This window comes from Natrinema salifodinae, assembly GCF_900110455.1.
In the GTDB taxonomy this organism is placed as follows: domain Archaea; phylum Halobacteriota; class Halobacteria; order Halobacteriales; family Natrialbaceae; genus Natrinema; species Natrinema salifodinae.
On the sequence record NZ_FOIS01000005.1, the window covers coordinates 230685 to 287692 of the forward strand.

At 64.4% G+C, this 57008-nt stretch carries 54 protein-coding genes and 1 pseudogene (1 of these 55 only partly in view); 31 read left to right on the plus strand and 24 right to left on the minus strand.

Annotation, left to right across the window (positions count from 1 at the left end):
* The 5 genes from BMY29_RS19200 to BMY29_RS19220 form a co-directional block, all read left to right on the plus strand.
* Positions 1–1055, plus strand: partial view of a pectate lyase gene (locus BMY29_RS19200; RefSeq protein WP_049989947.1) — the 3' portion only. The gene continues 523 nt to the left of window position 1, outside the view; 1055 of the gene's 1578 nt are visible here — the last part of the coding sequence; its start codon lies off the left edge, out of view; the stop codon is at positions 1053–1055.
* A 66-nt stretch (positions 1056–1121) separates the two neighbouring features.
* Positions 1122–2543: a family 4 glycosyl hydrolase gene (locus tag BMY29_RS19205; protein ID WP_049989948.1), complete on the plus strand. Its 1422-nt coding sequence runs from the start codon at positions 1122–1124 to the stop codon at positions 2541–2543.
* Positions 2544–2636: 93 nt separating this feature from the next.
* Positions 2637–4193, plus strand: coding sequence for a glycoside hydrolase family 28 protein (locus BMY29_RS19210; protein ID WP_049989949.1), 1557 nt, complete (start codon positions 2637–2639; stop codon positions 4191–4193).
* Between the two features lie 114 nt (positions 4194–4307).
* The gene (locus BMY29_RS19215) at positions 4308–5381 is read left to right on the plus strand and encodes a Gfo/Idh/MocA family protein (RefSeq protein WP_081985448.1); all 1074 of its coding nucleotides are present in this window, start codon (positions 4308–4310) and stop codon (positions 5379–5381) included.
* 111 nt (positions 5382–5492) lie between these two features.
* A complete protein-coding gene (locus tag BMY29_RS19220; protein ID WP_049989951.1) occupies positions 5493–5927 on the plus strand; it encodes a PPC domain-containing DNA-binding protein in 435 nt (144 codons plus the stop codon).
* Between the two features lie 96 nt (positions 5928–6023).
* Here BMY29_RS19220 and BMY29_RS19225 read toward each other — a convergent pair whose 3' ends face one another.
* A complete protein-coding gene (locus BMY29_RS19225) occupies positions 6024–6260 on the minus strand; it encodes a hypothetical protein (RefSeq protein ID WP_049989952.1) in 237 nt (78 codons plus the stop codon).
* A 138-nt stretch (positions 6261–6398) separates the two neighbouring features.
* Between BMY29_RS19225 and xacF the strand changes: the two genes are divergently transcribed.
* Positions 6399–7850 carry a 2,5-dioxovalerate dehydrogenase gene (gene xacF, locus BMY29_RS19230; RefSeq protein WP_049989953.1) on the plus strand — a complete coding sequence of 484 codons (1452 nt, stop codon included), beginning with the start codon at positions 6399–6401 and terminating at the stop codon, positions 7848–7850.
* A gap of 162 nt (positions 7851–8012) precedes the next feature.
* On the opposite strand, the gene BMY29_RS19235 is transcribed toward xacF, so the two are convergent.
* The 3 genes from BMY29_RS19235 to BMY29_RS19245 are packed head-to-tail and all read right to left on the minus strand — an operon-like array spanning position 8013 to position 10546.
* On the minus strand, positions 8013–8852 hold the full coding sequence (locus tag BMY29_RS19235) for an NAD-dependent epimerase/dehydratase family protein (protein ID WP_049989954.1): 840 nt from the start codon (positions 8850–8852) through the stop codon (positions 8013–8015).
* Between the two features lie 51 nt (positions 8853–8903).
* Positions 8904–9362, minus strand: a complete 459-nt coding sequence (locus BMY29_RS19240) for a universal stress protein (RefSeq protein ID WP_049989955.1) — start codon at positions 9360–9362, stop codon at positions 8904–8906.
* A 50-nt stretch (positions 9363–9412) separates the two neighbouring features.
* The gene (locus BMY29_RS19245) at positions 9413–10546 is read right to left on the minus strand and encodes a mandelate racemase/muconate lactonizing enzyme family protein (RefSeq protein ID WP_049989989.1); all 1134 of its coding nucleotides are present in this window, start codon (positions 10544–10546) and stop codon (positions 9413–9415) included.
* A gap of 977 nt (positions 10547–11523) precedes the next feature.
* Here BMY29_RS19245 and BMY29_RS19250 point away from each other — a divergent pair.
* The 4 genes from BMY29_RS19250 (at position 11524) to BMY29_RS19265 (ending at position 15962) form a co-directional block, all read left to right on the plus strand.
* A complete protein-coding gene (locus BMY29_RS19250) occupies positions 11524–12459 on the plus strand; it encodes a dihydrodipicolinate synthase family protein (protein ID WP_049989990.1) in 936 nt (311 codons plus the stop codon).
* A 143-nt stretch (positions 12460–12602) separates the two neighbouring features.
* Positions 12603–13730, plus strand: coding sequence for a pectinesterase family protein (locus tag BMY29_RS19255; protein ID WP_049989956.1), 1128 nt, complete (start codon positions 12603–12605; stop codon positions 13728–13730).
* A gap of 52 nt (positions 13731–13782) precedes the next feature.
* Complete coding sequence (locus BMY29_RS19260) at positions 13783–14508, plus strand: ThuA domain-containing protein (RefSeq protein WP_049989957.1); 726 nt, start codon at positions 13783–13785, stop codon at positions 14506–14508.
* Positions 14509–14666: 158 nt separating this feature from the next.
* Entirely contained in the window at positions 14667–15962 is a 1296-nt protein-coding gene (locus BMY29_RS19265; RefSeq protein WP_049989958.1) for a hypothetical protein, read from the plus strand.
* A 138-nt stretch (positions 15963–16100) separates the two neighbouring features.
* On the opposite strand, the gene dgoD is transcribed toward BMY29_RS19265, so the two are convergent.
* A complete protein-coding gene (gene dgoD, locus BMY29_RS19270; protein WP_074854870.1) occupies positions 16101–17276 on the minus strand; it encodes a galactonate dehydratase in 1176 nt (391 codons plus the stop codon).
* Between the two features lie 125 nt (positions 17277–17401).
* Between dgoD and BMY29_RS19275 the strand changes: the two genes are divergently transcribed.
* From BMY29_RS19275 to BMY29_RS19310, 8 genes are all read left to right on the plus strand, one after another.
* Positions 17402–18388, plus strand: coding sequence for an LLM class flavin-dependent oxidoreductase (locus tag BMY29_RS19275; RefSeq protein ID WP_049989960.1), 987 nt, complete (start codon positions 17402–17404; stop codon positions 18386–18388).
* A 446-nt stretch (positions 18389–18834) separates the two neighbouring features.
* A complete protein-coding gene (locus BMY29_RS19280; protein WP_241471273.1) occupies positions 18835–20604 on the plus strand; it encodes an ABC transporter substrate-binding protein in 1770 nt (589 codons plus the stop codon).
* A 113-nt stretch (positions 20605–20717) separates the two neighbouring features.
* Positions 20718–22541 carry an ABC transporter substrate-binding protein gene (locus tag BMY29_RS19285; RefSeq protein ID WP_049989961.1) on the plus strand — a complete coding sequence of 608 codons (1824 nt, stop codon included), beginning with the start codon at positions 20718–20720 and terminating at the stop codon, positions 22539–22541.
* 131 nt (positions 22542–22672) lie between these two features.
* On the plus strand, positions 22673–22867 hold the full coding sequence (locus tag BMY29_RS19290; protein WP_049989962.1) for a hypothetical protein: 195 nt from the start codon (positions 22673–22675) through the stop codon (positions 22865–22867).
* A 145-nt stretch (positions 22868–23012) separates the two neighbouring features.
* The gene (locus BMY29_RS19295; RefSeq protein WP_173424897.1) at positions 23013–24005 is read left to right on the plus strand and encodes an ABC transporter permease; all 993 of its coding nucleotides are present in this window, start codon (positions 23013–23015) and stop codon (positions 24003–24005) included.
* Positions 24002–25144, plus strand: a complete 1143-nt coding sequence (locus BMY29_RS19300) for an ABC transporter permease (RefSeq protein ID WP_049989963.1) — start codon at positions 24002–24004, stop codon at positions 25142–25144. Before BMY29_RS19295 ends, BMY29_RS19300 begins: the two co-directional genes overlap by 4 nt.
* 2 nt (positions 25145–25146) lie before the next feature.
* Complete coding sequence (locus BMY29_RS19305) at positions 25147–27354, plus strand: dipeptide ABC transporter ATP-binding protein (protein WP_049989964.1); 2208 nt, start codon at positions 25147–25149, stop codon at positions 27352–27354.
* 66 nt (positions 27355–27420) lie between these two features.
* Complete coding sequence (locus BMY29_RS19310; protein WP_049989965.1) at positions 27421–28359, plus strand: dihydrodipicolinate synthase family protein; 939 nt, start codon at positions 27421–27423, stop codon at positions 28357–28359.
* A 1180-nt stretch (positions 28360–29539) separates the two neighbouring features.
* Here the strand turns inward: BMY29_RS19310 and BMY29_RS19315 are convergent.
* The gene (locus BMY29_RS19315; protein WP_049989966.1) at positions 29540–30997 is read right to left on the minus strand and encodes an orc1/cdc6 family replication initiation protein; all 1458 of its coding nucleotides are present in this window, start codon (positions 30995–30997) and stop codon (positions 29540–29542) included.
* Positions 30998–32140: 1143 nt separating this feature from the next.
* Here BMY29_RS19315 and BMY29_RS19320 point away from each other — a divergent pair.
* Together BMY29_RS19320 and BMY29_RS19325 are read left to right on the plus strand one after the other, a co-directional pair.
* The gene (locus tag BMY29_RS19320) at positions 32141–32764 is read left to right on the plus strand and encodes a metal-dependent hydrolase (protein WP_049989967.1); all 624 of its coding nucleotides are present in this window, start codon (positions 32141–32143) and stop codon (positions 32762–32764) included.
* A 72-nt stretch (positions 32765–32836) separates the two neighbouring features.
* Complete coding sequence (locus tag BMY29_RS19325) at positions 32837–33397, plus strand: DUF2238 domain-containing protein (RefSeq protein WP_049989968.1); 561 nt, start codon at positions 32837–32839, stop codon at positions 33395–33397.
* 65 nt (positions 33398–33462) lie between these two features.
* Here BMY29_RS19325 and BMY29_RS19330 read toward each other — a convergent pair.
* The 11 genes and pseudogenes from BMY29_RS19330 to BMY29_RS19370 all read right to left on the minus strand — a co-directional run bounded on the left by BMY29_RS19330 (position 33463) and on the right by BMY29_RS19370 (position 41626).
* Positions 33463–33863 (minus strand): annotated as a pseudogene (locus tag BMY29_RS19330) (universal stress protein).
* 113 nt (positions 33864–33976) lie between these two features.
* Positions 33977–34339: a hypothetical protein gene (locus tag BMY29_RS21525; RefSeq protein WP_241471274.1), complete on the minus strand. Its 363-nt coding sequence runs from the start codon at positions 34337–34339 to the stop codon at positions 33977–33979.
* Positions 34323–35066 (minus strand): ATP-binding cassette domain-containing protein, encoded by a 744-nt coding sequence (locus BMY29_RS21530; protein ID WP_241471275.1) that lies wholly within the window; start codon positions 35064–35066, stop codon positions 34323–34325. Before BMY29_RS21530 ends, BMY29_RS21525 begins: the two co-directional genes overlap by 17 nt.
* A 76-nt stretch (positions 35067–35142) precedes the next feature.
* Complete coding sequence (locus BMY29_RS19340; RefSeq protein WP_049989970.1) at positions 35143–36150, minus strand: potassium channel family protein; 1008 nt, start codon at positions 36148–36150, stop codon at positions 35143–35145.
* Between the two features lie 129 nt (positions 36151–36279).
* The gene (locus tag BMY29_RS19345) at positions 36280–37410 is read right to left on the minus strand and encodes an MBL fold metallo-hydrolase (RefSeq protein ID WP_049989971.1); all 1131 of its coding nucleotides are present in this window, start codon (positions 37408–37410) and stop codon (positions 36280–36282) included.
* Positions 37411–37751: 341 nt separating this feature from the next.
* Positions 37752–38156, minus strand: coding sequence for a helix-turn-helix domain-containing protein (locus BMY29_RS19350; RefSeq protein WP_049989972.1), 405 nt, complete (start codon positions 38154–38156; stop codon positions 37752–37754).
* A 66-nt stretch (positions 38157–38222) separates the two neighbouring features.
* The gene (locus BMY29_RS19355; RefSeq protein WP_173424900.1) at positions 38223–39191 is read right to left on the minus strand and encodes a sulfite exporter TauE/SafE family protein; all 969 of its coding nucleotides are present in this window, start codon (positions 39189–39191) and stop codon (positions 38223–38225) included.
* 29 nt (positions 39192–39220) lie between these two features.
* Positions 39221–39370, minus strand: a complete 150-nt coding sequence (locus tag BMY29_RS21280) for a DUF7512 family protein (protein WP_173424899.1) — start codon at positions 39368–39370, stop codon at positions 39221–39223.
* A gap of 93 nt (positions 39371–39463) precedes the next feature.
* Positions 39464–39952, minus strand: coding sequence for a YeeE/YedE family protein (locus BMY29_RS19360; protein ID WP_049989973.1), 489 nt, complete (start codon positions 39950–39952; stop codon positions 39464–39466).
* Positions 39949–40443 (minus strand): YeeE/YedE family protein, encoded by a 495-nt coding sequence (locus tag BMY29_RS19365; RefSeq protein WP_049989974.1) that lies wholly within the window; start codon positions 40441–40443, stop codon positions 39949–39951. The genes BMY29_RS19360 and BMY29_RS19365 overlap by 4 nt, the downstream gene beginning before the upstream one ends.
* Before the next feature lies 1 nt (position 40444).
* A complete protein-coding gene (locus BMY29_RS19370; protein ID WP_049989975.1) occupies positions 40445–41626 on the minus strand; it encodes an MBL fold metallo-hydrolase in 1182 nt (393 codons plus the stop codon).
* 204 nt (positions 41627–41830) lie between these two features.
* On the opposite strand from BMY29_RS19370, the gene BMY29_RS19375 reads away from it, so the two are divergent.
* The 4 genes from BMY29_RS19375 to BMY29_RS19385 all read left to right on the plus strand — a co-directional run bounded on the left by BMY29_RS19375 (position 41831) and on the right by BMY29_RS19385 (position 44328).
* Positions 41831–42079 (plus strand): sulfurtransferase TusA family protein, encoded by a 249-nt coding sequence (locus BMY29_RS19375; protein WP_049989976.1) that lies wholly within the window; start codon positions 41831–41833, stop codon positions 42077–42079.
* Entirely contained in the window at positions 42076–42660 is a 585-nt protein-coding gene (locus BMY29_RS19380; RefSeq protein WP_049989977.1) for a DsrE/DsrF/DrsH-like family protein, read from the plus strand. Before BMY29_RS19375 ends, BMY29_RS19380 begins: the two co-directional genes overlap by 4 nt.
* 105 nt (positions 42661–42765) lie before the next feature.
* Complete coding sequence (locus BMY29_RS21755) at positions 42766–42975, plus strand: DUF2270 domain-containing protein (RefSeq protein ID WP_160290096.1); 210 nt, start codon at positions 42766–42768, stop codon at positions 42973–42975.
* An 81-nt stretch (positions 42976–43056) separates the two neighbouring features.
* Positions 43057–44328, plus strand: a complete 1272-nt coding sequence (locus BMY29_RS19385) for an MFS transporter (RefSeq protein ID WP_049989978.1) — start codon at positions 43057–43059, stop codon at positions 44326–44328.
* 206 nt (positions 44329–44534) lie between these two features.
* Here BMY29_RS19385 and BMY29_RS19390 read toward each other — a convergent pair whose 3' ends face one another.
* The 3 genes from BMY29_RS19390 to BMY29_RS19405 form a co-directional block, all read right to left on the minus strand.
* On the minus strand, positions 44535–44987 hold the full coding sequence (locus BMY29_RS19390) for a universal stress protein (RefSeq protein WP_049989979.1): 453 nt from the start codon (positions 44985–44987) through the stop codon (positions 44535–44537).
* Positions 44988–45258: 271 nt separating this feature from the next.
* Entirely contained in the window at positions 45259–45621 is a 363-nt protein-coding gene (locus BMY29_RS19395; RefSeq protein ID WP_049989980.1) for an SHOCT domain-containing protein, read from the minus strand.
* Positions 45622–45865: 244 nt separating this feature from the next.
* The gene (locus BMY29_RS19405) at positions 45866–46300 is read right to left on the minus strand and encodes a universal stress protein (RefSeq protein ID WP_049989982.1); all 435 of its coding nucleotides are present in this window, start codon (positions 46298–46300) and stop codon (positions 45866–45868) included.
* 192 nt (positions 46301–46492) lie between these two features.
* Here BMY29_RS19405 and BMY29_RS19410 point away from each other — a divergent pair, with 192 nt between their 5' ends.
* The 6 genes from BMY29_RS19410 (at position 46493) to BMY29_RS19435 (ending at position 49705) form a co-directional block, all read left to right on the plus strand.
* Positions 46493–46747 (plus strand): universal stress protein, encoded by a 255-nt coding sequence (locus tag BMY29_RS19410; protein WP_081985449.1) that lies wholly within the window; start codon positions 46493–46495, stop codon positions 46745–46747.
* A 114-nt stretch (positions 46748–46861) separates the two neighbouring features.
* Positions 46862–47347, plus strand: a complete 486-nt coding sequence (locus BMY29_RS19415; protein WP_049989984.1) for an Lrp/AsnC family transcriptional regulator — start codon at positions 46862–46864, stop codon at positions 47345–47347.
* A 122-nt stretch (positions 47348–47469) separates the two neighbouring features.
* Entirely contained in the window at positions 47470–47937 is a 468-nt protein-coding gene (locus BMY29_RS19420) for a response regulator (RefSeq protein WP_081985450.1), read from the plus strand.
* A 185-nt stretch (positions 47938–48122) separates the two neighbouring features.
* Positions 48123–48758, plus strand: a complete 636-nt coding sequence (locus BMY29_RS19425) for a class I SAM-dependent methyltransferase (RefSeq protein ID WP_049989985.1) — start codon at positions 48123–48125, stop codon at positions 48756–48758.
* A gap of 132 nt (positions 48759–48890) precedes the next feature.
* Positions 48891–49241, plus strand: a complete 351-nt coding sequence (trxA, locus tag BMY29_RS19430; RefSeq protein WP_049989986.1) for a thioredoxin — start codon at positions 48891–48893, stop codon at positions 49239–49241.
* A 278-nt stretch (positions 49242–49519) separates the two neighbouring features.
* Positions 49520–49705, plus strand: coding sequence for a DUF7563 family protein (locus tag BMY29_RS19435; protein WP_049989987.1), 186 nt, complete (start codon positions 49520–49522; stop codon positions 49703–49705).
* Positions 49706–49904: 199 nt separating this feature from the next.
* On the opposite strand, the gene BMY29_RS19440 is transcribed toward BMY29_RS19435, so the two are convergent.
* From BMY29_RS19440 to BMY29_RS21285, 3 genes are all read right to left on the minus strand, one after another.
* A complete protein-coding gene (locus tag BMY29_RS19440; RefSeq protein WP_049992237.1) occupies positions 49905–50414 on the minus strand; it encodes a metal-dependent hydrolase in 510 nt (169 codons plus the stop codon).
* Positions 50414–51067, minus strand: coding sequence for an OB-like fold-containing membrane protein (locus BMY29_RS19445; protein ID WP_049992238.1), 654 nt, complete (start codon positions 51065–51067; stop codon positions 50414–50416). The genes BMY29_RS19440 and BMY29_RS19445 overlap by 1 nt, the downstream gene beginning before the upstream one ends.
* Positions 51068–51206: 139 nt before the next feature.
* On the minus strand, positions 51207–51368 hold the full coding sequence (locus BMY29_RS21285) for a hypothetical protein (RefSeq protein ID WP_173424958.1): 162 nt from the start codon (positions 51366–51368) through the stop codon (positions 51207–51209).
* Between the two features lie 274 nt (positions 51369–51642).
* Between BMY29_RS21285 and BMY29_RS19450 the strand changes: the two genes are divergently transcribed.
* Complete coding sequence (locus tag BMY29_RS19450; RefSeq protein ID WP_049992239.1) at positions 51643–51846, plus strand: HVO_0649 family zinc finger protein; 204 nt, start codon at positions 51643–51645, stop codon at positions 51844–51846.
* 68 nt (positions 51847–51914) lie between these two features.
* Here BMY29_RS19450 and BMY29_RS19455 read toward each other — a convergent pair whose 3' ends face one another.
* Positions 51915–56681 carry a beta-galactosidase small subunit-related protein gene (locus BMY29_RS19455; protein ID WP_081985521.1) on the minus strand — a complete coding sequence of 1589 codons (4767 nt, stop codon included), beginning with the start codon at positions 56679–56681 and terminating at the stop codon, positions 51915–51917.
* Positions 56682–57008 lie beyond the last annotated feature (327 nt).

The following is a 57008-nucleotide window of genomic DNA, read 5'->3' on the forward strand; positions in this document are numbered from 1 at the left end:
GCCACGGCGACTTCGACGGCCGGTCGTTCGGCGGACGTGATCCCGTCGATCGAGCCGACGAAGCAAGCGACGGCCCCTGGAACCGCGCGTACGAGGGCGGCGACGTCTTCTTCTGGGGCGACGGGCTGACCTTCGTCAACACCGGCAGCGACCTCTACTACGCCGCGGCTCTCCTGGCCGACCTCGCCGGCGACGCCGAGCCGCTGCGCTGGGCCCGGCGCCTGGCCCGCCGCTACGTCGAGACCCGCGGGGAGACGGGCATCAGCGGCTACCAGTTCAGCCAGCACCCGAGCTACTGTAATGGCCCGGAGATCCGCGGCGATCGGGCGCAGTACCAGTTCGCGCCGTACATTCCCGGCGACCATCGGATCTACGAGGGGACGCTGTTCCGGCCGCGGCCGATCGTCCAGCGCCGGCAGCTGGAACTCGGCGCGCGGCTCGGCGACCGGGGCGCGGCGTTCGCGACGTGGGCGGTCGAGGAGTTGCGCGCCTGGCGCGAGGCGGCCTACCGGCCGGAGCGCAACGACTTCGAGCCGATGCTGACCGACGGGTTCAGCCTGGAGGGGTTCGTCGTCCGCCGCGAGGGGTACTTCGGCCCCAAGGGGCGCGTGATCGGGCCCATCGAGGCCGACGCCGACTTCCTGTGGGCGTACGCGATGGCGTTCCGGGTCGCCGGCGACGACGTCTGTTGGCGGACCGCTCGCGACATCGCGCGGGGGCTCGGCCTGGGCGACATCGGTTCGCCTGGCGGCGACGGAGCCGCCCTTGCGACCGATCCGGACCTCGCGGACGTCCGGGCGGTGTACGGGCTGTTGGAACTCCACCGCGCGACGGATCGCGACGCCTATCTCGACGCCGCAGCCAGCGTCGGCGCGAACCTCAGCGAAGCGCGAACGGCCGACGAGGGCCCGTTCGTCGACGACGCGGGCCGGATCGTCCTCGAGGATCCGACCCCGTTGGCGCTGTTGCACCTGGCGGCGGCGCTTCGCGACGACGATCGAACGCGCCTTCCGACGCCCGTCGGCGACCGTCGATCGCCCGAGGGCGGCGTGTAGGTGCCCGAATCCGGCAGGATCGGTCCGAACGCCAACGCTTTTGACGCGGTCCGTCCGGGTGTACGTATGCATCAACTCGGCAGTCGTTCGAGCGACGGGACCCCCCGCATGAAGATCGGATACGTTGGAGGCGGGAGCCAGGGCTGGGCCCACACCCTCATCAACGACCTCGCCCAGTGTGAGGACGTCGCCGGGACGGTGGCGCTGTACGACGTCGATTACGAGGCTGCGGCCGCAAACGCGAAATTGGGAAACCGGGTCGTCGATCGCGCGGACGCCGACGGCGACTGGACGTTCGAGGCGGTCCGCGAACTGGACGACGCGCTTTCGGACGCCGACTTCGTCGTCTGCTCGATCCAGGATCCCCCGGAAGAGACCTTCGTCCACGACATCGACCTCCCGAAGCGGTACGGCATCCACCAGCCGGTCGCCGACACCGTCGGCCCGGGCGGCACGCTGCGCGCGATGCGGGCGATCCCCCAGTACCGCGAGATCGCGGCGACGGTCCGCGAGCGGTGTCCCGACGCGTGGGTGATCAACTACACGAACCCGATGACCGTCTGTACGCGGACCCTCTACGAGGAGTTCCCCGAGATCAAGGCGATCGGGCTCTGTCACGAGGTGTTCCAGCTTCAGGAGCTGTTCGCCGAAATCGCAGAGCGGCACCTCGAGGAGGCCGACGACGTCAATCGCGAGGAGATCCACGTGAATGTCAAGGGGATTAACCACTTCACCTGGATCGACGAAGCGCGCTGGCGCGGTCGCGACCTCTACCGGTTCCTCGACGACGAACTCGAGGCCCGGAAACCCCTGAACGACTTCGAACCGGGCGCGATGGCCGACGCGTCCTACTGGGTCACCAACTACCGCGTCGCGTTCGATCTCTACGACCGGTTCGGCGCGCTGCCCGCGGCCGGCGACCGCCACCTCGTCGAGTTCGTCCCGTGGTACCTCGACCTCGACGACCCCGAGGAGCTCCACCGGTGGGGAATTCGGTTCACGCCGAGTTCGGCCAGGCGCCCCGACGAGGGTCCGAGTCAGACCGAGCGGTACCTCTCGGGGGAGGACGCCTTCGAACTCTCCGAGTCGGGCGAGGAACTCGTCGACATCGTGCGGGCGCTGCTGGGACTCGAACCCGTCGAGACGCACCTGAACTACCCCAACGAGGGACAGATGGCCGACCTCCCCGAAGGTGCCGTAGTCGAGACGAACGCGTTGCTCACCGGCGATGACGTCTCGCCGCTGACCGCCGGCTCGCTCCCGGACGAGGTCCGATCGATGGTGGAGACCCACGTGACGAACCAGAAGACGCTCGTCGAGGCCGGCTTCGACGGCGACCTCGACCGGGCGTTCCGGGCGTTCCTGAACGATCCGCTCGTGACGATCGATCGGGCGGCGGCTGCGGCCCTGTTCACCGACCTGGTCGAGCGCGAGCGCGAGTACCTCGGTGCGTGGAATCTCGAGAAATCGGAAGTGCTCTCGTCGTAAATCGTGAGCGAGAGTCGCGATCCGTCGCAGCCGACTCGGCGACGGGTCGCCGGCGACACAACGTTTATTTCCGTACTCCGAAATATCCAGACGATGGCAGTACCTGGCACGGACCGGTTCGACATCCGCGAGTACGGCGCAATCAGCGACTCCGAGGACCCCGACACCGACGCGATCCAGGCGGCACTCGACGAGTGCGCCGCGGCCGGCGGCACGGTGTACGTCCCCAACGGAACCTACGTGACCGCGCCGCTCCGGGTCGGCGACGACACGACACTCCACTTGGACGCGGGCGCGACGCTCCGGTTCGTCGGCGACTACGACGCGTTCCCGACGGTCGAGAGCCGCTGGGAGGGCTGGGATCAGATCGGATTTCACCCCTGCCTGCTCGTCGACGGAGTCGAGAACGTCTCGATCACCGGCCGCGGAACGATCGACGGCAACGGCGCGTACTGGTGGCAGTTCTACGACGCGCCCGAGTCGGACCTCCCCGACGGACTGCGGGAGCGCCTGGCGGAGTTCGAGGAGCGAAACGATAAACAAGACGACGTCAGCAGTTTCACCCACCGGCCGCCGCTGTTCCAGATTGCCGAGTCCGAGAACGTCAGCGTTTCGGGCGTGACCCTGCGGAACTCGCCGTTCTGGAACACGCACGTCGTCTACTCGGAGAACGTCACGCTCCACGACGTCAACGTCGAGAACCCGGCGGACGCGCCCAACGGCGACGGGATCGACATCGACTCCTCGCGGTACGTTCGGATCAGCGACACCTACATCAACGCGGGCGACGACGCGATCTGCATCAAGTCCGGGAAGAACGCAGAGGGCCGCGAGGTCGGCGAACCCGCCTCGCAGATCACCGTCACCAACTGCACGGTCGAGGCGGGCCACGGCGGCGTCGTCATCGGCAGCGAGATGTCCGGCGACGTCCGGGACGTGACGGTCACCAACTGCACGTTCACCGACACCGACCGCGGCGTCCGGATCAAGACCCAGCGCGACCGCGGCGGCGTCGTCGAGGACCTCCGGTTCGACAACATCGTCATGCGGCGGATCGCCTGCCCGTTCGTCATCAACGGCTACTACTTCACCCCGCTGGACAGCGATCCCGAACCGGTCGACGAGGGGACGCCGATGGTCCGGAACGTCTCCTTCACGAACATCACCGCCCGCGAGGTCGAGACCGCCGGCTTCTTCGCCGGCCTCCCCGAGCGGTACTTCGAGGGGATCTCGTTTCGCGACGTACAGATCGACGCGACCAGGCCGCTCGACGCGACGGACCTCGATCCGGCAATGGCGTACGACTACGAACAGGGACACGGACTGTTCTGCAAGTCGATCGCCGACATCTCGTTTACCGACGTTCGGATCCGGACCCCGGAGAGCGACGGGCCGGCGATGCGGTTCGAAGAGACCGACGACGTGACGATCGACGGACTGCGGGTTCCGGACTCGCGGGCCGCGCCCGTCGTCTCGCTGACGGACGTCGGGACGACCCGCGTCCGCGGTTGTTCGCCGCAAGCGGAGGGGCCGTTCCTTCGCGCGAGCGGCGCGGATACGGACACGATCTCACTCGCCGGTAACCACGGCTCGCTGGCCGAGGCCGTCGAGGTCGACGACGACAGCGAGGCGACGATCGAACGGTCCTGAACGGCGGTCCCGACGACGAGCCGGAACGGCGGTTCGACGCCGCTCCGGCAGCGATCTGGCGTCGTTCGCAGTCGCGAGATGATTGAACAAAACAATTATAGGGAGATTGCCTGTATGCGTGACTACGACATGGTCGATTCATCCGAAGCCGATCTCCGCGTCGGACTCGTCGGGCTCGGGAGCCTCGGCGTCCGACTCGGACGACAGTTCGACGCCGTGCCGAACGCCGAGCTGGTCGCGCTGGCCGACGTCAACGAGGCGAACCTGGCCGACGCGGGCCGCGAACTCGGGGTCGCGGCTGCGGGCCGGTACACCGACTACGAGACGATGCTCGACGAGGCCGCCCTCGATGCGGCGGCGATCGCCACGCCGAACGGCCTCCACTACGACCAGGCGGTCGCCGCCCTCGAGCGCGACCTCCACGTCCTCTGCGAGAAGCCGCTCGCGACCTCCGTCGAGGACGCGCGCGATCTCTATCAGCGCGATCGGGCGACCGACCGGGTGATGATGCTCGGCTACCAGCGCCACCTGAACCCCGCGTTCGTCATGGCCCGTGAGCGATTGGCGGAAGGAGACAGCGACCCGACGTTCATCACCGGCGAGATCACCCACGACTGGCGCTCGTACTACGAGACCATGGACGACTGGCGGATGGACCCCGAACTGAGCGGCGGCGGCCACCTCCTGAACGTCGGCTCGCACGTCATCGACGCGATCCTCTGGGTGACCGGCCTCACTCCGACCAGCGTCGACGCGACCGTAGAGTTCCACGACGACGAACAGATATTCGACAAACAGTCGTCGATCACCATCGAGTTCGAGAACGGCGCGGTCGCTAACGTCTCGGACACGGGGATCGTCGCGTGCACCCGCGAACACATCCACATCTGGGACGACGAGGGCGCCGTCTACCTCGAGGGCCGCGAGTGGGACGAGCGCACCGGCTACACGATCGACGCCGAGGGGACCGAACGCGACCCGTACCTCGACTATCAGGGCCGGCAGACCAAGGCCGAGGCGTTCGCCGAGGCGGTGCGCGAGGGAACCGAGCCCCCGATCACGGTCCGGGACGCGTTCCGAACGATCGTCGTCACGATGGCCGCCTACGAGTCCGGTCGCACCAACGAGCGTATCGACCTCGCCGAGCGGTACGGGTTTACGGACGCGGACGGTAGCCTGATCGGCTGATCGACTGATCGGCCGATCGGGAGATCGAGCACAGACGGATTCCCGCACGAACGGAACCGGGAACTGCCGCGGCGTCAAGCTTTATTCCGCCGGCCGGTCCACGAGAGGACGATGGAATCGTTCGAATCCGACGACGGACACGTGATCGCCCGTCTCGATCGCGGCGACATGGCCCTCGAGTCGATCGAGCGGGCCTGCGAGACCCACGATATCGACACCGGCGCCGTCGTTACCGGCATCGGCACGTTCAGCAATCTGCACGTCCACTACGTCGATCGGACCGATCTCCCCGACGACCAGGCCGACCGAAACGTCGCCCTCGAACTGGAAGGGGCTTGGGAGGTCACCGACATCACCGGCGTCATCGCGGACGGCGAGCCGCACCTCCACGTGACCGCGTTCGACGGCGAACGTACGGTCGGCGGCCACCTCGAAGAAGGGTGCGAAGTCAACGTGCTGGGCGAGGTGACGATCAGAAAACTGTCGGGGCTCCCGCTGGAGCGGCGGCCAGGCGAGGGGAACGTGTCGCAACTCACCCGGCGCTGAGGAGAGACCGCATCGCGTCGACGGCGCCCGCCGTCTCCGAGGCTATCCGATCGAGTCGGTCCGCTCCAGTTCGACCGGTTCGAACCGGGTCCGCGGTCAATTCCGTCGCCACCAGATGAACCCGTAGAGGCCCAGGCCAACGAGCACCAGGCCGGCGCCCCAGACGGCGACGATCGCCGCCCAGATACCCTCGTTGATGATCGCACCGAGCGTGATCTGGAGCAGCCCGACTGCAGCGAGTTTCAATAAGACGGACTCGCGCAAGGCGGCGAACGGCGTTCCTCGAGTACGAGACACGGTCTCCGGGTCGCTCGTGCGCTGCGTGGAATCCATTGCCACGACAGTTTCCCACACATCTATAAAGTAATTCGGGTTACGAACGGACCGATCGCCGTCGCTGTCGCCGGCGCCGCTGTTAATATTGCCGGAAGGCTGACATTCGTATAGGGGAGTGCGGAATCACTAGTTCGAATGTCGACAGTACACCGTAACTACGTCGATGGAGAGTGGGTCGAATCGCGGTCCGGAGACACGTTCGAGGTGTTGAATCCCGCGAATACGGGCGACGTCGTCGGGGAGTTCCAGTCGTCGACGAGCGAGGATGCCGAAGCGGCGATCGATGCTGCGGTTGCGACGCAAGACGAGTGGGCGACGACGCCCGGGCCGGAGCGGGGAGCGATCCTCACCGAGACGGCGCAGTTGCTCGACGAACGGAAGGACGAACTGACAGAGACGCTCACCCGCGAGGAGGGGAAGACGCTCGATGAGGCCGGCGGCGAGGTCCAACGTGCGATCGATATCTTCCGCTACTACGGGGAGAAGGCCCGCGACCTCGGCGGCACCGTCAAGTCGCCCGGCGGGACGGACACGGAGCTGTACACCAAGCGCGAGCCGCTGGGAACCGTCTCGCTGATCACGCCGTGGAACTACCCGATCGCGATCCCGGCCTGGAAGCTCGCACCCGCGCTGGCGGCCGGCAACACGGCGGTGCTCAAACCCGCGTCCGCGGCGCCGACCGTCTCCTGGAAGCTGTTCGAGGCCCTCGACGAGGCGGGACTGCCCGACGGCGTCGCCAACTACGTCACCGGCTCCGGCAGCGAGGTCGGCCGGCCGCTCACCGATCACGAGGACGTCGACGCCGTCTCCTTTACCGGTAGCACGGCGGTCGGAACCGCCGTCGCGCAGGCCGCCGCCGACGACCTCAAACGCGTCCAGTGCGAGATGGGCGGCAAGAACCCGACGGTCGTCATGCCCAGCGCCGACGTCGACCAGGCGGTCGACATCGTCGGCGCCGGTGCGTTCGGCGTCACCGGCCAGGCGTGTACCGCCTGCTCCCGGGCGATCGTCCACGAGGACGTCTACGACGAGTTCGTCGCGGGGATCGCCGACTACGCCGAGTCGATCGAGATCGGCCCCGGGCTGGAGAACCCAGACATGGGCCCCCACGTCACAAGTAGCGAACTCGAGTCGACGCTGGAGTACGTCGACGTCGCGGACGACGAGGGGGCGACCCTCGAGACCGGCGGGCAGCGGCTCACCGGCGACGAGTACGACGATGGCTACTACGTCGAGCCGGCCGTCTTCTCGGACGTGACAGGCGACATGCGCATCGCCACGGAGGAGGTCTTCGGCCCCGTCCTAGCGGTGCTGAAAGTCGAGAGCTTCGAGGAGGCGGTCGCCGTCGCGAACGACGTCGAGTACGGCCTCTCGGCGAGCATCGTCACGCAGGATCTCACCGAGGCCAACCGGTTCGCCGATCGCGTCGAGTCGGGCGTCGCGAAGGTCAACGAGAAGACGACCGGCCTCGAACTCCACGTTCCCTTCGGCGGCTACAAGCAGTCCTCGACGGACACCTACCGCGAACAGGGCGACGCCGGCCTCGACTTCTTCACGTCGACGAAGACGGTCTACATGAACTACTGAACGCGAGCGAGCGCCGTCGAATCATCCCGACCTAGAGGACCGGACACCGGCAACACGCCGATCCGCGGTCGCTATCCGGTTCTGATTCTCGAGGAGGAACCGATCGATACCGCTCTCGTCTCGAATCGAAATCGTTCGAACGAAACCGTCACGGAACCGTCGTCACTCCGGCGGCGCATCCCACTCCTCGCCGTCGTCCTGCGGATCGTAGCCGATCCGGGCTCGAGCGTGCTCCAGGTCGAACCAACGGCGTCGGTTGTCGCTCACGCCGCTGAAGATATCGAACTCGACGCTGTCGTCCTGCAGACAGCAGTCGACCTGGTGAGCGAAATCCCGACGGGACTGCCAGGTCGCCTTCATCCGCGCGACCTCTTCCTCGTACTCGGGGCTGCCCCGTTCCCAGTCGCCCTCCGCGACGCCGATTTCGGCGTCGCCGTAGGGGTGGTCGTACTCCTCGCTGCGGACGCTGCAGATCCGGAGCGCGTAGAACCGCTTCGGATACTCACAGCCCTCGACGTAGTACCGCCCCAGGTCCTCGCCGAAACTCTTCGACGCGCCGTAGTAGGAGTCGGGGCGAACGGGATCGGCGTGGTCGATGACGAGGTCGTGGTCCCGCTCGTAGATCTCAGGCGCGTTCTCGAGTTCGTACATTCCCATCACGTGGTTGGTCGATCCGAAGAGTATCGACTCGACCTCCGCCTCGCGGGCGGCCTCCAAGACGTTGTACATGCCGAGGACGTTCGGCTCGAAGATATCGCCCCAGTCGCCGTCCGTGTACGGATACGCGGCGAGGTGGACGACGGCGTCTTTCCCCTCACAGGCCGCTCGGAGCGGTTCGTACTCCGCGATGTCGGCGACGACGGTCTCGTAGCCGCCGTAGGGATCGTCCTCGTCCCGGTCCGATCGATTGTAGTAGGTAAACTCGTACCGATCGTCGTCGTGCAAGTGATCGATGATCGCAGTCCCACACCGGCCGTACGCACCGGTCACTAGTACCTCCATACGCCTAGGCCTCGCGGAATTACCATCAAAATACCGGTTACCGGTCCGGACTCACTGCACGGTGACCGTCACCGGCCCGTCGAAGTTCAGCAGGACGCGCTGGGCGACGTCGCCGAAGATCGCCTTGCCGGTCGGCGACCGCTTTCGCCCGACGAGGAACACGTGATCGCACGCCAGGCGATCCGCCGTCGAGAGGATCGCCTCGTCGAGGTCGCCGTCGTCGGTGATGACCGGTTCGACAGAGACGTCGACGTCTCCGTCTTCGAGCACGTCCGCGGCGAACTCCTCGGCGAACCGCCGCGTCACGGTCGTCGCGTCGGTTTCCTCGAACCTGGTCCCCTCCATCTCCTCGACCCACTGGATCGCGTCGTTACTCTCCTCGGCCGTCTCCGGGGTCGTCCAGGCCATGACGACGAGGTCGGCGTCGCCGTTTCGCGCGAATTCGCCGGCCTCGGCGAGGAGGTCTCTGTGCGTGTCGGTATCGTCGATGACGACGAGCGCCCGATCCATACCCATCAGATCGACCGACAGTCGGATAAAACTACCTCCCGATCGGACGCTCAGTCGGCGCGATACCGTTCCAGCGCGTCGCGGTCGATCTCGATGCCGAGACCCGGGTCCTGCGGAACGTCGATGGTTCCGCCGGACGGATCGAACGGCGTCCCCAGCAGATCGCTGCGCAGCGGGTTCTCGCTGCGGTCGAACTCGATCAGCATCGGCTCGGGGACGTTCCGCGTGTGCGGGTAATCCGACACGCTAGCCGCGAACTGCACCGCGGCTGCCATCCCCACGGCGCTGTTCCAGATGTGGGGTCTGACGGCGACGTTCTCGGTCGACGCCATGCCGGCGATCAGCCGCGCCTCCGAGAGCCCGCCGCAGCGGCCGAGGTTCGGCTGGACGATGTCGACCGACCGGTCATCGATCAACCGCTTGAATTCGAAGCGCCCGTAGTGAGCCTCACCCGCCGCGATCGGAACGTCGACCGTCTCGCGCAGTTCGCGGTACCCCGACGCGTTCTCCGGCGGGACCGGCTCCTCGATCCAGGTCACGTCGTACTCCGCGATGGCCCGCGCCGACTCGATCGCCTGGTGGGGACGATAGTTGCCGTTCATGTCGACCATCAGGTCGGCGTCGTCGCCCAAAATCTCGCGGGCGGTACGCACGCGTTCGACGTCGGACTCGACGCCGGCGCCGATCTTGATCTTCGCGGCGGTAAAGCCCTCGTCGACGGCCTCGCGGATCGGGTCCCCGATCGGGCGATCCGCCTCGGTGAAGTACATCGTCGAGGCGTAGGGCGTCAGTCGCTCGCAGCGGGTCCCCCCGAGCAGTCGATGGACCGGGCGATCGACGGTCTTCCCGATGATGTCCCAGCAGGCGACGTCGATCGCGCTGACGGCGCTCTGGACGAACACGTCGCCGCCGAAGTGGTACGGGTCGGTGTAGGACCGCTCGGCCAGCGACTCGACCTCGAAGGGGTCCATCCCGACGACGTCGTCGGCGAACAGTTCCTCGATCGTCGCCGTCGCGATCGGTCCCGGCGCGAACGCCTCGCCCCAACCGACGGTGCCGTCGTCGGTCTCGAGGCGAACCAGCGTCGTCCCGCGATCGGTCCCGAAGCCCCGCGCGTCGCCGAGTCCTCGGCCCGCCGGTAACGAGTATGCGAGCGGAATCGCCTGAACGTCCGTAATCGCCATAGGGAACACGACAGAGCCGCGACCAATATAGCTTGCGTTGGGACGGCCCTCGAAGGATTCGCGTATCGCGGAACTGCTCGCGCCGGCCGTCACGAACCCGTGGAGATCGTCGCTGATCTCGGCGACGAGCACGACGTCTCGCTTCCGGCGTCGTCGGACGCTGCCGGAGAGCCGTCGCTCCTGTACCGAATCGATCGGAGAGGGCAATGCGTGCCCCCTCACAGCGGTGAGATCCATATGCGAACCATTCGCGCTATTCGCGCCATTCGCGTCCGGCAGTATCAAACATCGAGAGGGTATCCTCGTCGGAAAACGGGATCGCTCGACGTTGCGGGACCAGCCGCGGCTCGAGACGGTGATCGGGCAGTCCTACGCCTCGCACTCACTCCGCTCGATCGACGCAGCACCCGTCGTCTCGTGCTACGTTCGAGCGAGAGCGTATTTCGTTCCCCGTGGAGGAACAACCGCTGGGATTCGACCGGGTATCGGAGACGGCCGGTGGCTTCTCCGACCGTACCGGACGATCGGACGAAACGACTCGAGCAGCCAATCTATCCTATCGCTACCGCATAGCCTGTTCTCTGGTCGGGAACAAACGACCGGCAGTTCAGCGTCGACCCACGGCTGATCGGCCGTCGGGCGAGATGCTCTCGTTTCGATTCGGGCCGTTACGGCCCGCTCGACCGGCTCGCAGACCGCCGAACGTCGCGAGTGACGGTATTTCCGTATCGCGAATTCACGAGTGGTGGCCGCGTCGAGCCGGATCCGCCGGTTCGACGGCGGAATCACCGACTAGACGCCGAGAGCCGAACCGGGGTACTCGGTATCGGCCATTTGGTTTACAACCATATGTTCGTAATCCAGAAACGGATCCGGGCTGCCATTCGTTCGGCAGGAGGGAACGAGAATGCGCTTCCCCGCTGCGATCGTTGTGGACCGAACACTTTTACTGGATGATTGTGTTTTTCCAGTGGAACATGTTGAAAGACGAGTTCCGCGACCTCAAGGAACAGATATCGGGTGGCATCATTCCTGCGACCGCGAACCCGTGGACGCCCGACTACGAACTAGTCACCGACGACCTCCGTCGTCACGTCGACGATCTCGTCTCGGTCGACGGCATCAAAGCCGTCGTCGCCAACGCTCACACGGGCGAGACGAAGATGCAAGACGAGGAGACCTACCGCCGGGTCGTCGAGACCCACGTCGAGGCGGCCGGCGATACCCCCGTCTTCGCCGGCGTCTACGGCGAGAGCTCCATCGAAGCGGCCAAGCTAGCCGAGACGGCGAAAGAAGCCGGGGCGGACGGCGTCATGCTGCTTCCACTCGACGTCTACTCGCATCAGATCCCTCAGGAGGCGATCAACCACTTCGAGTACGTCGCCGAGGCCGTCGACATGCCGCTGCTCAACTTCCAGTTCCCGACCTGGGGCAGCGCGGGGCTGCCGATCAGCGCGCACGTCGAAATCTGTAAGCTGCCACACGTCATCGGATTCAAGGAGGCGTCGTTCGATCCCATCCGCTATGACCGGACGATCCGTGCGGTCGATCACCTCCGGGACGACTGTACGATCATGACGGGCAACGACACGTTCCTCATGCACGCCTACCAGCTCGGCGCCGAGACCGGGCTCATCGGCTACGCGAACCTCGTGCCCGATCTCCACGTCGAGAAGCTCCGCGCCGTTCACGACGACGACATGGAGCGCGCCCGGGAGATTCGGAAGAAGCTGCTGCCGCTGACGGATCACGTCTTCGGCGAACCCGAAGGACGGTACCGCGCCCGCACGAAGGCCGCGCTGCAGATGCAAGGCGTGTTCGAGCACGACACCGTTCTCCCGCCACAGGAACAGATCGACCACGAGGAGCGCGAGGAACTCCGCCGGATCCTCGACGATCTCGACCGGCTGTAAGCTTCGGTCTCGCCGGTTCTACGCGTTTGACGAAAGGGAGGACGTCGGCGCCCGATCCGTCAGCAGCCGCTGAGACCCGACGCAGTATTATTTATAATTGATATATGTGGGGTTTTAATAACTATAGCGTGGCGATCAGTTCCATGGTTGATAGCACTGCTCGAGAGAGCGGATGGGAGGTATTCCGCAGACGAGTGATCGCCCTCGGAGGCACGGGATTGCTCGGCGCGGTAGCCGGCTTTAGCGGCAACGGTGAGGCGAGTCCCGCGACGAACGGGTCACCGGAGACGACGGAACCGCCCGCCGGGGACCGGGATGACGAAGAAGGCGGAGAGAAGGCCGACCGTCCCAACGGCGACGACTACGACATTGTCGTCGCACAGGACGGTAGCGGCGACTACGAGACGGTCCAGGCCGCCATCGACGCGGTTCAACCGGACACGTCCGAAGAGACGCGAGTGTACATCACGGAGGGTCGCTACAAGGAGAAACTGGAACTCCCCGCCGACCGAACCGACGTGACGTTCATCGGTGAGAACGTCGAAGAGACGGTGCTTACGTACGACGATCACGCCGACAAGATCGGCGAAGACGGCGAGGAGATCGGCACGAGCGGTTCGTCGAGTTTCTTCGTCTGGGGAGACGACTTCACCGCGAGGAACATCACGTTCGAGAACGCCGCCGAACCCGTCGCACAGGCCGTCGCGATCCGCATCGACGCCGACCGGGTCGCCTTCGAGAACTGCCGCTTCCTCGGCAATCAGGACACCCTCTACAACTTCGGGCGCAGGACGCGCCAGTACTTCGAGGACTGCTACATCGAAGGCGACGTGGATTTCATCTTCGGTCGCGCGACGGCGTTCTTCGAGGACTGCGAGATTCGCTGTACGGACGAAGGGTTCATCGCGGCGCCCGCGCAGCCGGACGACGTAGAGCACGGGTTCGTGTTCAGGGACTGCGACGTGGTCGGCGACGCGCCGAGCGAGTCCGTCTACCTCGGCCGACCGTGGGAGCCGTACGGGCGAACCGTCTACATCGACTGCGAACTCGGCGACCACATCCGACCGCGGGGCTGGGAGCCGTGGGACGAACCGGAACACGGTGACAAGACGAAGACGGCCTACTTCGCGGAGTACGACAATAGCGGACCGGGGTACACGCCCGACGAGCGCGCGGATTGGAGCCACCAGCTCAGCGAGACGGTGGCCGCGGAGTACACGATAGAGAACGTCCTCGACGGCTGGGACCCGCGGACCCGTGAGGAACGGTAGCCGCAACGCCCGAGGACAAGGACTTATCTGGATCGCCGGAAACCAATCGGACATGGCAGTACGGGTCACAGTCTGGAACGAGAACGTTCACGAGCAGGAAGAGCCGGACGTCGCCGAACGGTATCCTGACGGCATCCACGGCGCGATCGCGGACGCGGTGGACGGCGACAGACGAACGGTCCGAACCGCGACGCTGCAGGAACCGGAACACGGCCTGACCGAGGAGATCCTGGCGGACACCGACGTCCTCCTGTGGTGGTCCCACTGCGCGAACGACGAGGTGGCCGACGAGGTCGCCGACCGCGTCGTCGATCGCGTCCACGAGGGGATGGGGTTCGTGCCGATCCACTCGGGGAAGAACTCGAAGCCATTCACGCGCCTGCTGGGGACGACCTGTAACATCAAGTACCGCCACGGCGGCGAGACCGAACGGATCTGGGTCGCGGACCCCGGCCATCCGATCGCCGACGGCCTCGAAGAATCGTTCGAGGTGCCGTCGACGGAGATGTACGGCGAACCCTACGACGTCCCGGAACCCGATCGGACCGTGTTCATCTCGTGGTTCGAGGGCGGCGAAGTGTTCCGCTCGGGGATCTGTTACCGCCGCGGCCGCGGACGGCTCTTCGCGTTCCGCCCGGGTCACGAGGAGTACCCGATCTTCTACCAGGACGAGATCCGGACGGTGCTCGACAACGCCGTCGAGTGGGCAGCTCCGACCGAGGGGAGCGACGCGGTCTGGGGCGAAGTCGAACCGAAAGAACAGTTGGACGGGCGCTGATCGCCGTCGCGGCGGCGTCGCTTCTCGCGGTCCGAAACGGATTCGGTCGAACTAGTGCGCCAGGGGGCGTTGTATTCGAGTCGTTCGCCGGAATATCTATTGCCTTCATTCAGGAAAAATTATTTATGGCAATTCGTCGTTGGTCGGGGTGCGGTACCATGAAGCAGACGAGACGAACCTACCTGAGAGGAGCAGCAGCATCGACACTGATCAGCGCGGGGACGCTCAGCGCGCTCGCCGGATCCGCGGCGGCCCAGTCCAGCGGTGCGTCCCAATTCGGACTCGACGACGGGTTCGCGGACACGTCGTGGTTCGACGACGACGTCGACGTCTACGCGGTCACCGAACCGACTCGGAGCGCGGTCGAGCACGCCTTCCACGCCAGCGGCCCGCGCCTGGTCGTCTTCGAAACGAGCGGGACCGTCGACCTCGGCGGGGACGACCTGGCGATCACCGAGGACTACTGCTGGGTCGCCGGCCAGACCGCGCCGTCGCCTGGCGTCACGTTCATCAACGGACAGCTCAAGATCGACGCCGACAACTGCGTCGTCCAGCACGTCCGCTCGCGGATCGGCCCCGGCTCCGACGGGTCGATCCAGAGCAACGACGCGTTCAACACGCAAGACGAGACGCGGAACAACGTCGTCGACCACGTCACCGCTTCGTGGGGCACAGACGAATGTCTCTCGGTCGGCTACGACACGCAGGACACGACGGTGGTCAACTGCCTCATCTACGAGGGACTGTACGACCCCTACGGCGACGAGGCGGACCACAACTACGGCACGCTCGTCGGCGACGGAGCCTCGAACGTTACCCTCGCCGGCAACGTCTGGGCGAAGGTCCGCGGTCGCGCGCCGCGGCTCAAAAACGACACGGAGAGCGTCGTCGTCAACAACCTCCTGTACTTCTTCGACGAATCGGCCAACGCCGACGGGTCCGCGGTCACCAGCTTCGTCGGCAACGCCGCCATCGGGGCGGACGCCGGCGACGCCGTTCTCGAAGGCGACCCGACCGCGTACCACGCCGACAACATCGCGTACGATCCACCGCTGGACGACGATCAGCCGCTGGCCGAACCGGAATCGGTGAGTTCGCCGCCGCTGTGGCCGAGCGGTCTCGACGAGATACCGTCGGGTGACGTCGAGGGTCACAACCTCGCCAACGCCGGGGCGCGGCCGGCAGACCGGACGGGCAACGACGAGCGGATCGTACGGGAGATCGCCGACCGAGCGGGCAACGACCGCCTCGACGACCCCTACGAGTACTGGGTCGGCCACCACGACGAGGTCGGCGGCTATCCCGACCTCCCCGAGAACACTCACTCGCTCGACGTTCCCGACAGCGGCCTCCGCGAGTGGCTGGCCGGCTGGGCGCGGGCCGTCGAAGACGGGAGTTCGCCGCCCGACGGCGGTCGCGGTTACAACGGTGCCGCCAACGGCGGTGCTAACTAGTCGCGACGTGGTCGTCGAGTCGGTGTGAACGAAATCGAACGCGAACCGACGCACCGCAGACGGACCGCGCGGTGAACCCCTTCCGAGACATCCGTCGACACTCGCCGCCGTTCTTTTCGGTTCCTCGACGCCTCGCGATTACCGCTCGCCGACGCTTCCGTCGGCCCGATGCCCGGGCGAGCGGTCGAAGCCGAGATTCGTCCCCGCGAGTTCGCGGACGCGGTCCTCGTCGATCTCGATCCCGAGGCCGGGCCCGTCGGGCAGTTCGAGACAGCCGTCGACCGGGTCGAAGACGGCATCGTTCTCGACGTACCGCATCGCGTCGGCGTCGTCGAGGATCACCTGCTCCTGGATCAGGGCGTTCGGCGCGGCCGCATCGACGTGGAGCGACGCCGCCAGCGCCAGGGGCCCGATCGGACAGTGGGGCGCGATCGAGGCGTCGTAGGTCGCGGCCAGGTCGGCGATCTTCTTCGTCTCGGTGATCCCGCCCGCGCTCGAGACGTCCGGCTGGACGATATCGACCGCGTCCGCCTCGAGGAGCGGCCGGAACTCCCACCGGGAGTAGAGCCGCTCGCCCGTCGCGATCGGGGCCGTCGTCGCGTCGGCGACCCGGGCGAGTTCGCGGTCCTGTTCGGGCCCGACCGGTTCCTCGACGAACAGCGGCTCGAACTCCTCGAGCGCGCTCGCCAGGCGGCGGGCCATCGCCTTCGACGCGCGGCCGTGGAAGTCGAGCGCGACGTCGACCTCGGGGCCGACGGCCTCGCGAACCGCGCCGACGAGTTCGCGTGCGCGGTCGACGACCGCCGGTGTATCAACGAGTTCGAGCCCCGCCGTCGGAACCAGTTTGACGGCGGTGTACCCCGCGTCGACGCGTTCGCGCGCCTCCGCGGCGGCAGCGGCCGTCGGGTCCGAGACGTCGTCGTCGGCGTGGGCCCTGACGTGCGCATAGGTCCGGACGCGGTCGCGGGCGGGACCGCCCAGCAGCTCGTAGACCGGCATCCCGGCCGCATTCCCCTTGAGGTCCCAGAGGGCCTGGTCGATGCCGGCGATCGCGCTCATGTGGACCGGTCCGCCCCGGTAGAAGCTGCTCCGGTACATCGCCTGCCAGCAGTACTCGATGCGGGCCGGGTTCTCGCCGAGGACGTACTGGTGCAGTAGCTGGTCGACCGCGCTCTGGGTCGCGGGTTCGCTGTCGCCGGCGAAGTGCCACTTCGTGTAGACCTCGCCCCAGCCGATTCGGCCGTCGCTCGTCTCCAGTTTGAGGAACTGCCACCGCGGCGGCACCGCGTAGAGCTCGTAATCGGTAACGCGCATTCGGTCGGTGATGCGACCGATTCGTTCTTGAACGTTCCGCCGCCGCGTCGCCGGCACATCGTGTCCGAGTTTCTACATAACCGAAAATGTAAATAGTAGCTGACCGCACTGTCCCATCGTAGCGTATGAAATTCGGGATTTTCCCAGTCGAAGGCGGTGAATCGTGGGACGGCGTCGTCGAACAGTGCCAACTCGCCGAGCGAGTCGGCTTCGAGTCCTGCTGGGTCAACGACCACCAGGCGACCGAGGGCGACAACTACTGGCCGTCGCCGCTGACGCGGTTGACCAGCATCGGCACCGAAACCGAGGAGCTCGAACTCGTCACGTCGGTGCTGATCCTTCCGCTGTATCACCCCCTGCACGTCGCACAGCGGGCGGCGATGCTCGACAACATCTCGAACGGCCGGCTCACGCTCGGGGTCGGCCTCGGCTACGTCGAGGAGGAGTTCGAAGCGTTCGACGTGCCGATGGACGAGCGCGCGGGCCGCATGATCGAGGGACTGCGCTTCCTCGACGAGTTCCTCTCCTCGGACGAACCCATCTCCTTCAAGTGCCCGTTCTTCGAGGTCGAGGACTGGCAGCCGCTCCCGTCGACGGTTCAAGAGCCCCGGCCCGACCTCTGGGTCGGCGGCTGGGGCGACAAGCAGATCGCCCGCTCGGTGAAGTTCAGCGACGCCTGGGTGCCCGGCGTCGTCGCCGACCTGGGAATCGTCGAGGACCGCAAGGAGGAACAGCGCGAGCACATCGAGGACAGCGACCAGAACTGGGACGAGATCGAACACCCGCTGATGCGCGAGGCGGTCATCGCCGAGACCGAAGAAGAGGTGATGGAGCGCAAGGAGTACGTCCACCGGACGTACGTCGACGAGTACGGCGGCGAGTTCTCGCACCCGCTGATGACGGCGGACTCGGTCGAGGACTTCGAGGAACTGGCCGACGATCGGTTCATCTACGGCACGCCCGAACAGATCGTCGAGCAGATCGAATCGATCCGCGAACGCTTCCCGCTGGACCATCTCACGCTCCGGTTTCACCACTCCGGCATGCCCAAAGACCTCGTCGAGGATCAGATTCGGCTGTTCGGCGAGGAAGTCATCCCCGAATTCCGGTAGTCGAGTCCGCGCCGCCCGCGACCGAAGGGCGATTCGAGCGGAGTGCGGAGCTACCGGTCCGACCCCCGACCCCCGGACGTCGGCGAGCCACCCGCCGTCAGTGGGGCCGATCCCGCTCGTTCGTGACGACGTTCGCCCCCTCCGAGGCGAACCGCTTCGCCAGCGCCTCGCCGAGGCCTTTGCGAGCCGGCAACGATGACGGTTTGCTCGTCCACGTCTGTCGACCGACGGGACGAGGACTCGCCGGTAAAACGTTTCGGCGCGCCGATCGGGGCCGGAACCGAACGACCGGCGCCCCGAGCGGGACCGGTCGATCGACCGTCGCGTCGAACGGTGTCGGCCGGTCCGAGGCCGGCCCAGGTAACTATAAATACCAGAGACTATCAGTAGGTTCCATGGCGAAAGATAACAACTGTCGGAGAGGTCGGCACAGCCGCCGCGATGTCATGTCGTACGGGGCCGCGAGCGGGGTCGCGTTTCTCGCGGGCTGCCTCGGCGGCTCCGGGAGCACGGATCGCTTTCAAATGTTCGACGCGGAGACCAGCGGGGCGCTCCCCTCGGAGCGCCACTGCAACCCCTGGAACTTCGCGCAGCGGGGCGCGTGGCATCCGGGCGCGCTCGTTCACGACCGGCCCGTCGTCTACAGTCCGGCGGCGGACGAGGCCTACCCGCTGATCGCCACCGACTGGGAACTGACCGACGACACGACTCTGGAGTTTACCTTTAGCGACGAATGGGCCTGGCACGACGGCGATCGGGTCGTCGCCGACGACTGGGTCATGCAACTCCAGATCGCCCTCAGGATTATGGAGTACCAGGCGGCCGACGGCGAGCGACCCCACCAGTTCCTCGAGTCGGCCGAGGTCGTCGACGATCGAACGGCCCGCGTTTCGCTGCACGAGCCGCTGGTGGCCAGGCACGCGGTGCGGGCCGCCGTGGCCGACCTGGTCGGCGACGAGAGCCGCGGGCTCTTCACCAAACACACCGACGACCAGTGGGCCGAGTGGCACCGGTGGCTCCGGGACGGCGAGGGCGACGAGTTAGACGCCGTCGTCGAGGATATTACGACGACGAACTACCCGGCGCTGGACGAAGTCGTCGGGAACGGCCCGTTTCAGGTGGCGGACGTCGGGGACAACGTCGTGGTCTTCGAGCGGTACGACGACCACCCGAACGCCGACGCGCTCAACTTCAGCGAGTGCTCCGTGCACGTCTTCGAGAACGACGATCCGACCCAGCCGTACACTAACGGGGAGGTCGACGCCGCGCACATCCAGTTCCCGCTCAAGGACGGCGTTCAGCAGCAACTCCCCGAGAAGCACGCGCTCGTCAGGGAGAACCTTTCGACCAACCTGTTGTTCACGTTCAACTGCGGGCACGACGTCAGCTACGACACGCCCTTCGAGAGCGCGAACGTCCGCAAGGCGGTCTGTCACGTTTTCGACCGCCAGCAGGTCGTCCAACTACTCGAGGGCGTCAACCGGATGTTCGACTGGCCGCCCTGTCGCGTTCCAGGAAGCATTCTGGCGGACGGTTCGCACGACGCGGCGGACTGGATCGAAGACTTCACCGCGTACGGGCAAAACGACACCGAACGGGCCGCCGAACTCCTCCGCCGCGAGGGGTACGAACGCGATAGCAGCGGCACGTGGCTGACCCCGGACGGCGGCCCCTTCGAAATCGAGATCATGAACGGGGCCGATCGGAAGGACTTCGGGGTCCTCAAGCGAAATCTGGAGGACTTCGGCATCGAGACCAATCAGGGTCAAGTCGACGACGCGACCTTCGACGAGCGGCACCACGCCGGCGAGTACGACATGATGCCGGACAGATCGTCCGCGAACGGCGTCACCGCGATGTGGGGGCTCGATCTCGTCCCGAGGTGGCTCCAGTCGATCGCCCACTTCGACCTCGAGGCGGAGATTCCGATGCCGATCGGCGATCCCGAGGGGGAAAGCGGGACGAAGTCCATCAACGTCGAGGAGCACATTCGCCAGTGGCAGGTCACCGGCGACGATCAGTACTACCGAGAGCTGCTGTGGTGGTGGAACCAGACCGTCCCCCAGATGGAGGCGATGTACCAGCCCGACGCCGGCGCTTACAACGGCGCTAACTGGACCCTCGACGGCCCGGAGGAGATCATCGACGGGACCGAGGACGCGCTGTACCTGGTGCCGAAGATGGAAGCGACGACGATCGAATACACCGGCGAGTGACGGCTCCGGGACCGCCGGTCGACTCCGCGGCGAGTCGTGCACACGTTGCTCGAAAAATCCTCACAGAAACCCTCATAGTTAACTATATATGTCACCTTCCATCATTAGGGAGTATGCCAGAGGGTAACAGCTGGCGGCGTAGCGGACCGAGCCGGCGAGATGTGCTCAAGTACGGTGGTGCAGGCGGTGTCGCCCTGCTCGCGGGGTGTCTCGGTGGCGGTGGCAGCACAGATCGATTCCGGGTGTTCGACGCGGAGACGAGCGGCACGCTCCCATCGCAGCGTCACTGCAACCCGTGGAATCCGGGCCAACGCGGGACGTGGCATCCGGGGGCGCTCATCTTCGATCGACCAGTTATCTACAGTCCGTCGGAAGACGAGGTGTATCCGTTGATCGCGACCGACTGGGAGATGGCCGACGACACGACCCTGGAGTTTACCTTCAGCGACGAGTGGACCTGGCACGGCGGCGACCAGCTCGTCGCCGACGACTGGGTCATGCAACTCCAGATGTCCCTCGAGATCCTGGACTACCAGGCGGACGACGACGAGCGGCCCCACCAGTTCATCGAGTCGGCGGAGGCGCCCGACGAGCAGACGGCGCGGATCCATCTCCACGAGCCGCTGTCGGAGACGGTCGCGGTCCAGAACGTCATCGCGGACCTCGTCGGCGACGAGAGCCGCGGGATCTTCACCAAACATACCGACGACCAGTGGATCGAGTGGCACGAGCAACTTCAGGACGCCGACGACGGCGAAATGGAGTCCATCCTGGAGGAGCTCACGACGGCGAAGTATCCGTCGCTCGAGGATGCGGTCGGAAACGGCCCGTTCGAAGTCGCGGATATCGGGGACAACGTCATGGTCTTCGAGCGGTACGACGACCACCCGAACGCCGACAACCTCAACTTCAGCGAGTACTCGGTGCACCTCTACGAGAACAACAATCCGACCCAACCGTACGCCAACAACGAGGTCGACGCCGCACACACGCAGTTCCCGGTCGAAGACGACGTCAAGCAACAACTCCCCACGGAGCACACGCTCATCAAGGAGGGGTTCTCGACCAACAAGCTGTTCACGTTCAACTGCGGGCACGACGTCAGCTACGACACGCCCTTCGAGAGCGCGAACGTCCGCAAGGCGGTCTGTCACGTCTTCGACCGCCAACAGGTCGTCCAACTGCTCGAGGGCGTCAACCGAATGTTCGACTGGCCGCCCTGCCGCGTCCCCGGGAACGTTCTGGACAACGGATCCCACGACGCGGCCGATTGGGTCGAGGACTTCACGAAGTACGGCCAGAACGACACCGAGCGGGCCGCCGAACTCCTGGAACGCGAAGGCTACGAGCGCGATAGCAGCGGCACGTGGCTGACACCCGACGGTGAGACCTTCGAGGTCAACATCATGAACGGCACCAAGCGGAAGGACTTCGGCGTGCTCAAGGAGAATCTCAACGACTTCGGCATCGAGACGAACCAGGAGCAGGTCGACGACGCGACCTTCGACGAGCGCCGCCAGGCCGGCGAGTTCGACATGATGCCCGACGGCTCGTCCGCGAACGGGATCCGCGCGCTGTGGGCGCTGGATCTCGTGCCGAACTGGGTGCAGTCGATCTCGCACTTCGAACCCGAGACGGAGATTCCGATGCCGGTCGGTGATCCCGAAGGCACCAGTGGGACGAAGACGATCGATATCGAGGAGCATATCCGCCAGTGGCAGGTCACCGACGACGACGAGTACCACCGAGAACTGCTGTGGTGGTGGAACCAGAACGTCCCCCAGATGGAGGCGATGTACCAGCCCGACGCCGGCGCCTACAACGCCGCCAACTGGGCCCTCGACGCTCCGGACAGCATCATCGACGGGACCGAGGACGCGCTGTACCTCATCCCGAAGATGGAGGACGCGACGATCGAATACCTGGGCGAAGATTGACGCCTGAAACGTCGCTGACCGCAGCACTCGTCGCGTCGAGTTCCGATCGCGGGATCGCTGGAGGCGATGTTCCAGCCCGACGCCGGCGCCTACGGACCAAGATTTAATATCCACTCCGGGAATTAGTTTTCATGGGATTCCTTCAGGCCGTTTCGCAGATCGTCCTCGGCGTCAATTTCCTGTTCCTCCTCCTGTTGGGATTCTCCTTCGTCTTCGCGGAACCGGGAACGGGCGCGTACATCGTCGCACAGCTCACGCTCATTCCCGTCGTTCTCTCGCTGGTCGCGAGCGTCGCGGTCATTTATACCGGCTGGGATCCGTTCTGAACCTGGTTCGACTCCGAAAGAGCGACTGGATCGGGCGACGGGACGATTTCTTCGCCGAACTGGTGGCGTCGAGACGGATTTCTCTTGTATATAATACGATGGGAAACCTTGATTACGAATCGTTCAGAATAAATAGCCATCCACCATGTTAACGATAGACTGGCGTATCAGGCGATTAGGGCAAGCGGTGTTCACGGTGTGGGCCGTTCTCACGCTGTCGTTCGCGATGATCCGGATGATGCCCGGGAACATCATGGGGGCGATGATCACGCGGATGGCCCAACAGGGCATCAATCCGGCGCGAGCCCGCGAACTCGTCGAGTTCAGAATGACGATCGATCCGGACGAGCCGATCCCTGTCGCCTACGTCAACTACCTCGCGAACACCCTTCAGGGCGATCTGGGGCAGTCCGCCTACTACGGTGAGCCGGTCGTCGACGTCCTCGCCGAGGCGCTACCGTGGACGCTGTTCGTGCTGAGCTGGGCGGTCTTCATCAGCTTCTTCGTCGGTATTGCCATCGGCTCACTGATGGCCTACTGGGAAGGCGGGAAACTGGACGTCGGGCTGACCTCGTACGCCGTCCTGATGGGGTCGATTCCGTTCTACGTGCTCGCTATTCTTCTCCTGATCTTCTTCTCGTATCGGCTCGGCTGGTTTCCGAACGGCGGTCGTCAGCCGATCGGTGCCGATCCGGGGTTCAATCTGGTCTACATCAGCGGCATCATCCACCACGCCGCGCTGCCGATCCTGTCGATGTTAGTGGCCTCGGGCGTCGCTTCGCTGGGAATGCGCGGTAACAGCATTCGCGTTCTGGGCGAAGACTACCTCCGCGTCGCTCGCCTTCGGGGACTGTCCGACATTACGATCTCGACCCAGTACGTCGCCCGCAACGCCGTCCTGCCGATGTATACGACGCTGCTGATCAGCATCGGCGAGATGTTCGGCGGCTCGGTGGTTCTCGAGCAGGTCTTCCAGTACCGCGGACTGGGATGGTACATGTTATCGGCCACGCACCAGCGCGACTATCCGCTCATGATGGGTGGATTCATGGTCATCACGCTGGCGATCGTCACCGCGTTGCTGCTGGCCGACCTGACCTACGGGTACGTCGATCCGCGAGCACGGAGGAGTCAATGACACGGGATACCGATCACTCGACGGGCGAGACAGGCGAAACGGACGAACGGCTGGACTTCGAGCGCGCGATCGACGGGTCCGACGCGGGCAGCGGCGGTGACCGGGACCTCAGAACCGACGGCGGCAACGTCAACTCGCCGTTCGAGGTGGTCTCGGAGTTCGAAGAAACGCGACGCGACCGCTACCGGAAGCTGTACGACGCGTACGTCTACGCCCCGTTGTCCATCATCTGGCGCGACTGGCGGGCGCGAATCGGGCTGACGATCGTCCTGTTGTACGTGCTGATGGGAACCGTCGGAACGCTGCTCGTCGAACCGACCAGCGTGACCGAGGGCCCGGCGCTCATCGGCCCGTTCGAGAACGCGGACTACATCCTCGGTACGGACGCCCATGGGCGCGACCTGCTCTCGCAGACGGTCCACTCGACCGCGACGATCCTCAAGATGGTCGTCGCCGGGGCGGTGTGTACGGTCGGAATCGGGACCACCGTCGGTGCCATCGCCGGCTACAAGGGCGGGACGACCGACACGGTCCTGAGTTCGATCACGGACGTGTTCATCAACATCCCCGGGTTCCCGCTCGTGATGGTGCTGGGGCTCTTGCTCGAGGACATGATCCTCGGCAACCCGTACGCGGTCGGGGTGTTGCTGAGCATCGCGGCGTGGGGCGGCCTGGCCCGAGCGATCAGATCCCAGATGCTCACGCTCCGGGAGGAGTCGTTCGTCGAAGCATCGGAGGCGATGGGCATCCGGACGCACACGATCGTCTTCAAGGAGATCATCCCGCACCTGATGCCGTACGTGGTGATCAATCTCACCAACGCGGGGCGGCGGGTCATCTTCGAGGCGGTCGCCCTGTACTACCTCGGGATCCTCCCCTTCGAGAACTTGAACTGGGGGAACATCCTCAACCTCGCCTACGAGGACCTCGCTCACGCCAGGCCGGACGCGCTCCACTGGTTCCTGGTCCCGATGTTCGCGATCGTGTTCATCTCGATCGGCCTGACCCTGCTGGGGCAGTCGCTCGACCGGGTGTTCAACCCCCGCGTCCGGGCCCGACACGAGAAAACGACCACGGAGGCCGACGGCGGTGAGGTCGACGACGAACCGAGTACGAACGAAGTGATAGGAGGGATCTGAACATGACCGTTTCCGAAACCGACACCGAATATCAGCGCGAACTGCCACGAGACGAGTCGATCTTAGAGATACGGAACGCGTCTGTCACGTTCGACATGGACCGCGGCGAGTCCCGGGTCCTCGACGATGTCGACTTAGACATCCAGCGAAACGAGATCCTTGGCGTCGTCGGCGAGAGCGGCAGCGGGAAGTCGATGCTCGCGTCCGCGCTGCTCGACGCGATCGTGGATCCGGGTGCCCTCTTCGGGGACATCACGTACTATCCCCCGGACGACGACCCGATCGATATCCTCGACCTTGACAAGCAGGGCCTCAAAGAGCTCCGCTGGGAGGAGATCTCGATGGTGTTCCAGGGGGCGATGAGCTCCTTCAACCCCGTCCGCAAGATCCGGACGCACTTCGTCGAGACGCTCGATGCCCACGACTACGACATCGACGAGGGGATGGAGCGGACGCGGGGCATCCTCGAAGACCTGTATCTCGATCCCGAGCGCGTACTCGACTCCTACCCGCACGAGCTCTCGGGCGGGATGAAACAGCGGGCGCTGATCGCGCTCAGCCTGGTACTGGAGCCGGAGGTCTTGGTGATGGACGAGCCGACCGCGGCGCTGGACCTCCTGATGCAGCGGTCGATCATCTCGCTGATCCAGGAGATCAAAGAGGAGTACGATCTGACGATCGTGTTCATCACCCACGACCTGCCGCTAGTCGCGGACATCGCGGACCGGATCGGGGTGTTGTACGCCTTCGAGTTCGTCGAACTCGGCCCGACCGACGAGATCTTAGCGGACGCCGCCCACCCGTACACGCGACTGCTCCTGAAGTCGACGCCGAACCTCGAAGCGCCGATCGAGACGATGCAGCCGGTTGAGGGGAGCGCGCCCGACCCGGTGAACGTGCCCTCGGGCTGTTCGTTCCATCCTCGGTGTCCGCTCGCCGACGCACAGTGTCACGACGAGGATCCCGGCCCCTACGAGGTCCACGCGAGCCACCACGTCCACTGCCACCACTGGGAGGACGCGCGAGACGAGATTCCGATGACCCACGATCTCGAGGGGGTGTCGACCGGCGTCGACGGCGAGTCGGCGATGACCGACCCCGGAGCCACGCCCTCGCGGACCGACTCGGCCGAGCCGGTCGTCTCGCTCGAGGACGTCGAGGTTCACTTCGAGAAGGAGCAGGGCTTTCTCGACGTGTTCTCCGAGCCCGACGTCGTCGAGGCCGTCGACGGCGTCTCGTTGGACATCTACGAGAATGACGTCATCGTGCTCGTCGGCGAGTCCGGCTGCGGGAAGACGACGCTCGGAAAGACGACGGTCGGCCTGCAAGAGCCCACGGGCGGGCGCGTCACGTACCGCGGCCACGACATCTGGGACGTCAAGGCCGGCGACGAGGACAGTATCTCGTGGAGCGAGGTCCGCCAATCGCTCCAGATCGTCCACCAGGACCCGGGGAGTGCCCTGAACCCGCACCGCCGCGTCAAGTCAAGCCTCGAAGCGCCGCTCAAGCGGTGGAACGGCGACCTCGACGGGAACGACCGGCGACAGCGCATCCTGAGCCTGCTCGAACACGTCGGAATGACGCCGCCGGAAGACTACATCGAACGGTACCCCCACCAGCTCTCGGGCGGCGAACAACAGCGCGTTGCGCTCATCCGCGCGATGCTGATGAATCCCGACCTCATCATGGCCGACGAGCCGGTCAGCGCGCTGGACGTGTCCCTGCGAGTCGAGATGATGGATCTCATGATCCAGTTACAGGACACGTTCGACACGTCGTACCTGTTCGTCTCGCACGACCTCTCGAACGCGCGGTACATCGCCGAGAAGACCGGCGGCCGGATCGGCGTCGTCTACCTCGGCCGACTCGTCGAAATCGGCCCGCCGGAACAGATCATCCACAACCCCCAACACCCCTACACGCAGGCGCTGTGCTGGGCGACGCCGGAACTCGGCGCCGACACGGACGGCGAATCACCGATCCGCGAGATCGACATTCCGGATCCGACCGACCCGCCGAGCGGCTGTCGCTACCACACCCGCTGTGCGAACGCCAGGCAGGTCTGCCAAAATCAGGATCCGGCTGCGTACGACGTCCCCGACGACGACCTCCACGAAGCCGCGTGTTTCCGCGTCGAGGACGACCACGAGTACTGGGACAGCGAGTCGATCACGGGCGACGAGGACCCGATCGCGGCGGACGACGACTGATCGCCGTCGCTCGGAATCTGAGCCCTCGGCGATGGATTTATACTATATGCGATACATCGACATTCTATGCCGTTGTCAGCCCAGCAAGTACGGAGTCGTCTCCGCGGCGTTGCCGTCGGGTTACTGACCCCGTTCGACGACGACCTCGAACTCCAACACGAGAAGATCGCGGAGAACGCCCGGACGCTGTACGACGAGGGAATTCGAGCGTTTCTGGTGACCGCGAACATCAGCGAGTATCACTCGCTCTCGACGAGCGAGCGAGTCGCCGTCGCCGAAACGAGCGTGAACGCGCTCCCGTCCGACGCCTGCGTTCTCGCCGGCGTCGGCGGAAGTACGGCCGCTGCGCAGGAACTGATCCGCGCGTACGACCGCATCGGTGTCGACGCGATGATGATCATGCCGCCCGATCACACCTACCTCCACGAACAGGGGCTGTTGGAGTACTATCGCGAACTTTCCTCGGGGACAGAAACCCCGCTCGTCCCCTACGTCCGCGGATTCGATCCGTCGGTCGACTACCTCGCCAGCCTCACCCGCGTCGACGGAGTCATCGGAATCAAATACGCGCTGAAAGATCCCGTCAAGCTCGGGGCGGGCGTCGCCGCCGGCGCCGACGACGTCGTCTGGGTGGACGGACTCGCAGAACCGTTCGCCGTCTCCTTCTGGGCCGAAGGCGCGGAGGGGTTTTCGGCGGGCGTCAGCAACTTCCGACCGGAGATCGGCCTCGAACTGTTCGACGCGCTCTCCGAGGGCGACTGGAAACGGGCCCGCGAACTTCGGAATATCTGCCTCCCGTACCAGAACTTCCGGGACGAGACCGGCCAGGAAAACGAGATCGAGGGTGCGATCAGCGTCTCCGCCGTCAAGAAGGGACTCGAACTCGCCGGCCTCAACGGCGGCGCCGTTCGCGAACCGATTCGGCCGCTCGCGCCCGAAGAGGAACGACGAGCCGAGGAACTCTACAGTCAACTCGAGGACGACATCGAATCGCTCATCGAGTAAGCTGACCCCCGAGCCGGAGTCGGTGATACCGCTGGCGTTGGCGGCGAGCCGAACGCTGAAGCCGAAACCGCAGCCGACACATCGAGACAATAGCAGTGTCTGGAACACGAGCAACTACGGCCGCTGCCGGCGACATGACCGCCGATGGAGCGTTTTCGCCGTCTCGACGTCGGTCGGACGCGAACCACGAGTCATCGTGTCGCCCGATCGCCTGGCGACATCGATCACCGAGCAGTCGGACCCTGATCGATACCGTAAATCCGTTCCGGAGAAGGGAACGGATTCGGACGAGTGGAACGCGACCGTATCTTCGATCGCCGCGTGCTTCGGCTAGCGAATCGGGGCGGACTAAAGCAGCGCGCCTGGTGATCGAGCGTCCGGAGTGGGATGGAGTCGTATCTCCGACGGCAGTTTCGAGGGCAAACTGTGATTCGTAATCGGTACTCGGGACGGGTATCCACATTCGGTACTCAGAACGGTGGCTCATATTCGACACTCAGGACGGAGCCCCGTATTCGGAACACGGGAATCGTTACGTATAGGCGTCAGTTCGTCGCTAGCGTTCCGATTCAGGAAGGCACTCGAAAGACGTTCACGTCGTATCTGACTACCTGGGCGGAACGTCCGTCCGCGAGGCCCACTCGTGATAGATATCTATTACAGTCATACGTCTGTAATCGTTCGCACCAAGAGAACTGGGTTGGCGACGGTGAGTAGTAGCACGGTCGAAACCGATCGGACGGCGCTATCGAATTACACGACTAAAAGCGCGTGTATGGGACCCAGTTTTGCACCGATGGGAAAACACATCGATAGGGGTGTCTCTTCGGCGGCAGCTTCGAGCACGAACTATCGAACACATCGATAGAGGGGTGTGATTCGCCTAGCTATCGATGTGTTCCGATACAGGAAGACAAGTTTTCTAGATAGATTCGCTCGTCCAAACGGAGATGAGCGATTATATTCGTTCTATCCGGACGATTTCAGCCGACATATTCCGTCAAAAACGCTTCTATGCGGGTATTACATATCGATAGCGGTGTGGGAGAAGAGGACGCTGAGAGAGACGACGATTACGAATGTTTGACTAGTACACACATATGACAACATACAGTAAGCCGAACGCAGGCGGCGAGAATTATAAAGTAGCTCGCAATTCCTCGACGGAAACTGGTTCGTATTACGTTTGGTTTCGAACTTGTGCCGTGACGACGCTCGTCACTTCCTCCGCGGAAACCATGTCGATCCGCGAATCCTCGCGGAGCGTCTCGAGGATCGTCTCAGGACGTTCGCCGAACTGGAACTCGAGGAACATCCCCGAACTCGGTCCGTGGCTCCGGCGCTCGAAGTCAACGAGCGAATACGTCGTCAGCTCTTTCATCTTGTTGACGTACGTCTCCTGGTGGTACTGATCGGCGTCGATCGCGTCCGTGAGGAACTGATACACCCGATAGCCGGTCGTGCTGCGAGCGGATTCGTCGTCCGTCTCGGCGGCGACGGCCGCCGTTGCATAGAGACAGAGCTTCTTCTGCGTGCTGATACCGCGGACGACCTCGAGAACCCGATTCTTCTCGACTTTATCCTGCGCCTCGCGGACATGTTCCTCGCGAACGCGCTCGTCGCCCTCGCGTTCCGCGAGTTCGCCGGCGACTCGCACCAGATCGATCGCCTTCCGCGCATCGCCGTGGGTCTGGGCGGCAAAGGCCGCCGCCAACGGGATCACGTCGTCGTCGAGGACGTCATCGTAGAAGGCGTCCCGTCGACGGCGGAGGATCGCCTGGAGCTGATTTGCGTCGTAGTCGTCAAAGTGGACGTCTTCGGGCGTGAACGAACTCAAGGCGCGGCTCCCGACGGATTCCATCATCTTCGTGTCGTTGGAGATCGCGACGACGGAGATGTGCGCGGTGAGGTCGTTGTTCGCCCCAGCACGGGAGAGTTGATAGAGGAGGCGGGAGAACGCCGGCTCCTGTTTGTCGCGTCGGCCGACGAGCATATCGAGTTCGTCCAGAACGAAGACCGCCGAATCGAAGTTCTCGTTGACGATGCGGTAGAGTTCGTCCCACTTCTCCTTGGTCGCGACGCCGTGTTTCGGGACCTCGACGTCGACGCCAGCGACGTCCGCAGCGCGACTCGCGAGTTCGTAGACGGCGACGCCGAGCGTATCGAGATCCTGGCAGTTGACTTCGATCGTCCCGAAACGGATATCCCGCGACTCGCAGATGGTGCTGATATTCTTACAGACCGCTTTGGTGATGAGTGATTTGCCGGTCCCCGACGGGCCGTAGAGAAAGAGGTTCGGTGGCCGGTTGTCGCCGAGCGCGACACGAAGCATCTTGGTCACTTCCTGCAGTTGCTCGTCGCGACCGACGATACGGTCCTCTTCGACGATGTGATTCGGATCCAAGAGCGACCGATCGCGAATGAGTCCTTCCTGTTGATCGAATTCCAACAGCATCTCCTCGATCGACTGCGAATCGTCGCTCGCGGCCTGAACCGTCGACGCCGAATCCGCCTCTCGCTCGGCCGTCGTCGACTCCGATGAGAGCGTCGCCTGGTCAGTCGTCTCGTCGCTCACCTCCGATTGACCCACCCCGTCCCCATCCCCATCGTGCGAATCATCGGAACCGTCAGTTCCCATAGGATGGACCAGACGGAGGAGGACCAAAAGTGTTCTCACCTCTATCGATGTGTATTTCGGTGATCAAGCGCGCGAGTTCCGGGTATTCTGCCGAGTAGAGAAGAAAGACAAGAGAAGGATACAGGGGTTAACGAAGTGTGTCGTTCGACGGAAGAAAAGGGAGTTAAAGGGGAAGACACGGAGGGAAAAGGAGAGAAGAGGTGAGGTGAGGTGAGGCGAGGTGAGGCGAGGCGAGGAGACAGACACCCCTCTATCGATGTGTTCGCTCTGTTCCTGCGGAGAAGGGGCAAGGCGAGAAACGTGGGTCCGGATCCGCTCGAGAGCGTCCCCGCGGGAAAGCACGCCGAAGAGGGCTCGACAAGAGGGATAGTGGAGGGGAACGTTCCGAAGAGTCGGAGATAATTCATTGGACCGAGCGAGATGGAGTACGCGTCGTTCAGAACACATCGAACACATCGATAGAGGGGTGTGTGAGTGCCTAGTCTAGAAAGCTAGAAGAAGAGAAGGAAGAGATGGCTGCTCCGATTTCTGTCAATACTCTTTCGAGCGTATCTTCGCCGTAATTTCGGGCGAAATGGCAATCTGCGGCCGTTCTCGTTCTTCGGATTCCTCGATCACATCCCCCTCCCGTTGAGACATCGAACACATCGATAGAGGGGTGTCTGTGTCGGGACGCGTTCCCGTTCGTAAGCTCATCTTGGCCTTGGCTGATTGAATCCCAGGAAATTATTTATTCTATCAGTTAGAGGAACCGATGTTGCTCTCGCCAGGCGCAACGCGAGCGGTGACGGATGCGTCGAGCACCGTAACGGACACACCGAGAGCGGACACATCGATAGAGGTGTGTCCCGTTCGGGCTTCCCGGTTCGTGGGGTCGGTTCCACGTTCCGTTCTCTGCCGTCCGAGATCGTTTGCTTCCGTACGATCACAGCTACCTCGTCCGGCCAGCCGAGTTACGTTGGAAGCGGTCGAGGGACGCAAACACATCGATAGAGGGGTGTGCGAAGCCGATTCGAATCCGAATCTCCACTCGAGCGTTACTTTCACTGGCCGGTGAATTTCCGCCGAAACGGTTCCGAGGCGTCGGGGAGTGACTGGGTGACCGACACCCTCAAACCGTCATGTTGCTTCTTTCCCTGCACGATGATGCTGCCAACGCACGCGCTCGTCGGCCTGGCGATCGCGCTTCCGGTTGCGATTGCGCTCCCGGAGTCTGCGAATGTCGTGCTGTTTGCGGGGTTGCTGGGCGGAATCGTACCGGATCTCGATCTGTACCTCGGCCATCGGAAGACGCTCCACTATCCCGTCTACTACACGGTACTCGCCGCCGCCGTCGTCACGGTCGCGCTATTCGTTCGGATGTCGCTGCCGATCGCCGTCGCCGTGATGCTGATCGCCGCGGCCGTTCACAGCATCGCGGACGTCTTCGGAGGCGGGTTGGAACTCCGCCCGTGGGAAGCGACCTCCGATCGCGCCGTGTACGATCATCACCGCGATCGGTGGATCGCGCCTCGCCGCTGGATCCGCTACGACGGCGCACCCGAAGATCTGCTCCTGACCGTCGCTGTAGCCGGGCCGCTACTGGTGACTCTCGACGGCGCGTTCCGCTGGGTCGTCGTCGCAGCGCTGACCGTCGCGACCGCGTACACCGTCGTTCGACGGGCGCTTCCGGCGGTCGCGGAATCGCTCCTCGAAGACGTGCTGCTCCAGCGGCTCCCGGATCGAGTCGTCGCGAACCTGCCTACCCGCTACGTCTCGGACCAGTAGTATCGATCGTGCGATCGAGGGAACGAGGGATAGAAGCGCTATCTTTATCGGAGCGACGCCTGTATCGCCCGTATGCGAATGTCGGTCGTTCGGACGGCGGAACGCGGCATTCGGTGCGGCGTCCTGGGAGTCCTCGTCGTCGGCGCTCGGCGACGGGACCCGGGTGCGGTCGTGAACGCTGTTCTCGGATTCCTCGGGACGTTCCTTCCATCCATCGCTGAACGGTGGTACGACGTCGAGTTCCGACCGTGGCAGCGTGCGTACGTCGAAACAGCCATGCTCACGCACGCCGTCGGTATGCTCGGTCCGTACGACGACATCTGGTGGTGGGATCACCTCACCCACACCCACTCGGCGACGCTTCTCGGCACGCTCACCTTCGCAGCGGCCCGCCACCGTGACCGAGATCCCCGTCCGCGGGTCATCGCTGCCGTCGCTTGCACCGGATTGCTCTGGGAACTCGTCGAGTACGGCGTCCACGCGAGCGCCGACCGACTCGGCTACAGGCCGATACTCGTCTCTTACGGGAAGACCGACACGCTCTTCGACCTCGGTTTCAACCTCGTCGGCGCCCTCCTCGCCCTCATGTTTGGCGATCGAGCCCTTCAAGATCTGCGCCCGTCGACCGCGTGATCGGCAGCACTGATCGATTCATCGACGTCGATCGGACCCTAGCGCGAGACGCTGGCCAGCGAAATCTACTCGATGAGCAACACGGGAACCGGCGCCTCCTTCGAGACTCGTTTCGAGACGCTCCCGTAAACGAGATGATCAAGTTCCCTGTGTCTCCCCATGACGATGAGATCGACGTTGTGATCGGCCGCGTATCGCAGGATCGCGTCCGCTCGAAGTCCGTGCGTCACCACGCGCTCGACGCGGTCGACGCCCTCGTCGATCGCGCGATCGGCGACGTAATCGACCGCTTGCCGACCGACCGTTTCGAGATCCTCGAAGGTGATTCCGGGGGCGATCGCGGCGGAGTTGATCACGTAGAGGACGTGCAGCGTCGCGCCCTGGTCGCTCGCGAGTTCGATCGCTTCGTCGATCGCGCGTTCCGTGCCCTCGTGGCCATCGGTCGCAGCAGTACGTTCTCGTACATGTCATCACCGCACGCCGACGATTCTAATAATATCCTCTCGAGTTCCCCCACAATTATCAAAAATACGGCATTCGGTCGTCGCGGCTGAGGCGGGCGGCGGAAGAGGGAGAGAATCACCCCGCGAGATCCTGACGCTCGAAGTATTCGCTACTGGCGACGACGAGGACGACGACGGCGGACGAGAGGACGGCAAGATCCGCCCACGAGACGTCACCGGCGACGAGGATCGCGCCCGGATCGAAATACCGCGAGAACGCGATATCGCCGAGCCACTCGTAGTCGGTATCGAACGTAAACGTATCGAGCAAGAACAGGCCGAAGACCGATCCGGCGCCGACGGTCTGCGCCCGCCGAGCGGACTCGAACGCGACGGAGGCCAGCAGGCCGACGCCGGCGCAAGCGAGCAAGTACGCGACCGCGTACGCGTGGACGGCGAACAGATCGATCACGTCGATCGACTCATCGACGAGTTCCACGCCGAGAGCAACCGCGAGGAAGGTGATCGCGTTGACGAGGACAACCCCCGGAACGAACGAGAGGGACTTGCCGACGACGAACCGGGTTCGCGTCACCGGCAGCGAGAGCGTCAGCCCGACTGTCCGCGTTCGACCTCCCGGCGATCGACGGGGCGGCGGCGTACGCGTGGTAGATCGCGAGCAACAGGACCCACCCGAACTGGCAGAGCTGCGAGACCAGGTACCCCTCGATCGTCGTCAGCGTGGTCACGTTGCCCACGAACGCGCGACTCGCCTCCGGGGGCAGCGACTCGAGGTAGGCGTCGAGATCCGCGCCCGTCTCCTGGATCGACGGGAAGAGCCCGACGGTGAGCGCGATCAGCGCGATCAACGCACCGGCGAGCATCAGCGAGCCGCGGAGCCGACCGAAGTAGCCGAGCACCCGCGCTCCCGTCACGCGCCGGTAGAACGTGACGTCGCTCGGCAGATAGCCGAGGTGGCGCTTCGCCTCGCGCAGTTCGGTTCGGTCGGTGGCGTCGCGTCCCAGCAGTCGGGCCTCGCCGTCGGTGGGTTTCAACAGGCCGAGCAGGACTCGGATCGCCGTCGACTTGCCCGCGCCGTTCGGGCCGAGGAAGCCGAAGGTTTCGCCCTGATCGACGGCGAACGTGAGGTCCTCGACACCCCGGACGTCCCCGTAGTACTTCGTCAGCCCGTCGAGTTTGATCGGCGGTGAACCGGCGCTGGACACGTCCCGAGCGACGACGGCTCACACCTTATACATGCGCGGTGGAGTCAGTTATCGATATTGCGGGGTATTCGGACCGTCACTCGCTTTCCGCGGCCTCCGACGGCCACCGTCGCGCGTCGGATTCGACCAGGCCGAGCAGCGTTCGCCGTCGGTCGCGCACGTCCCGGAGGGACTCGGCGAACTCGTCGTCCGAAACGGTCGGAATCCCGGCCTCGCGAAGGGGCGTAAGCGCCGGGGCGGGCGGGGTGCGATCCGCGGGGTCGATAAACGCCTCGTGGAGGGTTTCGAGGTAGCGCTGAACGCTCGCACGAGCGGTCCGGAGGACGATTTCGTTGGGCCGGTCCTCGCTGGGGATTCCGAATCGGTAGAGCGTCAGCGCCTCGTCCAAAATGGCGATTTCGACGACCGGGGCCCGCGCGGCCTGCGTGCTGTGAAAGTAGTGCAGAATCGGGTACGCCTTGTGATTCGCTGTCAGCGTGTTCAGTTGCGTCGCGATCGTGTCCAGCGGGTGGTCGAGCGCTCGAAACGTCTCCCCGTTCCAACTCCGCCGAACGATAGCCTCGCTTCGCGTCCCGAGTCCGTTCACGTTGTTGGCGAACGCGCGCTTCTGCGTGACCGCGTCGAGGACTGACAGCGTGTAGGTGACGCTCAACGTGATGAAGAGCAGACCGCTGGCCGTCGCGAGCGTGGTGACAAATTGCCAGCGGCCCGTCCGCGGTACGAAGTCACCGATTCCTAACGTGAATATCGTATACCCCGTGAAATAGAAGCGATCGGCCCACGAGACGGGTCCTCGGTGAAGCGTATCGACGAGGGCGCGCTCGGCGCTCGCGAAGAGCAGTGTCCACCCGCTCCAGAGCAGGAGGATCCACATCGCGAGACTCAGAACGAAAATCACCACGCCGGAGAGGCTACGCAGCCACGGATTCTCGCTCCCGAGTCTGCGAAGCGTTCGCCACGTCCACGCCATCACGCGGGACGTGAGCGGACCGGCGCCCCCCTCGACCCAGAGCGTCGTCCAGAGGAGATCGACGACGGTCCCCGCGAGCAGTACTGCGCCGAGCGCGAGATAAACGACGTTCATGTGTGACGTAAATCGATAGCGCCGTTTCTACCCTCTTATAACCGAAAGAACGTGTCGGGCGTCGGCCCTCCGTATTCCGATTGTCCGATCGGGAACGCGGAGAGACGCGAACGGAGGGGACCGACCGCGTTAGTTCGCGGCGCAGTTGTTCGGCCCGAGCTCGAGCGCCTCGACGTCGTCGCCTGGTTGCTCCTTGCCCCAGTTGATCTGCTTGATCTCGTTGTAGTTCGCGGGTTCGTCGGCGAGGCTCTCGACGATGGTTTCGACGAACGCGTCGTCGTCGCCGCTCTCGACGTAGCTCAGGAGTTCGTTCGTCGTTTCCGCCCGAAGCGCACCGAGTTCGGTGGCGACCGGGCGCATCGATTCGTCGTTGAAGTGGCCGGGCAGCACGACGGTTTCGTCGTCCAAGTCCGTCAGGTGGGCGAGACTCTCGAACAGTTGGCCGGCGGCCGCACGGACCGCCTCTTCCTCGCCGTCCTCGAGGTCGGGGCGGCCGACGCTGCGGAGGAACAGCGTGTCCCCGGAGAGCAGCGCGTCGCCGACCCGGAGCGAGACGCTCCCGGGCGTGTGACCGGGCGTGTGGATCACGTCGAGGGACCGCTCGCCGACGGGGATCGTCGCTTCGTCTTCGAGTTCCGTCACCCTGTCGAGTTCGACGGCGTCGTCCCCGTGAAGGTAGTAGGGCACGTCGAGTTCGCCGGCGAGCCGCCGAGCGCCCGAGACGTGGTCGGCATGGGCGTGCGTGTCCGCGACGCCGACGATTTCCAGGTCGCGCTCGTCGGCCGCGTTCAGGTACCGGTCGATGTACTGACTCGGATCGACGACGACGGCCTCACCGTCGTCGTGGACGAGATACGAGACGCAGCCCGTCCCGGGGCGGACGATTTGGACGACGCCGTCGACGCTGTCGATTTCGTACTGCCTGTGGACGCGGCCCCAGCCGTTCATCCCGTCGTCGATCGACTTCGCGTCGAACCCGTGCTCGCGAAGGAAGTCCGCGGCGCGCGCCGACGTGATGCCGGCGACGCACACGGTCGCGATCTCCGTCTCCGTGGGCAGTTTATCGAGGTGCGTCTCCAGCGTGGAGTAATCGTGCTCCAGCAGCTCGTCGTAGACGGGAATGTTCGTGCTGCTGTCGATGTGCCACTCGTCGTAGTCGTCTTCGTTCCGAACGTCGAGGACGAAGAGGTCCTCGGCGTCGCCGTCGCTGTGGATGCGACGGGCGACTTCGTCGGGGTCGAATTTAGTATTGCTCGTCACACCCAATACTACGGGATGCTCTCTATTAAATCAGTTGGTCAGTACGCTCACCTGTTGGCAGCGGATTCTTACTCGGATGGAACGCGCCGATAGTGACGGTTAGCAGTGGGAGATAGATATCTCTCGGGCCACTGTATCGACCGACACCGCATAGAGCGGCGTCACTGATTGTCCGCAGTACGGTCACAGCTACGAATCACTGTCTTTCAGCCCTTCGCAGCGAAAATCCGACCGATTAGAATCGACAGTGCGGTAACAGCCGTCTTTCACCGCTTCTCTCTCCCCTTCTCTACTCGATCCTTTCGGCGATCCGACGGGAGGCCGCCGAGAATTGCACCCGATTAGCCTTCGATCGGCGGCGACTGTCCGGGCTCATCGGCGTACTTCTCGCCGAATTCGCCGATGAGCTGCCCCATCTTCGCGTACCAGTCGTTGAGCATCCGCTGCATCTCCTGGGTGATTTCGTCGGCATCCCGCGGATGATAGACGTGGTAGTACCCGCCCTGCTCGTAGTTGACCTGGTCCTTCTGGAGGAACCCGGCCTGCAGCAAGCGTTTCACGGAGCGGTACGCGGTCGACCGTTCGCGCTCGATGTGATCCGCAATCTCGTCGACCGTGAGCGGTTCGTCGACGTCGTTCAGCAGCCTGAACACGTCCTTATCGATCTCCTTGAGGTCGTGGAAACACTCCAGCAGCCCCTCGCACTGCATATCCTGCCGAAGCATTTCGCCCATTGAGTCGGCCATCAGTTGGCCGTACTAGGGGGCGAACACTCAAAAGTATTTGTATAGACGGTACAATACTGTGCCCGGCTACGACGAGACCAGGCGACACCACCGCCCGGAGGTCTCGCGCCGGAGGGAGCAGACGGCGGCGAGTACGATCACCGTGCTGACGAGGACCGTCGCCCCGAAGATGAGGACGACACTCAGCGCCGTGAGTGCCGCCAGGTCGAGCGACGTTCCGAGCTCTTTCGCCCCGACCGAGAGGCTTCCCGCCAGGAGCATCGCGGCGAAGTAGCCCTTGATCGCGTCCTCGTCGACCAGTTTCGTCGCGCTGGCCCCGATGCGCGCGCCGAGCGCGCTCCCGGCGAGCAACGACCCGACGACCGGCAGCGCGACCGAGCCGGCCTGCGCGTAGACGAACGCCCCGTATGCGCCGGAAACGGTTATCTGAAGGATGTCGGTGCCGACGGCGACCGTCGCCGGAACGCCGAGGCCGTACATCATCGCCGGCATGAGAAGGAATCCGCCGCCGACGCCGAGAAACCCGGAGAGGACCCCGATTGCACCGCCGACCGCGAGGACGATCCACACCGAGACCCTGCCGTCATCGGCCAGCGTGACCGTGGGTGGGAGGCGGACCGCTTGGACGTGATCGGCGAAGGTGCGGGCACCCGATTCGTCGCGCTCGCTGCGCGCGTCCCGTAGCGTGAACAGGCCCACGATAGCGAGCAGCCCGACGTAGGCGACACTGACGACCAGATCGGCCGAACCGAGCTCCTCGAGCAGGAAGACGACCCGCTTGCCGACCTCGATGCCGGCCGTCATTCCGACGGTCATCAGCGCGGCCAGCTTGTAGTCGACCTGGCCGTGGTCGCGGTGTTTGAGCGCACCGATGACGCTCGTTCCGAAGACGAACGCCAGGCCGCTGCCGACGGCGACCTTCGCGGGGTACCCCATCACCAGCAGCGCCGGCGTCACGAGGAACGACCCGCCCATCCCGAAGAACCCGAAGAGGATGCCGATCAGCAGGCCGAACCCGACGAAGACCGCGATCATCGCGATGCTCAGTCCGAGCAGTTCCACGGCTAGTCACCTCGCAGCGCGTTGCGAGCGGTCGGGCCGGCGAGCCGCGTCATCGCTCCGTACCCGACGTACAGTGCGATCGCTTCCGCGAGGACGAGTCCGACCGTCATCGCGGCCTGCGCGGATCCGCCAAGGGTTTCGAGGCCGAACATTTCAACCGTCTGCCTCCGTATTGCTCGGTATTTTCACTAGCGTACTATACTGTTGCCGAAACGGTGATGACGAATTCTGTCGAATCATGGCGATCAGTTGGACGGTATCTCCGTTGCGGGCTCGGATTCGGACGCCGACTCGGCGGCTGCGGAACTCGGCGTCCGCCAGTAGCCCTGTGCGTACGCGCCGAGGAACATCCCGGCGATCGCCCACAGGATCGGATAGTTACCGATGCCGACGCTCGCGTAGGCGGCTCCGGGACAGATCCCGGAGAGACCCCAACCGACACCGAAGATCGACCCGCCGATAACGACGTTCCGATCGAAGGATTTCAGCCGACGCGTGTACTCGCTCGCAGTCAGCGGTGCCTGGTCGAGGTACCGCGTCGCGCCGGCGAACGTGAGGCCGGTCACGACGGCGGCCCCGCCCATGACGAACAGGAGTCCGAAGTCCTCGAACTGGAGGAAGTCTAACACGACCTCCGGACGGGCCATGCCGCTGACGGCGAGCCCGAAGCCGAAGAGCAGGCCGCCGGCGTAGATGACCGGCACGAACCACGGGCTGCGCCCGGCCGAGTTCATGGTGCCACCCCCACGGCCTGGACGAGTTGTGCGGTCCCGACCGCGACGGCGAGGAACGTTGCGACGTTCACGAGCGACGTGGACGACAGCGATCCGACGCCGCAGACGCCGTGGCCCGACGTGCACCCTTTGCCGAGGCGCGTGCCGATGCCGACGAGGAACCCGCCGCCGAGCAGCCGCCACCACTGGACGTCGGTTGTCCAGACGGCTCCCTGAAACAGGACCGCGTACGCGGCGGCGCCGCTGACGATACCCGCGGTGAACACGAATCGCCAGCCCCGCGACTGAATGTACGTGAAGCGGTTGAACCGCGGAACGTCGGAGACGTACGAGAGCGTCGACTCGAGGAACGTGCTCGCCCCCGCGATGATGCCCGTCGCGAGGTAGATGACTGCGGCACCGAGCCCGACGAGCAGTCCGCCGAGGAGATACAGCAGGACCCCTCGCGGGAAGAGTTCGCCGAGCGCGAGCGGCGGTGTGAACTCGATCATTTCAGTTCGTCAGCGCCTCCTCGCTCGCCGCGCAGTTGTTCGGACCCAGTTCGAGTTCGAACGCCTCCTCGTCGTCGGGCGACTCCCGCCCGAGGTTAGTCGCGATGATAGCCTCGTAGTTGGCCGGTCGCGGTGGCATATCCGAGACGATGAACTCGACGAACGTCTCTTCGTCCATCGACAGTGCATCCATCCCGTCCGCCAATTCGCCCAGCTCGGCCGTGTACGTCCCGTCGTCGTTCGGCGTCGCTGAGTCACTGAAGTGTGCCGGTGCGACGATCGTGTCGTCGGACCGCGATAACACCGTCTCGGTGAGCGATTCGTACAGCGTCCGCGCCGCGTTCCCGGCCGCTTCGGGATCCTCGAGATCGGGGCGGGCGACGCTCTCCGTGAAGAGGCCATCACCGGTAAACAGCACGTCATCGACTGCGTACGCGGTCATTCCCGAGGTGTGACCGGGCGTGTGAACGACGTCGATCGTCGCGTCGCCGACGGTGAGTATATCGCCGTCCGCGACGGTCTCGACGGGCTGATCGTAGTCGACACCGCGGTCCGCGGCGGGTTCGGGAACGACCGCGGTCGCATCCGTCCGCTCGGCGAGGTCGCGAATGCCGGAGATGTGATCCGCGTGGATGTGCGTGTCGAGTGCGTACGTGAGTTCGGCGCCGAGATTCCGAAGGTCCTGAACGTACTCGTCGGTGAACGCGCGAAGCGGATCGATGAACGCAGCCTCGCCGTTCGAGACGATTAGGTACGCGAGACAGCCGCTCGACGGTCGTCGGTACTGCGCGATCGTCGCGTCGCCGTCGGTATCGAGTTCGGTGTACTCATAGATGCGCGCCCAGCCAGTCATCCCGCGTTCGAGGTGGGCAACGTCGTACCCCTCTTCCTCGAGGGTTTCGGCGACGAGTTCGCTGGAACCGCCTTTCGCACAGACGACCGTTATTTTTCGGTCCGCGGGAAGGTCCTCGCGGAGAGCCGTCGGAAGTCCGTCCAGTAGCTCGAAGTAGGGGGAGTTCACGATCTCGACGTTCTCCCCGTCGATGCGCCACTCCTCGAAATCGCCTTCCGAACGAACGTCGAGGAGGAACACCTCCTCGCCGCCGTCGATCCGCTCTTTCAGCTCTTCGGGCGTGATCGATTCGATTGCGTCCCCGTCGTCGGGGCGGTTTCCGGTAGTCATCGTCACCGTCTTCTACAGACGGGTCGGCAATAAGGCTTTGCATAGTATTTCTAATATCACACAATACTAATACCCAAATAACGGCGCTAATCGGCCAGATATGCGTTTCACTCGATTATTTGGTTCGTAGTTGTGCTGTATCAGTGTACTACTAACGATACGCTTTTATCGGCGGAAGCAATATTGGGCGATGAAGTCAATACCATGACCGAATACGATATCACCGAAACGCTCGACGTGACGGGACAGAACTGCCCGATGCCCGTCGTCAAGACGAAGCAGAACATCGACGGACTCGACGAGGGAACGGTCCTCGAGGTCCTGGCGACCGATCCCGGAACCATGAGCGACATCGCCGGCTGGGCGGAGACGACCGACGGCGTCGAACTCCTCGACCAAAACGAGGGAGACGATGTCTTCGCACACTACGTCCGCAAGACGGAGACCCGATGAGCACGGATACCACACAACCGACGGGTGCCGACGACGAGACCCGCTCTCGCGCGGAACTCGAAGCACGCGTCGCCGAACTCGAGTCGCGACTCGCTGACGTGGAGAACAAGCTCGACGACGGACAGCCAAAGCTGTCCATCATCGCGACGAAAGGCACCCTCGATATGGCGTACCCGCCGCTCATCCTTGCGAGCACCGCCGCGGCGTTCGGGTACGACGTAACGGTCTTCCACACGTTCTGGGGGCTGGACATCCTCCACGAGGAGAAATCCAAGAACCTACGGCTGAGTTCGGTCGGGAATCCGAACATGCCGGTCCCGAACGCGGTCGGGGCGCTCCCCGGCATGGATCGGCTGACCACGTCGCTGATGGAAAAACGGATCGAGGACAACGACACGGCGTCCATCGAAGAACTCATCGAAACCTCGCTCGAGATGGGCGTCGGGTTTCAGGCGTGTCAGATGACGATCGACCTCCTGGACTACGACGAAGCCGACTTCTACGACGGCGTTACCGTCGGTGTCGGCGCCGCCACGGCCATTCAGGACATGGCCGAGGCCGACGTTCAACTCCTCATCTAACGCCGGCCGATACATATCCGATTCAGTACATGTTCCGCTACCACGGAGATCGACCCGACCGACGCGGACCACAGAGCGATGGGAGCAGGGCTGGTAGAAGAACCTATGAAACCGAGCTCTGCGACGGCTCATCGCTACCGGAGCGACGACAGTTGGCGGAGCAGGGCCAGAAATCGGCGGGCGACCGTCTTCGCCGACGGACTCGCCTCCTCCGCCGGCCGTCCCGACTCCGCCTGGCGCGACCATTTGCGTCGGGAGTATCGGGAACCGACGAGCAAGAGCACCGCCGAGGAACCCGTCGAAAATGATGGCTGAAAGACGGACCCGCCGGCTCACTGACGACGTGGCCGACCTCGAACGGCGTCCGACCGTTTCCGGTGGACTGCCGAACGCACCGTGAGCGAACCGGTTCTCCGGCAGGGCATCCGCGAACACCTCGGACAGTTCTCGCTGCACGTCCTGCTAGTGTTCGCGACGGGGCTCACCATCGGGTCCGAGCGGACCGTCGTGCCCGTCTTAGGCGAGGACGTCCTCGGCGTCGAGTCGTTTTTCGTCATCGGCTCGTTCGTCGTCTCCTTCGGGTTCGTCAAAGCGCTGCTCAACCTCTACGCCGGCAAATGGGGGGAGGAGTACGGGCGCAAGCCGGTGCTCGTCCTCGGTTGGATCACCGCGCTGCCGATTCCGGTGATCCTCATCTACGCACCCAGCTGGAGCTGGATCACGGTCGGGAACGTTCTGCTCGGAATCAACCAGGCGCTGACCTGGAGCATGGCGATCAACGCCAAGATCGATCTCGCGGGACCCGACCAGCGGGGACTCGCCGTCGGGATCGACGAAGCGTTCGGTTACACCGGCGTCGCCGCGGGCGCCTGGCTCACGGGCGTCATCGCCGGCCGAACGAGCCTCCGTCCGGAGCCGTTTTACTTCCTCGCCGTCGTGGTCGTGCTGGCGGTCCTGATCTCGGTTTTCCTCATCGAGGAGACGGTGCAGTTCGCACGGATGGAAGGGGACGACGACCACTACGACGCGGACCTTCCGTTCGATGAGGTGCTGAAGCGGGCGACCTACGGCGACCGGACGCTGTTCGCGGCGGCACAGGCCGGGCACGTCGAAAACTTCGTGGATACGCTGTTCTGGATCGCGGTGCCGCTCTATCTCACGAGTCAGGGGTTAGAAATCGCGGCCGTCGGCGTCGTCGTTGGCGTCCACAGCGCAATGTACTTCCTTCAGATCGCGACCGGCGGCCTCGCCGATCGCATCGGCCGCCGACCGCCCGTCGTCGCGGGGATGTTCCTCGCCGGAGGGGGCGTCCTCGGGATGGTGCTCGTCGAGGGCTACCTGCCGTGGGCGCTCCTGTCCGCGATTTCCGGACTGGGGATGGCGCTGCTCTATCCGAACCTGATGACCGTCCCCGGCGACGCGGCCCACCCGTCGTGGCGCGCGGCCGGAATGGGCGTCTATCGGATGTGGCGGGACGCCGGCTACGGCGTCGGAGCGATCGTCATCGGACTCTCGATGGAGTTCGTGGGCGTCGCGGCCGCGTTCCACGTGACCGCGATCTTGATGTTCCTCTCCGGCGGGATCGTCTACCTGTGGATGGAAGAGACGCACCCGGACTTCGGCACGCACGAGCCGCCAGCCCCTGCCACGGAAACGATCCGCGAGTAAGGGACCGCTCAGCGAGACGCGTTCTCGATCGCTAACTACTATTTCACCGCGCGGTATCCAAAGCGGAAGCCGTCGCCCCCGACCTCACCGCGAATTTCGCGCGAAGATCCAACTACCGACCCGTGTTACTATCCGGACGGTCGAGACGTCAGCCGGGATCGCTAATTCGTCGTTGACGACGGACGATGCCGGTCTCCGCCGGGACGCTAGTCATCCTCGGCCGGCCGCTCGTCCCGAATGATCGTCACCGATCCAGGCGATCGCCTGGCGACCCGTTCGGCGACGCTTCCCAGGAGGTATCGTTCGAGTCCGCGCCGGCCGTGACTCCCGAGGACGACATGGTCGACATCATGCTCCTCGGCGTAGCTGACGATCGTTTCGGACGCCGTTCCGACTTCCGTCGCCGTCGTAATCTCCGCGTCGTACTCGCGAGCGATCGCCTCGGCCTCGGCGATCACCGCCTCGGCGGCCGCCTGCGATCGTTCGAAGGCCTCTTCGGCGTAGAACACGCCGTCGATCCCGTCCGCGCCGGCCCACTCCCAGGGATCGTTCACGTAGAGGACGCGGATCGTCGCGTCGTCGTACGTCGAGAGCGCGTGGCGCAACGCGGCGGCTGCCTGCGGCGATTCGTCGAACGCGACCAGTACTGTGGGCGTCATACGTCTCCGGTCGACGACCAGCGATAAATCGTCCAATCATAGCGCGAGGACATATCGGTCTCCAGACCGGACAGACGGGCGACGGACTGACGGAGCGCTCGAGCGCGAACGCGAAGTCCAGGCCGACGACGAGCGCAACGCTCGACCGTGTGCTACCGCGGCGTTCATACCGAATCCGGCGGATTCCCCGCGATCAGCACTGGGATCCGGTCGTGACGACCCGACGGTCCGTGTGCGGTCGTGCCGTCCGCGCCCGAACCCATCGCGACCGTCATTCGTTCCGTCTGAGCTTCTCGCGCCGCGTCTCGAACTCCTCCTCGGAGAGGTCACCGCGCGCGTAGGCCAGGCGCAGTTCCTCGAGGGCCGGATCGATCGACCCGGTCGCCGACGAGCCTCCGGCCACGAGGCCCCGGTACAGGAGGTAGCCGATGCCGACGAAGACGACGAGCCAGACGAGCATCATGCCGATGCCCCAGAGCGGGGAGAACCGAGCCGTTCCGCCGTCCCACCACCATCCCATCATTCCCATCATCGGCATGGCGACGACCATCAGCAGCATCGGGAGCAAGACCAGCACCGCGAGGACGAGAAGGACGACTCGGAGCGTGCGGTCGGCGGTGGACTCTGTCGACATGTCTGAGTGTAGGACTACTGACGAGATAAAGGAATCCCCCGTCGCATTCGCTGGCACCGTGACGAGAGGTGAGCGCGCCGTCTGGCTGACGAGCTTGGGCAGGGCGTTCGAGCAGGCTCGGTCGGCTCTCTCGAAGCGGGCTGATCGGATCGCAATCGTAGGGAACGGGCCCGAGTAACCGCACTCAGCCGATCGACGGCGCTACAGGGGGCGCGCCCGAGGCGTGACTCGAAGGAATCCGGAGTTATCGAACGACCGTCACCGGAACCGGCGCTCGTCTGATTACGGTTTCGGCGACGCTCCCGAGGAGGATCCGTGCGACGCCGGATCGCCCGTGACTGCCGATGACGATGTGGTCGACGTCGTTCTCGTCCACGTACTCGAGGATCGTTCGAGCGGGTTGCCCGGTTTCGACGACGGATTCGAGGACGGTCGTTTCGAGGATCCCCGCGTCGTCGGCCCGGTCGCGCGCCTGGTCGCCGAGTTCGTCGCCGCGCTCGAGCGCCCGTTCGTAGGCCTGCGCGTCGTAGTAGCTATCGTAATCGCCGTACATGCCTTCGATCGGATCGACGACGTGGAGCGTCGTGATCGCCCCGCCGTCGTAGTTCGAGACGGCGTAGTCGAACGCGGCCCACGATTGCGGCGATCCGTCGAGTGGGACGAGCACGTGCGTTGCCATACTGAATCCACGCTCCGAGCGCACAAGAACCCCGACCAGAGCGTTCCCTAAAGCGCTCGATTCGAGCCGGATTTCCGACGGATGACGAATGACGGATAGAACCACCGGGGCAGGCGTCGGAGAGACACGGGCGGCCTCGAGAAAGCATTCGTCGAACGACTCGAAGCACAGGGAACCGACGCGGTCGACGACATCGCGGCCGAGTTCGACGAGAGGGCCCCCGAACTGGACGTGACGACCGCCGTCGTCCGGACGACCTCGTTCGAGGGCGTCGCCGCCGGCATCCGCGAGTACGTCGCCGACCACAACATCGACTGTCTCGTCGTCGGATCGCACGGTCGGTCGAACCTCCGGAAACAGCTTCTCGGCAGCGTCACGTCGACCCTGATACGAACGGTCGACGTCCCGGTGCTGGTCGTCCCCCGCTCTTCGGACGTGCGCGAGTAGACCGACGGGCTCGGAACGGGGCCGGCGGCTACGCCATGCCTCGCCACGGTTGCACGAGACTCGCATTCACACGTTAGCACAACGTATATTTGCAGATACAGGTAAACGGTGGATATGTCCGGAACCGAGCCCGAAATCGACGAAGTGGATCGGGGTATCCTCCACTTTCTTCAGAAAGACGCTCGGAACAACGCGACCAGAGAGATCGGTGAAGCGGTCGGCGTCTCCGCTGGAACCGTTCGGAACCGTATCGAGAAGCTCGAAGAAGCCGGCGTCATTCGGGGATACGTTCCCGATATCAACTACGAAAAGGCGGGCTATCAATTGGTTATTCTATTCACATGTACTGCGACCAACCCGTCGGAGACGCTTGCCAAAGACATTCTCAGCACACACGGCGTCGTCACGGTGCGGAAGTTGCTCGCCGGAGAAGAAAACTACCACGTGACGGTCGTCGGCACCGATACGGCCGACGTCTCTGAAATCGCCAATTCGATCCGCGAATCCGGACTCGAAATCGTTCGATCCGAGGTTCTAGATGAGGAGCTCGTCCAGCCGTTCAACCACTTCGGGGAAGACGTTCCCCGCGACGATGAATGAAGGGTCTTGTTAGGTAAAGTTTGTTGGGATATCTACGAAATAAGCAGCGAACAGCTGATTGATTTCGCGATTGCATATTTTTGGGCGAGGGGTTATATCCCAACGCCGGGTGGGTGCTCGTAGTGGATAGTACACAGACTCAGACGAAGACCGGTCAACGTACAGGTAACAGTTCTCTAGACATTTTGCTCGTCGAAGATAATCCGGGTGACATCCGCCTCACTCGAGAAGCGCTCACCGAGGCGGATCTGGAGTATTCGCTCGACGTCTTCACGAACGGAGAGAACGTGCTACACTACCTTTCGGAGAACGTCCCCCAGCCGTATCCGGATCTCGTCTTTCTCGATCTCGATCTTCCCGGAAAAGACGGCGACGAAATTCTCGAAACGATGAGAGACGACTCGCAACTCAGGAATCTACCCGTAATCGTTCTCACGAGTTCCGAATCCAGGGAGGATATTAGACGCTGTTACGAAGCGACCGCCAACGCGTACGTGACGAAACCGACGGACCACGATCGATTCATTACGATCATGGAATCGATTGCGCAGTTCTGGGTCGAGCAAGCGGAGTTACCGCCGGACCCGTAACCGGGTACGTTCGACAGTGTTAGATCACTCGCCTACGGTCGATGGTGCTCCGACCGAGTGCAATCGAACGACCGAAGTATTGATCTATATGGGAAATACTACGGCGAGCCTCGGGTCGCCTCGCCAGCGCCGAGCCGACGGTCGCGACCAAGAACTTTGCCCGAGCACGGAAAACGTTCCATCCGATGGGCTCTCGACGCACCGTTCGATCGCTCGCCGTTGCAGGCGCACTCGCCGTCCTCGCCGGTCTCGGGTACGCGCTCTGGTGGCGACGGAACCCGACGCCCTGTCCGTATTCGCAGCGACGCTGGGTCGACCTTCCCCGGCCGATCCTCACTCGGTCCAGCGTCCGTGACGTCCTCGATCCGCGGCCGGGAGAGCGGATTCTCGAAATCGGTCCTGGAACCGGCTACTACACGGGAACCGTCGCACGGGCGATCGGGCCGGCGGGAACGCTTCACGCCGTCGACGTCCAGCCCGAGATGGTCGAGCACCTGCAAGCGCAGATGCGCGAACGAGGCGACCGGAACGTCGAACCGATCGTCGGGGACGCGCGAGCGCTTCCGTATCCTGACGACAGCTTCGACGCCGCGTACCTGGTCCTCGTGCTCGGCGAGATTCCGGACCGAGAACGCGCGCTCGCGGAACTCCACCGCGTCCTGAAACCGGGCGGCCGTCTCGTCGTCGGTGAACTGCTCCCCGATCCCCACTTCGTTCGTGCCGGAACGCTCCGGCGCCGCGCCGAAGGGCAGGGCTTGCAGTTCGATGAGCGCGTGGGAACGCGCGTCGGCTACGTCGGCTCGATTTCCGTTCCGACGTAGCCCGACTGGTTCGGACAGTACTCACGCCGGACGACTCGGTCCGCCTCCGCTCGCTCGACGCGACCGGCACCCCGACAGTATTGTATAGTAAGTACAAAACCCTTAAAGGCGATCGGTTCGTACGGTGGAGCGATGACGACCGAATCACCAACGCAGTCAACCGACGACCCCGTCCGCGTCGAGAGCGAGACTCACCTCGACGAGATCGTCGCCGATCACGACGTCGTGCTCGCGGACTTCTACGCCGACTGGTGTGGTCCCTGCAAGATGCTCGAGCCCGTGCTCGAGGACCTCGCCGAGGAAACCGCGGCCGTGATCGCGAAGATCGACGTCGATCAGCACCAGCAACTCGCCGGGACGTACGGCGTCCGAGGCGTCCCAACGCTCGCACTCTTCGCGGACGGCGAACAGGTCGAACAGCACACCGGCGCCCTGTCGGCGGATCGACTCCGCGGCCTGGTCGAGGGATACACCGCCGAGTGAACGGACCGAACGATCGAGTTGATTTCGCCACGACTGTCCGCGACGCCAGCATCGTCGGCAGGTAGTGTCGTCCCCGGCGCTTCGAGCGGACGATCGAACCGATAGGCCGTGCTGTATAGAATCGACGCGATACGCGTGTTTTCTTCGCTACCGGTGGCATCGCGTCACCCGATCCAGAAGTCAATACTGGAATGCCGCCGCCTGTCCCATCTACTGTCCGATACGTACACAATCTGCAATACGTTTATATGGGTTTACTTCTAGTTACGAATCGATCCATGCCAACCTGTGGCAACTGCGGCGCGTACGTGACGCGGGATTTCGTTCGCGTGTTCGGCGTCGACGGCGATATTCAGGGCTGCCCCGACTGCGCAACGTACCGAGAATTATACACCGGAGCCGGTGTCGTCCATCCGGCCGGGAACGAGAACCAGTCCGCGTCGCTGCCCCACTCCGGGCGCTGATTCGCTCGGACTGGCTCGGCGCGTCGCTCCTCGCACACCCGCCCGCCTGGCGTGACGAACTCACGACGCCAGGCGACCGATTCTCGCGGCTCCGGTCGGCGCTCCAATCGCCGCGCCCTGCGAGACTCGGCCCGGCGATGTGGACGACGGCCGCCGTACCGGCGGGAGGGCTGCGTTCGAACCGCGTCAGAACGGCGGGTCACTCCGAGCGCGACAGCGACGCTTTGATCCCGTCTCGTTGCACCGCCCAGAGCCCCGCGGCGACCGTCCCGGCGACGACGGCAGGCCAGCGATCGCTACTGAGATAGAGGCCCGGCGACGGCGGCCGGTACGTGCTCCCCGGGAAGAAAACGGCGTACGCCTCGCCCGTGGCCGTGAGCAACGCGACGTCGAGGACGTGGTGAGACACCGCGCCGATGGCGATCAACGCGATCGCCTGGCGTCGGTACTCGGGGGCGACCAGGAGCGAGCCGAGGAGGACGACGAGTAGCGAGCCGCCGAGGGTGTGAAGCGGTGCCCACGAGAACGGCAGGCCGACGAGCAACTCGACGACGCCGTCGGGAATCACGAGTTGGATCTTCGTGAAATCCGGCGAGAGTGCACCGATCAGGACGAGGGTGACGTGGGACGGCTGCAGGTGCTCGTATCTGAACGAAAGGAGCGTACCGATGCTGTAGCCGACCAGCACGTGCGTGAGGAGATCGGGCATTACGGATCACGCTCGGTGCGGGGACGGTCGACAGTCGCTCCCGCTCGGCGATTCTCGTGGTCGCTATCGACCGATGATTCGCCCGTCCGCAGCGCAGCGTCACGCTCGTCGGAGCCCGATCGGCGTCGATCCGGGCTCGCCGACGTCGCGGTCGCGGATCGCGGAACGAACGCGATCCGCGCGCGATCGAACCGCCAGCCGCGGACGAGTCGCACGAGGACCCAGCAGCCGGCGACGAACGAGACGCCGACCATGTAGAGCGTCTCCTGCGGTTCGCTCGTGATCGTCCGCTCGGCGTCGAGGGTCGACTCGTCCGCAAGGGCTCCGAAGGCGGTTACCCGGTCGCCTTCCTCGAGGGGACCGGCCGACTGCTGCAGGCTCTCGTCCGCGTTCACGACGGTAAATCGGCCGTAGCCGCTCGCTCGCGTCGCAATCACGACGGGATCGGTCTCGACGACGATGCCGCCGAGAGCGACCCGATCGCCGACGTACGCATCGGGATTCGGCGTTACCTCGACTTCATCCGGATAATCGCGCGCGAGCGGTTCGGCAGCGGTCGCCCCCGTCCAGCCCATGAGTGCGAGCAGCGCGACGAGAAGGGCCACGCCCGCGAGGAGGCGACCGGACTGGCCGAACGGTTCGCTTGCTGGCATCTACTGCGTGCGAGTGCGGCGCGAGACATAGACGTTGTGGAGTGGCCAGGCCAGCCTGATTCGGATCGTCGAACCGAACGGCGACGCCTCTCACGGCCGGACGGCCGATTCGCGTCTGTCTGTCCGCACAAAAACCGGTTTACGACCGTTCGTCGTCCGTGACGTCGTACTCCGCGATTTCGCTCGAGCCGCAGGACCGACAGCGCTGATCCGTCGACTCCAGTGTCGTCCCGCAGTTCCGACACTCGTAGATAACGCTGTCGTCGGACAGCCACCGCCGAACCGCGGTGGTGAGAGCCATACATTTAGCATGAGTAAGAGGAGAGGGAAAACCGTTTGCCTTGCAGTTGTCGTTGGTTCAATCGACTACGACGATCAGAGAACCGTATTGGTGCGTTCCGAGCGACTTGTGATGACGTACGAGCGACCGCCGGTCTCGTCCCCTGTGACGCCATCGATCCGGAACGCTGTCCCACTGACGATTTCTGTACGACTGCACACCGTGGAACAGGAAGTAACGGGTAGTGAGCCGACGAACCCGGCTACTTTTACGTGAAAGCAACGTAGTGAGTTGTATGGTACCGAGGAACACAGGGGCGAGAACACCGCTCGAACGGATTCGAACGCGATACGAAAACACCGACAAGAAGTGTCCGGAGTGTGGCTACGTGGACGAATCGGGGAACTGGGAGAGTAAGACCGACGGTCGGACGCTCGTGTACCGTCACGTCTGCCCCAGTTGCGACGCGAGCCGCGAGCACGTCTTCACGTTCAAATGACCGGGATGACGGCGCTTGCACGCAAAGAATGGGAGTGAGTTCGCTCTCGCAACCGCTATCGCTCCGCTCTACTCGTCGGGGAACTCCCGGGCAGCCAGGTCCATCGAGTCCATCTTCCCGGTCGCAAACGGCCGCAGAACGAACCGGAACGTCGCGGGCTCCGCTTCGACTTGGTAGCGTTGGATCGGATCCGTCGGCGTCCCGCCCACGCCGGTAACGGCGTGGTCGAGGTTGAATCCGACCGAGCCGCGGTCCTCGAGTTCGTACTGGTGGTCGGCCTCGTCGAGGTTCGCCCATTGTTCGAGGCTGACGTTCATGGTAGTATCGCCGGCGACGCCGAGGAGTCCGACGTCGCCGTCGGAGAGCGTCGCCCAGCGCGTGTCGGCCTTGTTTCCGTTATCCGTCGGGGGTAAGTACGGCACGTACTGCTCGTCGACCGATCCCGCGTACCGACCGACGGGAACGCCCCACTTGCGGTCGGGGTAGGTTTCGATCGCTCCGCGACCGTACCACTCGAACTCGTCGAACCGCTCGGGGAGTTCGAGTTGGACACTGACCTTCGGAAGCCACCCCTCGACGGTACTCCGAAGTTCGCCGTTCGGGTCGGTTTCGACCTCGAGAGCCACGTCTCCGCTGCCGTAGACGCGGTACCGGTAACTGGTCTCGAACCCGGGCCCCTCCTGACCGGCGTCTTCGAACTCGTCGAGATTTAGCCACGCGACCGCACCGTCGATCGGTTCGTCCGCGAGCGTCTCGAGTTCGTCCGGCGAGAGCGCGCGGTCGTAGATCCGGACGTTGTCCATCGCCGTTCCGTCCGCGACGCCGGGAGCGACCTCGGTCGGCACATCGACGTGGGTCAACGAACCGTCGAACGCGGCGCTCGACCCTTGTTGCTCTCCGTCGATGTACAGCCGCATCTCGGTTCCGTCCCAGACGCCGGCGAGATGGTGCCACCCCTCCGTCCAGTCGTCCGGAACGGGCGCATCGGCGACCTGCCAGCCGCCGTCCGCGTTGAAGACGAACTCCAGGTAGCCGTCGCGGTCGGCGCGACGGCGCTTTAACAGATACTGTCGGCCGCCCTTCGAGATGTACGTTTGCGCATCGCCGCCGTCCTGCGGTTCGCCGGGTCGGACCCAGCACTCGAGCGTCAGCCCGGCTTCGGTGATGTCGAGACTCTCGGATCGTTCGAACGCGAGCGAACTGTCCCCGCCGAACTCGACTGCGGTTCCGGAGACGCCCTCGACGATCGACGGCTCGTTTCGGAGGTATCCGTCGTTCCCGAACTCGGTCGCGTCGGGGGTCAACTGCTCGTCGGTCACCGTCCCCTCGACGAAGCTCTCGACGTCGACGCGAACGGTGGAATCGTCCGATTGTCGGACGTCGATCGACTCGACAGAATGCGTGAGGTCGTCGAGTCCCGCGTCGTACCAACTGTAAGCCGGCGCGCTGCCCCACTGTTGGACTTCGTTCATGATCGGCGCGCGCCACGCGTTGAACAGCGGTCCCCGCTCGAGGACTTCCGTCCCGTCGTACCGCATCGAGGAGAGCGTCCCGAGATCCGTATCGAACGTGTACTCGAAGCCCTCGCCGGAGACGACGACGTCGTCTCCTTCGGAGACCGTCAGCGGCGGCATTTCGTCGGGGTCGACCGGTTCCGGGTCGGGCGCGTCGAAGGGAACGTCGAGTTGCTCGACGGCGACTTCGTGACCGGCGTCGGCGTACTCCGTCCCCTCCGGCAGCGTAAACGAGAGGTTCAGACGGTACTCGGTCCCGGGTTCGACGTCGTCCGGTTCGTCTAGCGGGACCGAGACGCACCGAGACTCTCCGGGCGGAAGGGCGAGATCGAGATCCCCCGACTGGACCGTCTCGTCGTCGGCGACGAGTTCCCACGACCCGTCGAGGGCGTCGAGGGAAGTGAAGTCGTACTGGTTCGTCACGTAAATCTGACCGTCGGCGACGTCGGCATCAGCGACGCCGACCGGCTGGTGACTGTGTTTGAGCTGCCACAGCTCGGGCTGCGGCCGACGGTCCGACCACAACAGCCCGTTCAGCGAGAACGCGCCGTCGGGGCCGTCGTTGTGGTAGAACTGGTACGCTTCTCCGTCCGCGGTGACGTCGTTCAAGTCCTGGTTCACCCAGTCCCAGACGAACCCGCCCTGGAGGCTCTCGTCCCGCAGGAGGTCCGCGAAGTCGTACCGGAGGACGGCCCCCTCACCGGACGAGCCGTCGGCCGCTGCGGCTTCGTCGGCGTCGACGGCGCGATCGTAGATGCCGACGGAGTCGATCGTGACGCTCGCGTACGCGTTGCTTTCAGCGTCGGCGCCGATCGTCACTCGCGTGTCGCCACCCGCAATCTCGTCGGTAGCGTGGGTCTCGGACGCGAGCTCCTCGCCGTCGACGGACAGCCGTAGTTCGTCGGCACCACAGACGGCAACGATCGTGTGCCACTCGTCGTCGTTCAGTCCATCCGGAACCGGCGCGGTGACCGTTTCGCCGTCACCGTCGATAGCGAACGCGATCGAGCCGTCCGCGACCCGCAACGCGTACCGTTCTCCCCCGGTGACGAGCGGCGAGTGCTCGCTCGCGTCGAGGTCCCGAACGGTGAGGTCGACCGTAAAGCCGGGGCTCGTCCCGTCGTGTGCCGGCGCGTTCCGAACATCGAGATAGTCGCCGCTCCCGTCGAGGACGACGGCGCCGTCGGTGCTGCCACCCGGTGCGGCGTCGGGACCGGGAACCACGTCCGGCGAGCCGACCAGAGCGCCGTGGCCGTCGTCGTCGGCGCGGTTCGTCGCGCGCCGGACGGGTGGCATGATGTGTCCGGACCACATCTCGTTGACCAGGCCCAGGCTGTTGCCCATCGCGTGGTTGTACTCGCCCATCACGACCGATCGGAGGCCGTCGCCGATGTGCGAGCCGTCGGCGGTCCGCAGGAGCGTCCCGACGCTGGGATAGCGCGGGCCGAGCATATCGCTGTACTCGACGTTCCAGCCCCCGCCGTTGGGCTGGTGATACATGAGGCGATCGGGTGCGAGACCCTCGACCGGTCCGCTGTACGACTCGACGGATTCGACGCCGCTCACATCGGCGGTGTCGGGCGGCAGGTACTCGTCGTCGTCCATCGCGAGGGCCGCCATGTTGATATGTTCGGCGCCGGTGCCGGCCTCGTTGCCCGTCGACCACGAGAACACGGACGCGTGGTTTCGGTCGCGGAGGATCATCCGACGGAACCGCTCGACGGCCTGGTCGTGGTAGGCCTCCGTGTTCGCTACTAACCCTTCCCACCAGTGGGATTCGACGTAGACCTCGTCCTGAACGTAAATCCCGTACTCGTCCGCGAGGCGGTACAGCGACGGGTCGTTCGGGTAATGGGAGGTCCGGATCGCGTTCACGTTGAACCGCTTCATCGTCTCGAGATCCTCGCGGAGCGTCTCGATCGGAACGGTCCGGCCGGCGTCGGGATCGGTCTCGTGCCGGTTCACGCCCTTGACGTTCACCGGCTCGCCGTTGACCGTGATAACTGCGCCCTGATCGCCGCGAGTCGTCTCGTATTCCCGGAAGCCGACCTTCTCGAGCATGACTTCGGTCGTCTCGCCGTCGGCGGCGAGTTCGAGCACCAGTGTGTAGAGGACCGGATGCTCGGCGGACCACTTCGCCGGGTTCTCGACGTCGGCTTCGAGCGCGAGGACGGCGCCGTCGCCGCCGACCGTCTCGGACGCGGAAACGGTCGCTACCTTCCGTCCGTGCGGTGGGTCGTCCCTCGTAGGCTCGCCGCGGTCGCCTGGCGGCCCGCGTCTCGGATCGGCCCAGTCCGGGCTGAACAGGTGTCCCGTGACCGTGTACTCGCCCCGTTCGTCGTCGGTATAGTTGGCGAGTTCGACGTCGACGGAGAGCGCGGCGTCCTCGTAGTTCTCGTCGAGGGCCGTGCGGACGTCGAAGTCCCGGAGGTGGACCTGCGGTGTGGAGTAGAGGTAGACGCTCCGGTGGATGCCCGAGTACCGGAACATGTCGATCGTCTCGAGCGCCTCGCCGTCGGACCAGCGATAGACTTGAACCGTCACCCGGCTTTCCTCGCCGGGAGAGACGTGATCCGTGACGTCGAACTCCCCGGGCGTCATCGCGCCCTGCTGGAACCCGACGTATTCGCCGTCGATCCAGACGAAGTACGCTTGCTTCGCGCCCTCGAAGTGGAGGAACACTTCCCGGCCGTCCCACTCCGATGGGACGGTAAACGTTCGTCGATACGTCCCGACCGGGTTCGCGCCGTCGTCGCCGACCCCGGGGACGTCGACCAGGCCGTCCTCGTCGGGGACGAGATCGCCCTCTTGGCTCGGATCGTAGTGGTCCCACGTGATCGCGGTGTTCATGTACAGTCGCTGGTCGTACCCCTCGGTTTGCCACACCGACGGAACCGAGATCGAGTCCCAGTCAGTGACGCCGTCGTAGGATTCGGGAACGTCGGACGGGCGCTCGTAGAACCGAAAGTCCCACTCGCCGTTGAGCGACCGGAAGTACGGCGAGTGTTCGAACCGCGATTCGAGTTCCGTGAACGGTTCGTCGGCCCGTCGAGCGGTCCCGACCGACTCGTACGGGATCGCGGTCGTGACGTGGGTCGGTTCCCCGTTCTCGGCGAAGACGCTCGGATCTTCGAGATACGCCGAGAGGTTGCGTATCCGTCCGGGGCTGGATCCGTCGCCGGTGTCCGGTGCACCGACGCTTTTTCCGGCGACCGCTGGCACGAGCGCAGCCAACCCGGTCGCTGCTAAGAACTCCCGCCGGGACGGAGCCAGTGAGGTACTGACGGCTCGCCCCGCTTCTCCACCTCGCTTTTGGGTCATGTGTGACCTCGCGACGTACTACTCGCAAGTTGCATCTGTCTCTCCATTCCGCTTTGGCCGTATCATATATGATCAAATAAAATTACGGATGTATGTGAATATATTATATAGATTGTTCTGACACTATCTGGTCGTCCGAGTGGAGTACTGATGCCGGCGTCCGATCGGTGCGTGACCGGTGTAGTCGTTGCCTATCGGATAGGGCTCGAATTGAACGATCCGTTCACTACCGCTCGATCGACTGCCAACCCGCGAATGACGGAAGCGGTTCACCCTCGGAACGCGCCGGCACAGGTAGATGGCAGGAGGGTCGCGGAGTAACCGGTA

Excerpts from the sequence above, each read along its gene's own strand:
- BMY29_RS19255 (WP_049989956.1), top strand. The coding sequence starts at position 12,603 with ATGGTTGATAGCACTGCTCGAGAGAGCGGATGGGAGGTATTCCGCAGA.
- BMY29_RS19395 (WP_049989980.1), bottom strand. The coding sequence starts at position 45,621 with ATGTCGACAGAGTCCACCGCCGACCGCACGCTCCGAGTCGTCCTTCTC.
- BMY29_RS19375 (WP_049989976.1), top strand. The coding sequence starts at position 41,831 with ATGACCGAATACGATATCACCGAAACGCTCGACGTGACGGGACAGAAC.
- BMY29_RS19390 (WP_049989979.1), bottom strand. The coding sequence starts at position 44,987 with ATGACGCCCACAGTACTGGTCGCGTTCGACGAATCGCCGCAGGCAGCC.
- BMY29_RS19305 (WP_049989964.1), top strand. The coding sequence starts at position 25,147 with ATGACCGTTTCCGAAACCGACACCGAATATCAGCGCGAACTGCCACGA.
- BMY29_RS19250 (WP_049989990.1), top strand. The coding sequence starts at position 11,524 with ATGTTGAAAGACGAGTTCCGCGACCTCAAGGAACAGATATCGGGTGGC.
- BMY29_RS19450 (WP_049992239.1), top strand. The coding sequence starts at position 51,643 with ATGGTACCGAGGAACACAGGGGCGAGAACACCGCTCGAACGGATTCGA.
- BMY29_RS19445 (WP_049992238.1), bottom strand. The coding sequence starts at position 51,067 with ATGCCAGCAAGCGAACCGTTCGGCCAGTCCGGTCGCCTCCTCGCGGGC.
- BMY29_RS19215 (WP_081985448.1), top strand. The coding sequence starts at position 4,308 with ATGCGTGACTACGACATGGTCGATTCATCCGAAGCCGATCTCCGCGTC.
- BMY29_RS19280 (WP_241471273.1), top strand. The coding sequence starts at position 18,835 with ATGTCGTACGGGGCCGCGAGCGGGGTCGCGTTTCTCGCGGGCTGCCTC.
- BMY29_RS19310 (WP_049989965.1), top strand. The coding sequence starts at position 27,421 with ATGCCGTTGTCAGCCCAGCAAGTACGGAGTCGTCTCCGCGGCGTTGCC.
- BMY29_RS19285 (WP_049989961.1), top strand. The coding sequence starts at position 20,718 with ATGCCAGAGGGTAACAGCTGGCGGCGTAGCGGACCGAGCCGGCGAGAT.
- BMY29_RS19205 (WP_049989948.1), top strand. The coding sequence starts at position 1,122 with ATGCATCAACTCGGCAGTCGTTCGAGCGACGGGACCCCCCGCATGAAG.
- BMY29_RS21285 (WP_173424958.1), bottom strand. The coding sequence starts at position 51,368 with ATGGCTCTCACCACCGCGGTTCGGCGGTGGCTGTCCGACGACAGCGTT.
- BMY29_RS19260 (WP_049989957.1), top strand. The coding sequence starts at position 13,783 with ATGGCAGTACGGGTCACAGTCTGGAACGAGAACGTTCACGAGCAGGAA.
- BMY29_RS19275 (WP_049989960.1), top strand. The coding sequence starts at position 17,402 with ATGAAATTCGGGATTTTCCCAGTCGAAGGCGGTGAATCGTGGGACGGC.
- BMY29_RS19405 (WP_049989982.1), bottom strand. The coding sequence starts at position 46,300 with ATGGCAACGCACGTGCTCGTCCCACTCGACGGATCGCCGCAATCGTGG.
- BMY29_RS19360 (WP_049989973.1), bottom strand. The coding sequence starts at position 39,952 with ATGAACTCGGCCGGGCGCAGCCCGTGGTTCGTGCCGGTCATCTACGCC.
- BMY29_RS19315 (WP_049989966.1), bottom strand. The coding sequence starts at position 30,997 with ATGGGAACTGACGGTTCCGATGATTCGCACGATGGGGATGGGGACGGG.
- BMY29_RS19300 (WP_049989963.1), top strand. The coding sequence starts at position 24,002 with ATGACACGGGATACCGATCACTCGACGGGCGAGACAGGCGAAACGGAC.
- BMY29_RS19225 (WP_049989952.1), bottom strand. The coding sequence starts at position 6,260 with ATGGATTCCACGCAGCGCACGAGCGACCCGGAGACCGTGTCTCGTACT.
- BMY29_RS19365 (WP_049989974.1), bottom strand. The coding sequence starts at position 40,443 with ATGATCGAGTTCACACCGCCGCTCGCGCTCGGCGAACTCTTCCCGCGA.
- BMY29_RS19240 (WP_049989955.1), bottom strand. The coding sequence starts at position 9,362 with ATGGATCGGGCGCTCGTCGTCATCGACGATACCGACACGCACAGAGAC.
- BMY29_RS19320 (WP_049989967.1), top strand. The coding sequence starts at position 32,141 with ATGATGCTGCCAACGCACGCGCTCGTCGGCCTGGCGATCGCGCTTCCG.
- BMY29_RS19440 (WP_049992237.1), bottom strand. The coding sequence starts at position 50,414 with ATGCCCGATCTCCTCACGCACGTGCTGGTCGGCTACAGCATCGGTACG.
- BMY29_RS19295 (WP_173424897.1), top strand. The coding sequence starts at position 23,013 with ATGTTAACGATAGACTGGCGTATCAGGCGATTAGGGCAAGCGGTGTTC.
- BMY29_RS19325 (WP_049989968.1), top strand. The coding sequence starts at position 32,837 with ATGCGAATGTCGGTCGTTCGGACGGCGGAACGCGGCATTCGGTGCGGC.
- BMY29_RS19290 (WP_049989962.1), top strand. The coding sequence starts at position 22,673 with ATGGGATTCCTTCAGGCCGTTTCGCAGATCGTCCTCGGCGTCAATTTC.
- BMY29_RS19235 (WP_049989954.1), bottom strand. The coding sequence starts at position 8,852 with ATGGAGGTACTAGTGACCGGTGCGTACGGCCGGTGTGGGACTGCGATC.
- BMY29_RS19425 (WP_049989985.1), top strand. The coding sequence starts at position 48,123 with ATGGGCTCTCGACGCACCGTTCGATCGCTCGCCGTTGCAGGCGCACTC.
- trxA (WP_049989986.1), top strand. The coding sequence starts at position 48,891 with ATGACGACCGAATCACCAACGCAGTCAACCGACGACCCCGTCCGCGTC.
- BMY29_RS19370 (WP_049989975.1), bottom strand. The coding sequence starts at position 41,626 with ATGACTACCGGAAACCGCCCCGACGACGGGGACGCAATCGAATCGATC.
- BMY29_RS19340 (WP_049989970.1), bottom strand. The coding sequence starts at position 36,150 with ATGAACGTCGTTTATCTCGCGCTCGGCGCAGTACTGCTCGCGGGGACC.
- BMY29_RS19455 (WP_081985521.1), bottom strand. The coding sequence starts at position 56,681 with ATGACCCAAAAGCGAGGTGGAGAAGCGGGGCGAGCCGTCAGTACCTCA.
- BMY29_RS19210 (WP_049989949.1), top strand. The coding sequence starts at position 2,637 with ATGGCAGTACCTGGCACGGACCGGTTCGACATCCGCGAGTACGGCGCA.
- BMY29_RS19435 (WP_049989987.1), top strand. The coding sequence starts at position 49,520 with ATGCCAACCTGTGGCAACTGCGGCGCGTACGTGACGCGGGATTTCGTT.
- BMY29_RS19265 (WP_049989958.1), top strand. The coding sequence starts at position 14,667 with ATGAAGCAGACGAGACGAACCTACCTGAGAGGAGCAGCAGCATCGACA.
- BMY29_RS19380 (WP_049989977.1), top strand. The coding sequence starts at position 42,076 with ATGAGCACGGATACCACACAACCGACGGGTGCCGACGACGAGACCCGC.
- BMY29_RS19245 (WP_049989989.1), bottom strand. The coding sequence starts at position 10,546 with ATGGCGATTACGGACGTTCAGGCGATTCCGCTCGCATACTCGTTACCG.
- BMY29_RS19415 (WP_049989984.1), top strand. The coding sequence starts at position 46,862 with ATGTCCGGAACCGAGCCCGAAATCGACGAAGTGGATCGGGGTATCCTC.
- BMY29_RS19355 (WP_173424900.1), bottom strand. The coding sequence starts at position 39,191 with ATGATCGCGGTCTTCGTCGGGTTCGGCCTGCTGATCGGCATCCTCTTC.
- xacF (WP_049989953.1), top strand. The coding sequence starts at position 6,399 with ATGTCGACAGTACACCGTAACTACGTCGATGGAGAGTGGGTCGAATCG.
- BMY29_RS21755 (WP_160290096.1), top strand. The coding sequence starts at position 42,766 with ATGAAACCGAGCTCTGCGACGGCTCATCGCTACCGGAGCGACGACAGT.
- BMY29_RS21280 (WP_173424899.1), bottom strand. The coding sequence starts at position 39,370 with ATGTTCGGCCTCGAAACCCTTGGCGGATCCGCGCAGGCCGCGATGACG.
- dgoD (WP_074854870.1), bottom strand. The coding sequence starts at position 17,276 with ATGCGCGTTACCGATTACGAGCTCTACGCGGTGCCGCCGCGGTGGCAG.
- BMY29_RS19350 (WP_049989972.1), bottom strand. The coding sequence starts at position 38,156 with ATGGCCGACTCAATGGGCGAAATGCTTCGGCAGGATATGCAGTGCGAG.
- BMY29_RS19220 (WP_049989951.1), top strand. The coding sequence starts at position 5,493 with ATGGAATCGTTCGAATCCGACGACGGACACGTGATCGCCCGTCTCGAT.